We start from the raw sequence: 43,728 nt of genomic DNA, 5'->3' as shown, positions 1-43,728 counted from the left end.
GGGCGGGACGCCCATCCCACAATAACAATTAAAATTGTAAGTTATTTTATTCGCGATCCTAACTTTGGGCGTTTTGATTTTGAAACCCAGGTTCCCCAAGCAGTTTTTATTGCTTTAAGTTTGAAAATCCGAACGTGAAATAGCCGTTTTCGGCTTTTTATCCGGCTCAGATTTAACACACCTTGACAGCGCTAGCGCTCAGCACCCTAGGGTTAGACTTTTTAAATGACATTGTGTAAGCGGTTACGCACTTAATTTTTTTGCCCAAATGCTCGCTACAAGGGCTCTAGGCTGCTAAATATTAAATTTAGAGGGGTGTCAGCTTATCTTTAATAGGGCAGTGCTGGGTAATATATACTTGGATGCGGACCTGCTAACCTGAAATTTTTAATTTTAGATATCAAAGAACTGACTGATGGATTTAGACCAACAGATTCAAGCATTGATCGAAAAAGCTCCGCCCGACGGTTCGACGCCACAAATCTTAAAGGCGATCGCCCCGGCCCTGGTGTTAATTGCCCAACAGCTACAGCACCTCGAATACTCGATCCTGCAAGCGGTAGACCAAAGTTGGGCGATCGTGGTTTTGAGCAATCTCAAGCAACCGGGACGGGAGAAGAGGGTGATTTATGCTTGGACAAGTATTAAAGATGCGTCGCAGGCTGCGGCTGCTGGGGGCGATCGCCTCAGACCGGTACTTTTGCCTGTCACTCACCTTTTATTTCAGATGATAGCTCTTGAAGGTCTTGACAGCATTGTTTTTTTTGAAAGTCCCGGAAATCAGGAAGTCGGGACGGAAATCCCTCGCGAGCAAGTACAGAGTTTAATTAACGTTTACTTGCAACAGTATCGATCGGCTCCACCGCCGGATATTGCCTAAACAACTCAATTTTTTATTAATTGGTAACAGGGCATTAGGCATTGGGAACTCCCCATTACCAATTCCCCATTACCAATAAAGTGTAACTTTTTCACCTCTAATAAAGTCTACTCAAAACGTATTCAGCCAAATCAATCAAAGCTTGACGGGACTCTGAATGGGGCAGCGCAGCTAAGTATTCGACGGCTTTCTGTGCGTGATTTGTGGCTAGTTCTCGCGATCGCTCTATGCCTCTAGAATCTTCTACCAGTGCCAGGGCCTGCTCTATATCTCCTTCTTGGGCAAATTCGCGTTCTATGAGAACTTCCAAGTAAGGTTTTTCTTCTAGGGCGAATAGTGCGGGTGCTGTCAGATTACCGCTTCTGAGATCCGAGCCTGCAGGTTTCCCCAAAGTTTCCGTGGAAGCGGTGAAATCTAATATATCATCTACTATTTGGAATGCCAAACCAATGTGCCGACCGTAGTTGTACAAATCGTCTGCTATTTCCGCTGAAACCTCGCTCAAACAGCCCGCTGCTTTGGAACTGTTGGCAATTAAAGACGCTGTTTTGTAATAACTTTTTTCGAGGTACGCTTCGATCGACAAGCTGGTGTCAAATCCATTGAGTCCCTGTTGAATTTCCCCCTCAGCTAAATCCATAATCACTTCTGAAAGCAGTTTGACTACTGGCAGGTTGTCGAGATTTGCCAAATGCCAGGAGGATTGAGCAAACAGAAAGTCTCCCGCCAATACTGCCACTCGGTTGTTAAACCGACTGTGAACCGTCGGCACTCCCCGCCGCAGATCCGACTCGTCCACCACGTCGTCGTGGACGAGACTAGCTGTGTGGATCATTTCCGTGATTTCAGCTAGGCGGCGGTGTTTTTCCGTGATTTCCCGATCGGGCATAGTCGCCTTGGCCATCAACAGAACGATTGCGGGTCTCACTCGTTTTCCCTTTGTGCCGAATAAGTATTCTGCAGCCGCGTACAAGATGGGATGACGGGCACCCACTAACTGTTTTAAGTTTTCTGTCAACAGTCGCAGGTCTTCTTCAACCGAGGAAAATAGGAGAGTGCTAGAGATCATGGATACGCCGACTCAAGCCGTAAAGTAACAAAATTTTACAAATCATATCTTTATTTTAAGGTAATTCTCTGCAATAGAAAAGAAAAATCTAGGCGATCGGCAGTTATTTGTCATCTGCCGCCCGATGGGAGTCACCCGCCTGCCAGAGGCGAGTAGCCGGCTGCCAGAGGGGTTGCCCCTATTGTATCGAATTGTTAAGGACACTGCCAAAAAATCTCTAAATCCCAGAAACCCTGTGTTATTATGGGTATTAAGGATTTAAACAATTCTATACATTAAGTACAGCCAGACTGGCAGGTAGCTTTTAGGTGCCTGTAAAAGTTTCGTAGAGCCAGCCTTGTTAGTCGATCGCAGCCAAAATTTCTGGTACAGATTTTTAGTTCCTCACGGCTAAAAGCTTTCAGAAGTTAAGAGTAGCGCATCTTATGTGCACGGTAGCTCAAAGCAGCTAAAGTGGATGGTTTTCGGCTGTTTAAGCATCTGTAAAGCAGTAAATCATTATTGATGACCGGGAACGGCTAAATGTTCCCGCAGGCTTGATATGGAAAAACAGCCTTCAGAACCAAGGCATGGTCTTGCGTGCTGACTTAATGTAGTAGGTCTTGAACTTGTCCTGCTCCTCCTCGTCCTTGACTTTTGGTTCTAATTATGATTTATCGCGATATTCCTCTAATTATTCCCATTCTGGCCGCCGGCTATGTAATGACTATTTATGTAGTGCTGATGTTGGCCGAACGCAGCGCTAAAATAACTCGATTAGGCGAGTAGTGCACTGCTGGGCAGCCCAAGTCGGCAGCAGCGCCCTCGCTTCACCGTTGAGAATTCGGAATCCTCAATAATAACCCTGCCTTGAATGCTTGCGCGCAAAGGCAGGGTTATTATTTACAATTGCCGGCACCGTGATTTTCTGGGCTGCTAGTTACTGCAACACATATAGCAATCCTAAATGACTCAGATAAATTTGTAGGGGTAGTGCTAAGAGTGCCTACCCCCTATCTATCGGGCAACCGGGCGTGGGATTGCCCCTACAATAATTATGCAAATGATGCGAGGATTGCTCTAGCTACAGTTATCGATGTTCAATGCCAACCGCCTCTGAGGCAGGATATTATATTTAGTAGCAGCTTGTATCGCTCACAGCAAGTTTCATGTCAGGGAAACCCGGCCAATGTTCCGAGAAAGTTATTAAATTACTCTCACAAATGCTGAGTTTGAAGTTGTCGGTTATTGTGCCAAAAATCTCAATATTCCTATTTAGTAGGGCAAGAACTTACAGAAAAAAAACGCGAAATTTATGAATCGAGCAACCTGCTTGAGCAACTGAAGGAATCTATAAAGTTGCACGGCAATCAAATATTTCATCAAAAGGTGCTTAACTTGCTGAGTCAGCCAGATAGTTTCGGCCATTTGTTCACAGATTACCAAGAAGATAATTTGCTAGAGAGATGCACAAAACTAATTTTTAGTTTAAAAATATATTCTCGATATAACTGTATGGTGGAAAAGTAATTACCAATATTCCTGACCATTCAAAGTCTATTAAATTTTGATAAAAAAAACTAAAATACCGAGTATAATTTGTCAGAAATTATCAAGCTCCACTGCCTAAATTGTGGTGTAATCCCGACGAACTCAAACAAGTTTTCCTAAATATAGCAATCCTAAGTGAGTCGTAAATTTTTTACCCCACCCCAACCCTCCCCGATGCCTTGGGGAGAGGGAGTAAGAAATTCAAAAATGATGGGAGGATTGCTATACGATGCACTATGGTTTACAAGCGATAGAGAATTGCGGAGTTTTAAAAGTAGAGGTGAGAGGAGAAAATCCGAGCCTGCTCGTCAGTGACAACTGAATTACCCGGAAATTTGACCACGAATATGTGAGCCGTTATTTACCATAAAACCCGCCGACGAAGGCAGCGGCTGGGGACGGGAGATTGTTAAAAAAAGTGTCGAAAAACATTCGGGTAAAATAGAAGTAACATCAGTTATCGGTCAAAGGACGTGTATTGTGTCAATTCCGATCGCCATCAAGGGCGATCGCACTAAAAATCATACCAATGCGCGACTAAATAAAAATGCAACTCTAGACCGATGTCAAATCTCGATTGCGGTTAGCGTGTCGCGACTGTAAAATCGGAAATCTAAAATGGTATTCAGTCCCGCTTCCGCCTGCATCTATCCCCCTTGATTGGCCCATGTCAACAACAGTTTCTCATACCCAAAGCTTGCTAGAACAGGCGATCGACCCCAAACTACCTGTGCTGCCTCCAGACACACCCTTGAAAGTCGCAATTGCTGCCATGACTGAGGCGAGTGCCAGTTGCATTTTAATCGCGTTTGAGCAGCAATTGCTCGGAATTTTTACAGAACGCGATGTTGTGAAAATAACTGCTAGCGGAATACCGCTAGCAGGGGTGGCAATTTCTGAGGTGATGACTGAAAACCCGATCGCCCTGAACCTCGATCGAGGGGGGAATATCTTCAAGGTATTGAGCATATTGCGATCGAAAAGAATCCGTCATTTACCCCTCCTAGACGAAGGTGGCAACTTGCTAGGCGCTATCACTTGCGAAAGCATCCGTCAAATCCTCAAACCTGCAGATGTGCTGAAAATGTGGCGCGTCCAAGAAATTATGACTACACAATTAATAGTTACCTCAAGCAGCGCCTCAGTTTTAGAAGTCGCAAAACAGATGAGAACCCACCGGAAAAGCTGCATAGTCATTTGCACGGACAGCGACAACCAAAATCAGAAACCTGTGGGCATAATTACAGAACGCGACATTGTTAAATTCCAAGCTTCGGGACTAGATTTCGCAGATACTCCCGTCACCGCCGCGATGAGTTTTCCGCTGATACCGTTGCAGGTAAAAGCCACCTTGTGGCAGGCTGACCAGTTAATGCAGCAGCACGGCATCCGGCGCTTGGTGGTGGTGGACGAGGAAGGATATTTAGCCGGAATTGTGACTGAAAGTAGCCTGCAGCAGGTCTTAGATCCGGTAGAAATGCACGCAAATGTCGAGCTTTTGCAGGAAACACTTGCCGACAAAATTCAGGAGTTGAAGAAAATGAACGAACAATTGCAAAAAGAAGCGTTGCGGAGAACAGAAGTAGAGGAAAAGTTGCGGATTTTAAATGATAATTTGGAAGAACAAATTAAACAGCGAACTTTAGAATTAATTAATGCCAACAGTCAGTTAAAAAAGGAAATACAAGACCGCACCACCGCTGAAGATGAAGTTCGCCGCCTCAACACCGAACTCGAACAGCGAGTTCTAGACCGCACGGTTCAACTAGCAGCCAGCAACGAAGAATTGCAGCAACAAATTAGCAGTCGCAAATTGCTCGAAGAAAAATTGTACTTTTCTGAAAAGAAAGTCCGCGCCGTTTTTGAAGCGATGACCGACATCGTTCTCGTGCTAGACAGTCAGCGGAACATAGAAGTTTTGCCAACGAATGTGGCAGCGGCTTCTGAGCCTGATTGTGATATAGTCAGCTTGACCATAGAACATTTTTTTGACGACGACAACCCGGATGATTGGTGGGTGTTAGTTCAGCAAGTGTTAGAAACACAACAAACACTCAATTTTGACTACAGCTTAACAGTTGGTGGTCGCGAAATTTGGTTTTCCGCCTGCATTTCCCTGTTCTCAAAAGATGGAGTCATTTGGGTTGCCCGCAACATCAACTCCCGCAAAATAGCCGAGTCAGCGCTGTGCAAAAAAAATGCAGAATTATCTCATACCTTAGAAGAACTGAAGCGGACTCAAAACGAACTCATTCAATCAGAAAAAATGGCAGCCCTCGGACAGTTAATTGCCGGAGTTGCTCATGAAATCAATTCTCCTTTAGGGGCGATTCGCTCTTCTGTGCAGAACATCGCCGACTTCTGGACCGAACAATTGCAGCAGTTGCCGATATTTTTTCAACAACTCTCCCCGGAACGGCGGCAGGATTTCTTTGCTTTGCTACACCAGTCCAGCCAAGAAACAGATACCTTATCTAGTAAAGAAAAACGTCAGTTAAAAAAACTTTTGCAGGGGCAATTAGAATCAGAAAACATTGACGACGCCGCCAGTCTTGCCTGTACTTTATTAGATATCGGCATCGGCAATAATGTAGAACCTTTTTTACCTTTGTTGAAAGACAGCCAAAGTCGAAATATTGTACAAACAGCCTACCAATTTGCTACGGTACAAAAAAGCACTAGAAATATTGCTACTGCCACCGATAGGGCAGCCAAAATCGTTTTTGCTTTGAAAAGCTACTCTCGTTACGACCAGTGGGGTTCCAAAGTAATCGCTAATATTACCGACGGTATTGATACTGTTCTAACGCTTTACAACTACCAAATCAAACACGGTGTGGAAGTCGTCAGAAACTATGGTACTAATTTGCCCCCGGTGCTATGCTATCCTGATGAACTCAATCAAGTTTGGACAAATTTGGTTCACAATGCTTTACAAGCGATGGGCAACAAAGGAGTGTTACAAATTGATGTCAAATGCCAAGCGAACGCAATATCAGTCAGTATTACCGACAGTGGCCCCGGCATTCCTCCAGAGATTATGCCGAGAATTTTTGATCCCTTTTTCACAACTAAACCTCCAGGGGAAGGCAGCGGTTTGGGATTAGATATAGTTCAAAAAATTCTGGACAAACACCAAGGTGAGATGCAAGTAGAAAGCGTGCCTGGTCAAACAAAATTTACTATCTCCTTGCCCATCGAAATTCCTTGATAGCCATAAAAAAAATAGGTAAATGCACCCATTCTTAAAATTTAATAGAAGTAAAATTTTATGCTGAAACCAGTAATTTTGTGCGTTGATGATGAAGTTGTGGTCTTAAATAGTTTAAAAATTCAGCTTAAAAAAGAATTTGGGGATGCTTACCTCTATGAAGTAGCAGAAAACGCAGATGAAGCTATGGAAATTCTGGAGGAAATTCAGAAAGAAGATGAAAGTGATATTTTGGTCATAGTATCTGACTGGTTAATGCCAGGGATTAAAGGAGATGATTTTTTGATTATGGTTCACCAAAAATATCCTAAAATTGTGAAGGTCATGCTGAGCGGGCAAGCCGACGAAGTAGCAATAGCACGGGTGAAAGAGCAAGCAAACTTGCACCGTTGTTTGTACAAGCCGTGGGAACGCCAAGAATTAGTAGAAACAATAAAATCTGGGTTAAAAAAAATATGAACCATAAACCTGTGATTATTTGCGTGGATGACGAACCGATAATTCTTGAAAGTTTAAAAATTGAGTTAAAAAAAACCCTGGGGGAAGAACATTTATTAGAAACCGCTGAAGGCGGCGAAGATGCTTTAGAGTTAATCGAGGAATTACTGGCTGATGGCTGCGAAATCGTAGCAGTAATTTGCGATTATCTGATGCCGAATATCAAAGGGGACGAATTGCTGAAGCAAATTCACAGAATTTCCCCAAAAACTATCAAAATTATGCTGACGGGGCAAGCAGACCTCGAAGCAGTGGCGAATACGATTAAATATGCTAAATTGTACCGATATATATCGAAGCCTTGGCAGTCAGAAGACTTGAAGTTGACGGTACAAGAAGCCATAAATAGCTATTTTATGGAGAAGCAATTAGCGGAACAAAATGCTCAACTCCAAAAGCTAAATCAAGAATTGGAAACTTTAGTCGAGGAGAGGACTGCACAACTACGCTTGTCTGAGGAAAAGTTTGCTAAAGCTTTTCGTTCGTCTCCCAACCCGATTAGTATTACCAGATTTAATGACGGTCGTTATTTAGAAATCAATGAGGCTTTTTGCGAGACAATCGGTTATTCTGCCGCAGAAATTCTCGATCGCACGGCGATTGATTTGAATCTTTGGGAAAATATACAAGCCCGCGCTGAGTTGTGTAAAAGGTTAGATGAAAAACAAATTATTCTCAACTACGAATTTGATTTTCGCACTAAAATAGGGGAACTCAGAACCGGGCTACTGTCAGCAGAAATCATTGACATTCATGGCGAAACCTGCGTGATTTCTGTGATTCAAGATATTAGCGATCGCAAATTAGCCGAAGAAAAACTCCGATCTGTAGCGGCTTCTTTAGCAGCAGCGCAAAGAATCGCCCGTGTCGGTAATTGGGAATGCGATTTATCGACCAACACAACTACTTGGTCGGAAGAGTTATCTCGGATTTTTGGGTTCGATCCAACCCAGCCTGCGCCCACACTAACTGAGTTTTCGCAATACGTGCATCCGGACGATCGACAAAAGTGGCACACAACGATCGACGCTGCTATTGCTAGCGGGCAATCTTACACTTTGGAATATCGAATTCTGCAACCGGAACCGAAAATTGCTGCCGATAATTCCCCGTCACAAATAAGTGAATCCGGCTTCCTCCGCTACATCGAAGCCAGAGGAGAAGTAGTTGTGAACCAACAAGGGCAAGTGACAAAACTATTCACAACTTTGATGGACATTACCCCACGCAAGCTGGCCGAAATAGCCCTAGCAGAGAGCGAAGAAAAATACCGTCATTTAGTTGAAACATCCCAAGATATTATCTGGTCTTGCAATGCCCAAGGGCACATTACTTTTGTGAACCAAGCAGTGAAACAAATATACGGTTACGAGCCTGAAGAAATGCTAGGCTGTTCTTTTAGCGATTTCTTGGCACCAGGAGAAATAGACTGGAAATGGGAGCTTCAGCAGCGCTTGCTGACGGGAAAAACTGTGTTTCAGTACGAAAATATAGTATTAGGAAAAGACGGCAGAAAGATTGATGTAAATACCAAGGCGATCGCGCGCATGGACGCTGAAGGAAATATCATCGGCACAACAGGCACTGCTAGCGATATTACCGAGCGCAAACAAGCTGAAATAGTCCTGCAAAAAGCCAAAGAAGAAGCCGACAGAGCGAACAGGGCAAAAAGCGAATTTCTCTCGAATATGAGCCACGAATTGCGAACTCCCCTCAATGCAATTCTCGGTTTCAGCCAACTGCTAGCCCGCGACCCAGACCTCGGTGCCGACCAACAGCAATACTTAGGAATTATTACCCAGAGCGGGGAACATTTGCTCGTTCTGATCAACAATATTTTGCAAATGTCAAAAATTGAAGTCGGGCTGGTGACACTTAATAACAGCACCTTCGACTTGCACAAACTGCTAAAAAATACTGAAAGTATGCTGAAGCTGCCAGCCGAAAAAAAAAGGTTGCAGTTAATTTTTGATTGCCCACCAGACCTACCTCAATATATAGAAACCGACGAAAGCAAGTTGCGACAAGTATTGATAAATGTCGTGGGAAATGCTATTAAATTTACTGCCGAAGGTGGTGTTAATTTAAGACTCAAACATGAGAGGCTAAAAAATAAAAACACCCCAGAGATTTCGCAAAGTGAGAATTGGTCTTTGCTATTTGAAGTGGAAGACACTGGTGCAGGAATTTCTGCAGAAGAAATGGACAATTTATTTAAACCTTTCGCGCAAACTGAAAGCGGAAAAAAAGCTCAAGAAGGAACAGGTTTGGGCTTGCCAATCAGCAAGCAGTTCGTTCAGTTAATGGGAGGGAAGATGACGGTAACAAGCACCCCCGGTCGCGGCAGCATTTTTAGATTTGATGTTAAAGTTTCGCTCCCTAATGAAATGGAAATTCAGGTGGCTCAAACAGCTAGCCGAGTGGTCGGTCTCGAACCAGGACAGCCAGAATACCGGATTTTAGTTGTTGACGATCGCCTGGAAAGCCGCTTGCTGTTGGTCAGAATGCTGACCTCGCTCGGCTTTGCGGTGCAGGAAGCTGAAAATGGCGTTCAAGCTGTGGAAATGTGGTCGAGTTGGGAACCTCATTTGATTTGGATGGATATGCGGATGCCGGTGATGGACGGTTACGAAGCTACTAAACAGATTAAAGCGCATTTGAAAGGTCAAGTAACGGTGATTATTGCTCTGACTGCAAGTGCTTTTGATGAAGAGCGATCGGTGATTTTGTCTGCTGGTTGCGATGATTTTGTAGCGAAGCCTTTTCGGGAGCAAGTGATTCTGGAAAAGATGGCTAAGTATCTGGGAGTCCGCTATGTTTACGATCGAGAAGCTTCGCTAAGTTATGATGCTGCGGTGTCCGCCGAGGTTTCCACGGCAACTGAAACGGCTGATTTGCCTTGTACGCTCAATACTTCATTTTTGGAAGCGATGCCTGCTGAATGGGTTGATGAATTGTATTCTGCGGCCGATGCGGTTGATAACGAGGAGATTTTTCGGCTGTTGTTGTCGATCCCTCCTATTAATGCTAGTTTCGGCAGCGCGATCGCCGATTTGGCGAATAACTTCCGGTGCGATCGGATTATCGATTTGATTGAGGAGTTTAGAAATTCTTGAAGGATGAAAGAAGAAGGGATAATAGGGGCAGGTTCAGGATTATTGATGATGTAGGGCGATCGCCTATTTAATCGGGAGCATCTCATAATTGTAAAAACACTTCTTCTGGCTCCTTCCTTCTGCCTCTTTCCTCCTGCCTCCTGCCCCGCAGCTTCGGGCCTCAAAACTCCAATTTCTAGCTGGGCTGCCAAAATGAGATGAGCCCCTTTAATCTCACATCTCAAATCTTAACTTGGATAAGTTCTGTAAATATAAAAGGAGTTGATTGAGGAGGGAGTGCTATAATGACTTTTTAACCAGTTTTCAGCATTTCAACAATTCTTAAATTAACCAAAAATAACCAGCGATGACCAACAATCACAGAGAAGAAAATAAAGGTAACATATTAATTGTTGACGATACTCCAGAAAATTTGCAAGTTTTATCAGCAACGCTGTGCGATCGGGGCTACAAAGTCCGCGGCGTAATTAGCGGCAAAATGGCAATCAGAGCCGCGCGCTCTGGTTCTCCAGATTTGATTTTGCTGGACATCAAAATGCCGGAAATGGACGGCTACGAAGTCTGCACGCAGCTCCAGGCAGATCCGAAGACATCAGAAATTCCCGTTATTTTTATCAGCGCTTTAGATGAAGTATTGGACAAATTAACCGCATTTCAAGTGGGAGCGGTAGATTATGTCACAAAACCGTTTCATGTAGCCGAAGTTTTAGCGCGAATCGAACACCAACTGACTATCCAAAGACTGAAAAAACAATTAATCGATCGCAATAAAGAACTGCAAGAAGAAATAATAGAACGCAAAAAAGCCGAAGAAGCAGCGGCCGCTGCATCCCTCGCAAAAAGTCAATTCGTTGCCAACATGAGCCACGAATTGCGGACTCCCCTGAACGCCATCCTGGGTTTTACCCAAGTCATGAGCCGCGACTCTTTGCTCAGCCACGAAAATCTCGAAAATCTCCGAATCATTAACCGCAGCGGTCAACATTTGCTGGAACTAATTAACGATGTTTTAGACTTGTCGAAAATAGAAGCAGGGATAATTGCCTTAGATGAACGCAGCTTTGACCTTTATCTACTCCTCGACACTCTCGAAGAAATGTTTCAAATCAAAGCTGAAACAAAAAAAATGCAACTGAGATTTTCCGTCGAGGCTAATGTTCCCCAATATATAAAAACTGACGAAAAAAAGCTGCGCGTCTGCTTAATTAACCTGCTGGGAAATGCCATGAAATTTACTCCAGAGGGGGGCAGTATTTGGCTGCGCGTGAGCGTGGAAAGCAACCAGCCGCAGTCGGCAGAATCGGAAAGTGATCCTAACTATACGTCCCTCGAACCCTTGTTAATTTTGTTTGAAGTTGAAGACACGGGAATTGGCATTGCAACAGCAGAAATTGATACTTTATTTGATGCTTTTGTGCAAACACAAGCGGGGATAAAAGCGGCTGATGGTACGGGATTGGGTTTGACAATTACTAAAAAATACGTGCAGATAATGGGCGGGGATATTAGGGCCAAAAGTGTTGTAGGTGAGGGAAGCAGTTTTAAATTTAATATCCGAGTATTTGCGGCTATTTCGTCTGAAATAACAGTGGCGACATTGCAGCGGGTGATCGGATTAGAAGCAGATCAACCAATTTATCGGATTTTAGCAGTAGACGACAATCCAGACAATCGGCTGCTGCTGCTTAAAATGTTACAACCAATTGGTTTTGAAGTCCGAGAAGCGGAAAATGGCTACCAAGCTCTTGAACTTTGGGAAAGTTGGCAGCCTCACTTAATTTGGCTGGATACGCGAATGCCAGTAATGGACGGTTTTGAAGCTGTCCAACGAATTAGATATAAAGAGAAACAAACTCAGTGGCAAACTGTAATTATTGCTCTGACTGCTAGCACTTTTGAGGAGAGAAAAGACGAAATTCTCGCTGCAGGTTGCGACGATTTTGTGCGAAAACCTTTTCAAGAACAAATCCTCTTTGATAAGATGGCTTGCTATTTGGGAGTGCGCTATCTTTATCAAGAGTTGCCCCAGCTCCCTGTCGGGGCTTTACGGCGTTATGGTGTGAAGGAAAAACCCGATTCATTTTTCGGAGGGCTGCTGGCTCAGATGCCTCAAAGCTGGGTGCAGGAACTCTACGACGCAGCTAATGATGTTAATGAAGAGCTAGCGATTCAACTTGTCGATCGCATCTGGGAAAGTCATCCAACTTTAGCTGAGGCTTTAAAAGATTTGCTTGCCGATTACCGACTCGACAAGATAATGGATTTAACTCAATCGAGTTTAAAATAAATGGATAATAGCGAAATTAAAGTATTGGTGGTTGATGACCAACCAAGCAATCTGCGGTTCTTATCCAAACTGCTAACATCCCAGGGGTATCAAGTTTACCGAGCTATTTGCGGGCCACTGGCGTTGCATGTTGCGATCGCCCATTGCCCGGATTTAATTTTGCTCGACATTAGAATGCCGGAAATGAACGGTTATGAAGTTTGTCGGAGACTGAAAGCGACACCAGAAACCGAACAAATTCCGGTAATTTTTTTAAGCGTCTTAGATGAAATGAATGATAAATTACAAGCTTTTCGAGTAGGAGGCGCCGACTATATTACTAAACCATTTCAAGTAGAAGAAGTTTTAGCGCGCATCGACAAGCAAGTCCGCTTGCAAAAACTGCAACAGCAATTAAAAGAGCAAAATTATCAACTGCAACAGTCGCAGTCGCTGCTTGCTAGCATATTAAATAGTTCCTTAGACTGTGTGGTGGCTTATTCTGCTGTCCGCGACAGTGAGGGAAATATTGTAGATTTCCAGTGGCTCTTGATCAACCCTGCTGCCGAAAAATTTTATGGGCTGCTATTCAATGACATAGTTGGCAAGAATTTGTTATCCCAAGTTTCCCAAGTTAGCAATAACGGGTTATTTGATTTGTATGTTTCTGTAGTAGAAACAGGAGAAACTGTAGACCAAGAAATTTATTACGAACAGGAGCGAGATACAATTGTTTGGCTGCACATTGTGGCGGTAAAATTAAACGATGGTCTGGCAGTAACATTTCGTAACATCACCGATCGCAAACGAGCAGAAATTGCCCTACGAGACAGCGAAGAACGCTTCCGCGCGATATTCGAGCAAGCTGCGGTCGGCATAGCTAAAACCGCGCTTTGCGGTAAATTTATGCGGGTAAATCCCGGCTTTTGTCAAATAGTCCGCTATGCAGAATCGGAATTGTTAGAGCAAAATTGGCAGGCAATTACTCACCCGGATGACACAGAAGCGGACAGAGAATACCTGCGCTCGCTGTTATCCGGGAAGATTCAAACTTTTTCTGTGGAAAAGCGTTTGGTATGCAAAGATGACGCAGTGCGCTGGGCAAATGTTACTGTTTCGGCAATGCGCGATGTCAAGGGGACGCTGCAGTATTTGATTTGTGCGATCGAGGATATTTCCGAACGCAAGCTGGCACAACAATTGCTGCAAGAGAGTTTAGACACTCAAACCCGCTACGCTCAAGAATTAACTCGTTCTAATGCCGAACTAGAACAGTTTGCTTACGTGGCTTCCCACGATTTGCAAGCGCCTTTGAGTACGATTGTCGGCTACGCTCAACTATTAGAAAAGCGCTGTCACAACCAACTTGATGCCCAAGGGAATAAATTTATCCGCAATATTGTTAATTCTTGCGAGCGGATGCAGGGGCTGATTGATGACTTGCTGGAGTATTCGCGGGTAGGTCGCAGTGAGAAACCTTTTGATGTGATAGATTGCAATCGGGTTTTTGAGGATGCTTGTGCTAATTTGCAGTTGGCCATCCGCGAGAATCAAGCTTCTGTTACTAGGGGGGATTTGCCCAGGGTAAAAGGTGACAGTTTTCAACTGCTGCAACTGTTTCAAAATTTAATTGGTAACGCCATTAAGTACCGCAGCAGTGAGGCGCCGGTGGTGCAGGTGGACGCTTCGCGTCAGGAGGATAGCTGGGTGTTTTCAGTGCAGGATAATGGTATTGGGATTGCCTCACAGTACCATCCGCGAATTTTTCAGATTTTTCAGCGCTTGCACACCCAAAAACAGTATTCGGGAACTGGTATCGGTTTAGCGATTTGTCAAAGAATTGTCGATCGGCACGGCGGCAGCCTTTGGGTAGAATCAGAACCCAATCGAGGCTCGACTTTTTATTTTTCTATTCCTATATCAAAGTGAAGTCAATCGATTTTAGATTTTAGATTTTAGATTTTAGATTTTAGAATTGAAGAAAGCGACCCCACTGATAAATCCGGGGGCTGGTGATATCGATTTGAGATTTGAGATTTGAGATTTGAGATTTGAGATTTGAAGAAAGCGACCCCACTGATAAATCCGGGGGCTTGCGATCAGGATTCGGAGCTTGTTTCTCGCTCCACGGATGAATCCGGGGGCTTGTCAGCAAATTGCTTGATTGTCACCAGTCCTTTACTTAAGCTTTAAATATCTTTATCTGTTCTTTACAAAAATGCTTATAAAGTGTAGCATATTCACTGATGACATCGAGCTAAAAATCTATCAATATAAATCTATTAGCTCTATCCTTATACAATTTATAAATCAGCGGTGCGCGCAAGACTTGTTAATTTTTTTCAACTGTATCCAGAGCATCTTGCTTTGGGATGCAATAGTTTCGCTAGTAGTTCGGGGAGAAGGATTTGTGAGCTGTTTGCAGTTTGCAGGTTGTCGGACAGACTGCCAAGTGAAACAAGCATGATTCCCAAACCTTTGCAAATGGAGAAAAACCGTAAATTGCTGCAACACAATTTCAGTGTTCTCAGCCAGATTTACCGGATGAGGGCAAGAGATTCTTTGCAGGTAATCAGACACGGCTCAAAGTCCCGCAACCTCACAAAAGACGTTCGTAGTGAGGCAAAGCCGTGAATTGTAAAAAGAAAAAATTTACTCTTTTAATAGCAAATGATGACGAGGACACGCGCTTTTTGGTGAAGGAAGCACTGGGAGAACTTCGATTAGCAATTACGAGCGAATTTGTGGAAAATGGAGAACAAGTGCTAGACTACTTGTACCGTCGCGGTCAATATCTTGGTAGCAGCAATTGGCATCAGCCAGACTTGATACTTTTGGATCTGAATATGCCGAGGCTGGACGGACGAGAAACACTAACTTCGATCAGATCTGACCCCCATTTGCAACAAATTCCGGTTGTAATGCTCACCACTTCCCACCGCAGAGGAGATATCTTGCTTTGCTACCGCTTGGGAGCCAATTCTTTCATATCCAAACCAGTCACTTTTGAAGGCTTGCTTGAAGTAATGAAGACTTTATGTGAGTATTGGTTTGAAATCGTTTCACTCCCGCCGGATATGTAAGCATTAATGGAGCGCTAAATGCCTAGTTTGAGTGTATAGTGAATTTGATCAGCCGAAATATTAGCCGATCGCAAGTATCGCTATCAAAACAAAAAAGTTGCCTTCGACCCGCTCCGAACGCTATAGTTGTGTTAACACGTCACCAATGTCTGAAAATTTTGTTGGTTGAGGATGACCTCGGAGCTCCGACAATGATCGAAGACCTTCTAGGGTCATTCAGCGAGTCTCTATTTCTGCTCCAAACTGTTAAGTCTCTGGAGATAGGAGTTGGGCGTCTGGAATTAGACAAGTTTGACGCCGTACTATTAGATTTGTCAGTGTCAGACAGCTTGAGGGGAAGCGAGGCGATCGCAATTTTGAAAGGGCGATGGCCCACATTGCCAATTGTGGTGCTGACAGATATCAGCGATGAAAATATTGCCCGCTCAGTATTGCGCTGGGGCGCTCAAGATTGTTTGGTAAAGGGAAGATTTCACAGAACTCTGCTGGTGCGGGCAATCCATTACGCGATCGAACGCCAGCAAATAGAAGAACAATTGCGGCAGCAGGCTCTGCGACAGCGGCTGTTGGGGAAAATGATCGAACATATTCGATCGTCAATAGATCCGGCAAGTATTCTCCAAAGTACCGTTGCAGAAGTGCGCCAATTTCTCCAAACAGACCGCGTTTTAATTTATCGCTGTCAGGATTGGGTGTCTCAATTGGACGGGGAAGAGCAAAAAGGTGCGATCGTCGCAGGTGACGGTTTGCCAGAAGGTTATATTGAAAACCAAAATATTAGTGCTGCTTTGGCAGTATCCTGCTTTATTTTAGTCGAATCCCAGTCGGTACAAGCAATAGCAGATGTCAGCACTGCCCCCTTGGCTGGCAGTTGCAAAGAATTGTTGAGAGATTGTGAAATTGCAGCAGTTATAAGCGTACCAATTTGGCAATCAGGCGACTGGGAAACGGCAAAAGAAACACAAGAAGCCACTGTTTGGGAAGTCGAGAACAATCAAGATGCAGCGGAAAATTATATCTGGAACCACGCGAGTGGAAAACCGCAGGCGCAGGGTAAAAATTTGCCGGATTCGATCGCAGAAAATGGCAATAGTTTGTGGGGAATGCTGACAGCATACAATTGCAGCGGTGTCAGGGAATGGCAGCAGTGGGAAATAGATTTTTTACAGCACTTGGCAAATCAAGTGGCGATCGCGATCGAACAATCTCAACTTTACCGCAAGCTAGCAATAGCTAATCAAAAATTGCAGCAACTGGCAACTACTGACGGACTGACTGGCATTGCCAATCGCCGCCAGTTCGATCGCATTTTGAGCTTAGAGTGGCGCAGATTGGCAAGAGAGGAACTGCCACTGTCTTTAATTATGTTTGACATCGACTTTTTTAAACTTTACAACGAGTTTTATGGGCATCTCGGCGGGGACGATTGTTTGCGCCAAGTTGCCGGGGCGATCGCCAGCGCCACCAACCGGGCTGGGGATTTGACTGCCCGCTACGGTGGCGAAGAATTTGCCCTAGTGCTGCCCAACACCAGCGCCCAAGGGGCAAACGCTGTCGCCCGGAAAATTTGCGACGGCATCGCCTGCTTGAAACTGCCCCACGCGCGATCGTCGATCGGCCCCTACGTTACCCTCAGTTGCGGCATTGCGACAGCGATTCCTTCTGCCCAGGAATCTCCCACCACCCTAATTCACAGCGCTGACAGCGCCCTTTTTCAAGCCAAAAGCGAAGGCAAAAATCGCATTTGTCACGCCAGGAGTAACTCGGAATCTGCCCCGATTTTTATGTAAAAGTTGAAGGTAATATCATTTCCGGTAACACCAGAATGATGTTGACTGTTGACTGTTGACTGTTGACTGTTCACTGTTGACTGTTGACTGTTGACTGTTGACTGTTGACTGTTGACTGTTGACTGTTGACAGTGAAATCGAATTTACTATTCCGATGCTAACGGATTTGATATAATTGGTAATTTGTAATATCGTGTTTGATTTTTAACTCACGCCTCACAACTCATAACTTAGGATCGCGAATTAAATAACTTACAATTTTAATTGTTATTGTGGGATGGGCGTCCCGCCCATCCCACAAACTTGTGGAAGTTATTTAATTCTCATTCCTTATATTGTTGACCTTTGCATCAGAATATTTTTTTGATATCATGTCCGATCGATTGACCATAATATCACGGTTGGGCGGTTTTTTGAGATTGTTAATTATTAGCAGATATTGGCAGGTTTACCCGCCCCTACCTGATTTCTGGTAATCGATCGGACATGAATTTACTTGTTTAGGAACAGGCTTTTCGGCCTGTTCCTAAACAAGTAAATTCAGTCTTTGTGGAACAGGCATCTTGCCTGTTCGGGAGAATGGTGCAAGATGTGAGATATTACCCATTTCCCCTTCCCAATTTCCCATTACCAATTGCTAATTTATTGCCCCAAATTTGAATTCCTACGAGTTAAATTCGGCCGCACTGGAATTTCAATCAAAAACTCCGCGCCCTCTCCCGGTGTCGAAATACAACTCAATCTGCCACCGTGGCGATCGACTATAATCGAGTGAGAAATCGACAATCCCAAACCCGTACCCTTGCCCACAGGTTTAGTCGTGAAAAACGGGTCAAACAGCCTCGATCGCACTGACTCCGGTATCCCCTGCCCGTTGTCGGCAATCGATACCGCTACGAAGTCGGCAGCCGCCTGATAACTGCGAATAGCGATCGTGCTGGGATGTCGATCGCACTCCTCGATCGAACGCTGCTTGTCCCGTTCTTCCAAAGCATCGATCGCATTAATTAAAATATTCATAAATACCTGATTCAACTCGCCCGGAAAACATTCAATTTGTGGCAATAGTTGGTAATCTTTAACTATCTGAATTTCTCCATGACTGCTGTGAGATTTTAACCGATTTTGCAAAATCATCAAAGTGCTATCAATTCCTTCGTGAATGTTAACCGACTTCCCTGCGGACTCGTCCAATCGGGAAAAATTACGCAACGATTTCACGATTTCGACAATTCGCTCGGTTCCTACTTGCATCGAATTAAACAATTTCGGGAAATCCTCAGCAATATAAGCCAAGTCTATTTCCTCAATTTTCTGCAAGACTTGGGCGGGAGGATGAGGACAGTAATGCTGGTAAACTTTAATCAATTCCAGCAAATCTAAAGTGTAATTGCGAGCCGGATGGAGATTGCCGTGAATAAAGCTAACAGGATTATTAATTTCGTGAGCAACACCAGCAACTAACTGACCCAAGCTCACCATTTTTTCATTTTGAACGAGCTGAGCTTGAGTCGTTCGCAGTTTGTTAATAGCTGCTTCTAACTCTAGCGCTTTTGAACGTTCTCGCGCTTCCGATTCCTGCAAAGCTGACTCGGCTTGTTTGCGATCGGCAATTTCACTTTGTGCTTGCTCAAACAGCATTGATTGCTGGATCGCGATCGCCAACTGCACGCTAATTTGTTTGAGACACTCGACCTCAATTTCCAGCCAGTGGCGAGGGCCCGCGCACTCGTGGGCAATCAATAGCCCCCACAACTTCTCGCCTTGCAAAATCGGCACTACCAAATTAGCTCGCACCTGAAATTGACTTAATAAATTAAGGTAGCACTGGGAAAGACCAACTTTGTAAATATCATCTACAGGTACAGCGCGACCGTGTTCGTAAGCAGAAGCATAGCTGTATTCAAAGCAGGGATCGTTAATAGTTAGTCCCTGAATCGATCGCCACTTTTGGCCCACCGACTCGACAGTTACAAAACCGCTCCTATCGGGATTAAAGCGATAAATTATTGTCCGGTCTGTTTGCAAAAATTGCCGTACTTCAGCCACAGCTTTTGTCAAAATTTCTTTTAAATTGAGAGAAGAGCGAATGCGTTCCAGCATCTCTACCACCAAGCGTTCTCGCTTTAATTGCTGGCGCAAGATAGCCTCGGCAAGTTTGCGAGTGCTAATATCTTCAATCACAGCAATTACATAGCTAGGTTCCCCAAACCCATCCCGCACTAAAGATACAGTCATATTAGTCCAAACAAATGAACCGTCTTTGCGAATAAAGCGTTTTTCAAGGGAATAATTAAAAATTTCCCCAGCTAACAGTCTGTCGCGCGACTCGACATCTGCTGCTACATCTTCGGGGTGAGAAATATCCCCAACATTTCGCGATTTTAGCTCGAATTCTGAGTATCCCACAATATTGCAAAACCCTTGATTTGCATTCAAAAATTTACCGTCGCGCCACACTTTAACAATGCCAATCGCCGCTTGTTCAAATACAGCGCGAAATCGCTGTTCGCTTTCTTGTAAAGCAATTTCTGCTTTTTTGCGATGGCTAATGTCCATTGCCGTGCCAAACAGCCGCACCACGTGACCCAACTCATTTTTAATAGCTTGTCCTTTAGCGTTAACGTGCCTAATTTCTCCTGATGGGAAATAGATACGGTGGTCGATATCGTAAGCTGTTCCTTCAGTCACTGCTTTTTGTACAACTTCTGCGAACCTTTCTTTGTCATCGGGATGAATTTGCTCTAAAAGTTCTTCCATTGTCGGTGGCAGATTCAATTCTCGACCATAAACTCGAAACAGTTCTTCCGACCAAGTAATAACTCCTGCCTCCCTATCGAATTCCCAATTGCCGATCCGGGCTATTTTTTGCGCTGCTTGCAACTGTTCGGCAAGTAGTTGCAGAGATGCGATTAACTGAGTTTTTTCGGCTTCTGCTGCAACGCGGGCACTGATATCTTTGTGAGTGCCCGTTATCCGCAACGGCGCACCCCATTCGTCGTACTCGACTACCTTGCCCATTGCCAGTATCCACTGCCAATTGCCCGCTTTGTTGAGCATCCGAAATTCAAATTCATAAATCTCAGTCTCACCTTCCAAATAGGAATTTAAACATTCCATTACCTTCCCTCGGTCTTCTGGATGCAGCAAACTTTCCCAACCTTTGAGGTTGTTTTCAATTTCGGTTTCTGCGTAGCCAAGCATTGATTTCCAATGAAAATCGAAATAAGTTTCGCCAGTAGCTATATTCCAATCCCACAGCCCCAAAGAGCTGCCAGAAACGGCCAACTGCAATCGCTCTTGACTGAGTTTTAATGCCGATGCGGTGCGTTTGATTTCTGTGAGGTCGGCAATTATGGCTATCATTCCTATCGGTTGACTAGCGCTATCTTTAATGCAGTTAGCTCGCAAGAAAGCTTCTATAATATCGCCATTTTTACTCTTGATTTCAATTTCACTATCCCAGGAAAGACCTTTCCGCAGCCCCCTAAATAACTTGCTCAAATCTTGAGATTTGGGGTACATTACTGCTGGACCACCGGCATTATTTAGTTCTTCAACTGTATAGCCGTAGCGCTGAATAAATGCTTGATTGTGATAAACGGAATAACCGTCCAAATCGGCGATCGCGATCGCATCACTAGCGCTGTCTACAGCTTGAGTTACCAGGCACAGAGTCAGTTCGGCTTGTTTGCGATCGGTAATGTCAAAAATCGCTCTGTCGAGCCACAAAACTAGCCCTTCTAGATTGTAAGTTGGCCTACCTCTTTCCGACATCCACCGCACCGCCCCGTCAGCGCGAACAATCCGGTATTCTAGATTGTACGGCTGTTTCGACTCTACTGCTGCGCTGATTTGTCGATCGACCATTTCCTTGTCTGCCTCGTGGACAATGGTCGCAAAACTCAAGCCGTTGTTGCCAATAAAATCCCCAGCAGGATACCCACTAATTACCTGAATTTCATCGCTAATAAATACCATCGTCCCCTCAGCATCGTACAAGCTGCGGCAGATAGCGCCGGGGATATTCTCAACGAGCGATCGAAATCTGGCTTCGCTCTCCCGCAAAGCTGCTTCTGCCTGTTTTAAATCAGTAATATCCAGCACCATGCCTTCCCAAACTATATCCCCTTCCTGCCCTATTTCAGTCGGACAATCAACTCGTTCCGGTTTCGACGAAACCCCTTGCATCCACTTAAGTTTTCCCGACGGTACAATCGCGCGCCATTCCTGCTGCCAGGGCTGCATATTTGCCGCAGAAACAGCAAGAGATTCTTCAAATTTTTGACGGTCATCTGGATGAAGAAAACTAAAAAGGAGTTGAGGATTCTGCTGAATATTTTCGGGTGCCAATTCAAATAAATCGCGACTGCCAGAAGAAATGTAAGGAAAACTTTTTTTGCCGTCGGTTGAGATGCGAAATTGATAAATTATTCCCGGCAAATTGGCAGCAAGCTGCCGCAGTCTAGCTTCGCTTTCTTGCTGCGCTAATTGTTGGCGCCTATCCTCAGTGATATCTCGAATTATCCCGACGAGAATTTTACTGCCGTCGGTATTTTCAAAGACAGTTTTTTTAGTAGACAGAATGTGCTTTGCACCGCTACTGTCTGTAAATATTTCCTCGGTTTCGTTTTCTTTCCCAGTCCTAAACACTTGTTGGTCAGTATGCCAAAAAATCTCAGCTTCTTGTTTCGGGAAAAAGTCATAATCCGATTTGCCCAGCAGTTCCTCGCGCTGCTTCCCGATCAGCTTGCAAAAAGCATCATTTAACAGTATCCACTGGTGCTGTTCATCCTTGACAAAAATTGGGTCTGCAACTGCATCGATTGTATAATTCAAAAACTTTTTACTAGCTTCGAGTTCGGAAAGTGCTAAAATTTTATCGGTAATATCATTGATAGTTCCTGTCGTCCCCTGCGCCTCGCCGTTCCAGCCCAACATAAAAAATTCTTGCACTTCCACCCACCGAATTTCGCCATTTTTGGTAATATATCGACTTTGATAACAACAGGATGTTTCTTGATTTGGTTTCTGACCTCTAAACGAATTTAAATATTGGTATTGATCGTCAGAATGAATGTAACTCAAACAGGAAGTTCCTAAGCTTTCATCAACGGTAAATCCGGTAATTTCCGTCCAAGCTGGATTGAGAAAAGTCCAATAGCCCGCAGTATTTGTTTCAAAAACTACTTCTTTGATATTGCCAACAACCTGCTGGTATTTTTGTTGACTTTTTTGCCATTCTGCTTGCCGTTTCTGGCGGGCGATCGCGCACCTAAGCGTCCGTACCAGCAGCCGGCTGTCTACCTGTCTTTTCACCAGATAATCTTGGGCGCCGGCGGCAATTAACTCGACAGCCAGTTCTTCGTCATCGGCGGCTGTCAGAATGACGATCGGAATATTGATACAGCAATCTTGAAGTCGGAAAAAAGTATTAAATTTTAGGCTGTCAGGCAGTGAAAGATCTAATAAAATTACATCAAAAATTTTGTCGCTTAAAATTTCTATCGCTTCCCGGAGGCGGACTACATTGGTGACATCAATTGATTGTCCTAGTTGGGGCTCAGACAGCAGTTCTTGAATGAGTTCTGCATCTTCTGCACAGTCTTCTACTAAAAGAATTTTTAAACAAGGCGTTAAAGTTGACTCAAAAAGAGATGTCATACCATTTTATATTTGAGATTGGAGATTGGAGATTTGGAATGACTGATGACTATCGCGGTTTGGTTCTTGCGTACAGTGGCATTTTTTTTACTGGTATCCTTTTGCTATTTTTTAGTAATTATAAAATCTCACCAGCGGATGCAGCTACCTAGCTGATGATTGGGGAACTTGAACCGCACCAGGGCTGTTTCATTCTCTTGTAGGGGCAATCCCACGCCCGGTTGCCCCGATATCTAAAACCCCTACCCGCTCGTCTATCGGCTGGGCGGGCACTATTGGCACCGCCCCTACAAAACCCTGGTTTTTCTGAGAATGAAACAGCCCTGTGAACCGCACGCACGAGAGTGCGCTGTGTGCTTGCAGACCCCGCAGATTTGTAGAATTGAGTTGTTCGCTGCAAGTTTTCCGCCTCGCCCCAAACCTAGCGATCCAAAACTATAATACTCTTACCAATATTGCAACTCAACTCTCTTTTAATTTACAACCTTTGGCAGGGGAATAGCAAGAGGCAACTCAAAAGAGTGCGGAGTAATCAGGATTTGCCTTGCTGATAGCCTTGGAAACTTTAGATTATAAATTGCCGTTTAAAGCTTGCCTAAAGTTGCCTTATTTTTTTAAAATGGTATAGCAATCCTCAATCATTTGTGAATTTCTTACTCCCTCCCCGCGGCTTCGGGGAGGGTTGGGGTGAGGTGAAAAGTTTACGACTCCTGCAAGGATTGCTATATTACTACTAAGCTACGAAAGTTACCGTTGATTTACAAGATATGCTCTGAGATAGGATCCGGTTAATTGCCCGCAATTAGCGCCTGTTTGTATTGAGCAATGCAAGTCCTCTCTCGATCGAGTAACCAAGACTTGCATTCCTTGCTACCAACCTAATTACCAACTTAATTAGGGTTGTCTAACCGGACACAATTTAACTCAGTTGAGTCGCTCAATTTTTCTGCGGTTTTGGCAGCACAACTGTAAACACGCTGCCTTGACCCACATTGCTGCTAATAGCAATTTCACCGTTAAAAGGTTTTAAAAGTTCAATACAAGTATAAAGTCCTAGGCCCGTTCCTGTCGGTTCTCCTTCGGTCTTTTCCTCCCCTTTAGGTGGCTTTGATGTGTAAAAAGGGTCAAAAAGTTTTGACACATCTTCAGATGCTATGCCGCATCCCGTATCTGCAATATCCATGTATATGTTCGAGTCGTCTTGCCGAGTCACGATAGTTATTTCTCTGCTTTTCTTGGCCCACATAGCATCCATTGCATTATTGATTAAATTATAAAATACTTGAGAAAGATAGGAATAAATTAATGGAATGCTGGGAATTTCTTCGTCATAAAAGTATTTTTTTCTAATCTTATTTTTAAAATACAGGTTGCCTTCCAATAGCTGAATTTCTCTCTGGACTAAATCGTTGATATTCACCGGGTGCAAATCTTGCTTTTGCTCGTTTCGGCTTTTCATCATCAGAGTATCCATGATCAGATTGATTTTTGTGACAGCTTGGAAAATATACTTAGTATAATTAAACAGAGAGTCGTCTTGAATTTGTGTGGCTTTTGTTTCAATCAAATCGACGCTTGTCTGGATCACTTGCAGGGGACTTTTGAGGTTGTGAACCATGCCCTGAGTCAAACGTCCGATGATGGCTGTTTTTTCCTGGTTTATTAATTGCTTGGTTTTTTGTTCAACAAGTTTTTCCAGGTTTTGGTTGAGGTGGGCAAGTTCGAGGTTTTTTTCTTCGAGTTTTTTTTGCAAGCTGCGGATTGTCAAGTGGGTTTGAATCCGGCTCAAAACTTCTTCGTGCTGGAAAGGCTTAGTGATGTAGTCAACGGCTCCTGTCTGAAAGCCTTTTACTTTATCAGGCGTATCGGAAAGGGCGCTCATGAAGATGATGGGAATATCTTGCGTTGACGGGTCTGCTTTCAAACGTCGGCAAGTTTCAAAACCGTCAATTCCTGGCATCATGATATCCAAAAGAATCAAGTCTGGATGGATGTAGTCAATTTGCTCGATCGCACTTTCGCCGTCTAGAGCCACTAATACTTTAAACCCGTAATTCCTTAACAACTCGAAAAGTACGTCAAGATTTGTTTGGTTGTCATCGACAATTAGTATGATACTTCTTTCGGAATTCTTATCGTTCATATTCAATGGAAACATTCAAATTTTGGATTTTTGAGTTGTGGGTTGTGACGTTAAATCGGATTCAATGAATTTTTGGCGGATCTAGAAACCCGGTGGGAGCATCTCATATTTGTAAAAACACTTCTTCTGGCTCCTTCCTTCTTCCTCTTCCCTCCTGCCTCCTGCCCCGCCGCAAGAGAGCCTCACAACTCCAATTTTTAGCTTGGCTGCTGTCATTGAGATGCTCCAAACCCGGTTGCTTCCTAGATGCTTCTATTTGCAATAACCCTTTCAGGAGCCGGCTGCGAGTCCGGGCCGCCCAAGCAGATTAAGTTGTCGCTTCGCGGGAGGCCAGAACCCCTGATTGAGAATGGTACTCAGGGCGCGAGATTTAACTGATTTTGAGTGGTCTGTTAGCTACCGTCAATTTTATGACAAATGTTGCTTCAAAAAATCTCGAATTTGCTTGAGCTGAAATCCTTTAGCAAGTTGGCGCAGGTGATGAACGAAAGGCACTAATGTCGGGTCAGAATGTTCGAGTTTAGCAGTTTCTTCCAGAATAGCTTCAATATCGCCCATTGCAGCCAATCTTAACAACGCCAAGACTGACTCTGAGGCAGGAGACACCATCGTTGAGTCAGCAGCAGCAATCTCAGAAGATGCTTTTGCCGTTTGATCTGTCCGCTTTTTGGTTTGCACTCGTTCTTCGTAAACCCATTCTAGTCTCAAGTGCAGGCGCAATAATTCTAAAAGCTCATTAGTTTGAATCGGCTTGGTGAGAAAATTATCGCAACCTGCTAGTATGCTCTGTTGCCTGCTAGTCTCGTAAACGTTAGCGGATAAAGCAAGGATAACCGTATCTTTTAATTCCGGCAACTGTCGCAGCCGCCTGGTAGCTTCCCAACCGTCCATTACCGGCATCAGCAAATCCATTAAAATTAGATCCGGTAGAAATTCCTGTGCTTTGTGCAAGCAGTCTTCGCCGTCTGTGGCCTGTGCAATTTCAAAGCCCAAATGAACAAGTAGCCTGTGCAACATGGCGCGATTTACTTCGTGATCGTCAACTATTAGCACTTTCCGCTGGGGGCCGATAAAACCTACAAGCCGCCTTTTTTCTTGCCGGGAGGGGAGTTCCGAACACTGGGCGACTGCTGGCAAGTCTAGATCCAACCAAAATATGCTGCCTTTGCCGGAGGTACTTTGGACGCGAATTTGGCTGCCCATCATTTTGACTAATTTTTGGCTGATGGAAAGTCCCAGTCCGGTACCTTCGACGAAATTTTTATGATCGCCCACTTGATGAAAAGGCAAAAATATTTCTTCTAATTTATTCTGCCCGATGCCAATGCCGGTATCTTCGATTTGAAAGCGAATTTTAGGGGTAGGGGTACGATCGCCGGTATTGTCTGTTGTCACCTCGCGCGCCTCTGTTGTTCCTAGCGGCGGGTTCGACATTTGCTGCGCGTCTATATTCCCGGCCAAATTGATTGTTTGAGTGGCAATTTCCGCTGTCAAACTAGAATTTTCGCAGTTGGTTTGAGGATAATTATCGGGGAAATTTTCTGCATAACCGACTTTGAAGGTAACGCTGCCGCTGTTCGTAAACTTAACGGCATTACTGAGCAAATTAATCAAAACTTGACGCAACCTTTTTTCGTCGGCCCAAATGCCGTCTGGCAGGGCTGAAACCTGCTCGTAATTAAAAGCAATTCCTTTTTGAGCAGAGCGCATCTGGAACAAATCAATAATACTTTTCACAAAACTGGAAAAATGCACGTTTGTTCGTGACAGTTCCATTTTACTAGCTTCGATTTTTGAGAGGTCTAAAACGTCATTAATCAGCATCAGCAGGTGGTTGCCACACTGGTGAATGTTGTTAAGACTTTCCTGCTGATCGGCGGTAAAGTTTTTATCGACTTTGAGCAGTTGAATGTATCCCAAAATCCCATTCAAAGGCGTCCGCAATTCGTGGCTCATGTTGGCGAGAAAGTCGCTTTTAGCCCGGTTGGCGGATTCGGCGGCTTCTTTAGCTAATTGCAGGGCGGCTTCTGCTTGTTTGCGATCGGCAATTTCGGTTTGTGCTTGTTCAAATAGCATCGATTGCTGAATGGCGATCGCCAACTGCACCCCCAATTGTTTTAGGCACTCTCCCTCCAATTGCTGCCAGGGACGCGGGCCCGTGCAGTGGTGAGCAATTAACAGTCCCCACAAGTTTTCGCCTTGCAAAATCGGCACTACCAGATTCGCTCTCACATCGAGCCGAGTCAACAAACCCAAGTGGCACTCGGCCAGGCCGGCATTGTGAACATCTTCTATGGCTCTAATTCTACCGTCTTGGTAAAGAGGAACGTAGGCTGCCCCAAAACAGGGGTCATAAATTTCCATTCCTACAATTGGTCGGCAATTTTCGGCAACCGACTCGACAGCGATAAACCCGCTCCAATCAGGATTAAATTGGTAAATAATAGTGCGGTCTACTTGCAAAAACTGCCGCACTTCTTCGACACTTTTGGTGAGAATTTTTTCAAGATTGAGAGAAGATCTAATGCGTTCCAGCATAGCTACGGCCAACTGTTCCCGCTTTAATTTCAGTCGTAAAATTAGCTCGGATTCTTTGCGTTTCGTGATGTCGGTAATGACTCCAATTAAGCCGATGGAATTACCATGAATATCTTGAATACTGTCGGCTCGCACCAGAGCAGTAACTGCTTCGCAACTCTTAGTTTGCAGTGAAACTTCGCCACACCAAGAGTGACCTTGGCGAAGGCTTTTATAGATTTGTTTGTAATTTTTATGCCGGACATAAAGCGCGGTAATATCGCCAATATCATTGAGTTCTTCCACCGTGTAGCCGTAGCGCTGAATGAAGGCTTGATTGTGGTAAATAGACCGCCCTTTCAAGTCGGCGATCACGATCGCATCGCTGGTACTTTCGACGGCTTGAGTGACCTGCAGTAAAGCTAATTCTGCTGCTTTGCGATCGCTAATATCCGTCATCGAACCCACCATCCGCAGAGGGTTTCCGGCTTCGTCCCACACTGCTTGAGCGCGGGCGAGCACCCACTTATAGCTACCGTCTTTGCACTGCAAGCGGTATTCGGCGGCGTAATTGGGAGTTTGGCGATCGAGATAACCTTGGATCGCTGCTTGGACTCGTGAGCGATCCTCTGGATGGATGCGCTCGATCCATGCGGTGTTGGTGCTGTCGATTTCGCCGTCTGCGTAACCGATAATTTCTTGCCAGCGGGCCGATCGAAAAGCTTCATTGGTTTGAAGATTCAGATCCCAAATCCCGTCTTGATTGCCTTTGAGAACTAACTGCCAGCGTTCTTCACTTTTACGCAGTTCTTCTTCGGCTTGTTTGCGCTGAATATGATCGCCCAACTGAGTCGCTACAGCCTTGACCAACTCTACTATACGCGGTTCCATAATCGAGCGATCGCGCTTGCAGAATACTAAAACTGCCAGCACCTTTGAGCTAGCGTGAATTGGCACTCCGAAACAAGCTTTCAATCCGACTGATTTCGCCATTTGCGATCGGGCAAAAAGATGATTCTTGGCTAGAGAAATATCTTCAATCCATTCTACATTTCTGCTTGACCAAATCCGTCCAGGTACTGCTACTCCGGCGGCGAATCTAATTTTTTTACTTTCGCGGCCGAACGTATCTAAATCGCGATCGCTAGCGTACCAAGTTTCGCTGTGTTCCAAAAAAGTACCGTTAGCACTCGGTATCCAAGCTTCTGCAAAATTCCAGCCGATCGCATTGCACAGCAACCGCAAAATATCTGGGAGGGCGCTCTGAAAATCTGCAGACTGACTAATGGCTTGAGTTGCTGCCAGCAACAGCTTTATTTCATCTTCTGCTTGCTTGCTTTCTGTAATATCAGTGGCCGTGCCGAGAATTTGTTTTAACTTACCGTCTGCTGTTTTCGCAAATACAGTATCTCGGCTAACCATCCAGCGCCAAGAACCATCCTTGTGCCTAATTCTGTATTCAATTTCAAAGATATCCCCTTCGCTGCCTGTTTCAACTTGCTGTAAATAATCAGGCATTTTGATTGAATCTTCGGGGTGGATTAAAGTTGACATCATCCACGGCCCCATTGCCTGAATCTCCTCTACTGTATAGCCAAGAATGTGGTAGATAGAAGCGTTCCCATAGATATTTTTTTTTTCAATTAAGTCACAAACATACAAAATATTAGGACTGGCCCCAGCAATTTGCTGAGCGAACCGCTGGCTTTCCTGCAGTGCTGCTTCTGTTTTTTTTCTTTGGGAAATATCGCGAACAATGCAAATGATTTCCCCGTCGGGCAGCATTGTCAGCGATACATCTAGAGGAACTTCCGAGCGGTCGCGACGGCATCCTACTGCTTCGGTGCTGTAAGAACCTTTCTTCACTAAAGTCGGCAGGACTTCTTGCTCGAATCTTTGCAGTTCTGCACCTTGGTAGAACATTTTCCAACTTTTATCTAAGATTTCTTCTAGAGAGTCGTAACCGTAGATTTTTAGTCGTGCTGCGTTGCAATAAATCACCTCATGGTCGGCACTGAATATGGCGATACCTTCGGAAGCTTGGGCCATTGCTGCTGCTTGCCTGTGGAGGACTGACTCGGATCGTTTGCGTTGAGTGATGTCGCGGACGATCGCGATAATTTCGTCCTCCGTGCAGAAGACAATTCTCGCTTCAAAATCGTACAGTTCACCATTAACTGGCATTTGATATTCTACGACTTGAATCTCGCCAGTGTCGATCGCTTGTTGATGATCAGACAAAATTTTTTCAGCAAAAGCAGCCGGTAATATGTCTTGTGCTTTTTTGCCGATGAGTGCTTTTTGTGGTAGAATATTCTCGAAATCTTTGGCAGGTTTGAAGTCTACAAAAGTGCCGTCTGCCCGACAGCGAAATATCATGTCTGGTATCGCATTTAAAAGAGCGCGGTTGGTGGCTACGCTCTTACGCAATTCAGCTTCAGCTTGCTTGCTAAATGTAATGTCGCGAGCCACTGCATAAATCAAACCTTCTTCTGCATACGGCGATGCTGTCCACGACAGCCATTTATAAGTACCATCTTGGCAAAGATAGCGGTTTTCTAAGCTAATAACTGGGTGGCTTTTTTTAAGTTTTTCTAATTCCGCTACAGTAATTTCTAGGTCTTGTGGATGCACGAATTCTATCAAAGGTTTGGCTAAGATTTCATCACTGCTATAACCCAATACATTTGACCAAGCGGGGTTTAAGCGTTTGAAATAGCCATCAAAACCTGCTATGCAAAGTAAATCCAGCGAGAGATTAAAAAATCGATCGCGGTCTTGCTGGGTTTGTTTCAATTCGGTAACATCCATCACCAAACCGTCCCAAACTATATCGCCGTTGGGGTACTTTTCGGGCTTCGACGCGCCTTGCAGCCATTTCACTCGATCTCCCATAACTTGCCGCCACTGGTGTTGCCAAGCTTGCTGAGTCGCCGCTGAAGTTGCGATCGATCGCTGCAAGTCTGAGATGTCGTCTGGGTGAACTGTTGCAAAAGCCAAACTGGCATTTTCTTCTATTTCTTCTGGCTTTAAATTGTATATCTGCCAACTGCCAGAAGAAACGTAAGTAAAAGATGTTTTACCATCTACATAAAGCCGATATTGATAAATCATTCCCGGCACGTTGTCGGTCATGATTTGAAATCGAGCTTCGCTTTCCTGCAACGCAATTTGCTGGCGTTTGTATTCGGTCACATCTCGCATTGTTCCGACCAACATTTTACGACCATCGGCGTTGTTAAATACTGTTTTTTTAGTAGATATAATGCGTTCTTGACCGTCGCCATCGGTAAAAATTTCTTCTGTTTCCTGAGAAAGACTTCTTTGCAATACTTCCTCGTCTTGTTGCCAAAAAAAAGCCGCTTGTGCTGGGGGGAAAAAATCGTATCCTGACTTGCCAATCAGTTCCGAGCGCCTTTTTCCTATCAAATTGCAAAAAGCATCGTTTAATACGATCCATTTGTGCTGCTCATCTTTGACAAAAATCGGGTCAGGAGTAGAATTAATCGTGTGATTTAAAAACTCTTCTGATGCTTTTAATTGAGCTTCGTAACGGTAGCGATCGCTCACGTCTAAGACTACTTTAATCAGGTGGTCGATCGAGCCGTCGAGGGCGCGAATACAGCGCATGGAAACTCTAGTATAAACTGTTTTTCCGTCTTTTTTGCGCCACCTCTGGTCTAAAACATACCCTTCACTCTCCCCTGCCAAAATTTTATTTAACTGCTCTAAACTCGCCTGCAAGTCTTCAGGAAAACCCCACCTCTCCCAATTCTCATGCAAAAAATCTTGGCGATCGTATCCCAGCAAATCGCACAAAGCATCGTTCACTTCCAACCACTCGCATTTTTCTGGTGCTGAGGGGGAGATCGGAGGAGCAAGAATGGCAATTCCCACTAGAGAATTCTCCACTACCGAGCGATATTTTTCTTCGCTTTTTCGTAAAGCTTCTTGGTTCTGCTGTCGCTCGACTGCGTAGCGAAGCGATCTAATTAACACTTCGCTGTCGATTTTTCGCTTGACTAGATAATCTTGAGCTCCGGCTTGGATTGACTGCACGGCAAGCTCTTCATCGTTGCGGGCAGTCAGGACTACAATCGGAGTATTCAGGCTATATTCTTGTATTTTGACAATTGTATTTAAGTCTTGGCTGTCGGGCAGGGAAAGATCTAGTAAAATCACATCAAACTTTTCGCCTACCAAAAGTTCCTGCGCTTTGCTGAGACAGTCTGTACAACTTACTGACAGCCTTTGAGGCTCGGCTCGGCTGACATTTGTTTCTAATAATAATTCTTCGATTAGATCGGCTTCGGCTTGATTGTCTTCCACCAGGAGAACTTTAAAACCGTTTCGCTTTGCGGTTGGGCTCAAAACTGATATCATATACCTTGTTATTTATCATAAGGCAGTCGAGCTAGTTATTATAACATATAAATAATTGAATGCCCAAAAATACCCCTCACCCAAGTAAAAAAAATTCTGGTTCAACAATTATAATGCTCTACATCGACTGGGTTTGTACTCTAAATAGATCGACGCAATCAGAGGTAAAACTTTTACGATTTTGAGGAGCTCGGTTGCTTGAGGAAACCAAGCTGCTTGGTCTTGTGTTTTTTGGGCGATCGCCCCTGTCACCCGATTTGAGATTTGAGATTTGAGATTTAGTCCACAGATGAATCGGGGATGTGGAACTAGAATCTCCAATTTTGGGCGACTCACGACTCCTGTCGGAAAATAAGTATCGGTTTTTGGGCGGGTTCAGCCGATCGCGCGATCGGCTGAACCCGCCCTTTGTTGCCCTTGGATTCCGCTACCAACACAATCCGAGCCATATCCCCACACCAATGAGCGCTCAACGCCAAAAAAGCGGTGTGAACTATCTTCGCTATTTATATTTTTACCACTTCTTTTATAATACCTTATATAAACTAATTACTGCAATTTCTTTACTTTTTGCAATCAAATAAAATATCTCCACCGGTCTTGCTATTTAGCCAAAAAGTGATAATATTGAAATAGAGGCAATCGAACACTCGGTTGATACAGCCTAAGAAAAAATCCGAGAATTTTGGTAACAAAATTACAAGTCCCAATAAACTGTCTTTTGTTTACTGTCCTTTGACCGAACTGAGATGAAGTTGAGAGGAAAAAAGCAATGATTGAAAATTTAGCAATCGATCAAAAACCCGGTTTAATTCCCAAAGAAAAAGCCTTAGTATTGTTGTTTGATGAAGTCGGCATCGCCGACATCCCGTTAGTAGGCGGTAAAAATGCTTCTTTGGGCGAAATGATTCAACAGTTAACCGGCCAAGGAGTCAGAGTTCCCAACGGATTTGCAACTACAGCATACGCTTACCGGTACTTCATCCAGTCAGCGGGCTTAGAAGCTAAATTGCGCGAAATTTTTGCCGATTTAGACGTAGAAGATCTGCAGAACCTCCGACAAAAAGGCAAGCAAGCGCGGGCACTGATTCTCGACACACCATTTCCGCGAGAACTCCAAGCGGCGATCGCGGATGCTTACGAAAAATTGTGTGATCGCTACGGCGACAGTACAGACGTAGCAGTGCGTTCCTCCGCCACCGCCGAAGACTTACCCGACGCCAGTTTCGCGGGACAGCAAGAAACCTACCTCAACGTCCAAGCTTGCGCTGGTGTCCTCGAATGCTGTCACAAATGCTTTGCTTCCATATTCACAGATCGCGCGATTTCCTACCGCCAACAGCGGGGTTTCGACCACTTTGAAGTCGCCCTATCAGTCGGCGTCCAAAAAATGGTGCGATCGGACTTAGCATCCTCCGGCGTCATGTTCAGCATCGACACCGAAACCGGATTCAAAAACGCCGTATTAGTCACCGCCGCCTACGGATTAGGCGAAAACATCGTCCAAGGAACCGTCAACCCCGACGAATACTTCGTCTTTAAACCAACCTTAAAACAAGGTTTTCGCCCAATTTTAGAGAAACGACTCGGCAGCAAAACACTCAAAATGGTGTACGATATTGGCGGTTCTAAATACACCAAAAACGTCTCCGTGATCGCTGCCGAAAAAAATAAATTTGCCATCCAAGATGATGAAATTCTGCAACTAGCAAAATGGGCAGTAGTCATCGAAGAACACTACTCTAAAGTGCGCGGGACGTACACCCCGATGGACATTGAGTGGGCAAAAGACGGCAATACGGGCGAATTATTTATTGTCCAAGCGCGACCCGAAACAGTACAATCTCAAAAGTCTGCTAAAGTTTTGCGAAACTACAAATTGCAAGGTAGCAGTGCAGTTTTAGCAAAAGGACGCGCTGTTGGCGAATCAATCGGACAAGGCAAAGCCCGCGTAATTTTAGACGTTCACAGAATCGCTGAATTTCAATCAGGAGAAGTTTTAGTTACCAACAAAACCGACCCGGATTGGGAACCGATTATGAAAAAAGCAAGTGCGATCGTCACCAATTCCGGCGGCCGCACTTGTCACGCCGCCATCATCGCCAGAGAAATGGGAATTCCCGCCATTGTCGGCACCGGCGATGCCACCCAAATCTTGAAAAATGGGCAAGAAATCACTGTTTCTTGTTCCGAAGGAGAGGAAGGCAAAGTTTATTCCGGTTTGCTTCCTTTTGAAATTCAAGAAACTGCGATCGAGAATTTACCCCGCACCCGCACTAAAATTTTAATGAATGTGGGGAACCCAGAAGAAGCCTTTGGTTTATCAGCCATTCCTTGCGACGGCGTAGGCTTAGCGCGGTTGGAATTCATCATTGCCAATCACATTAAAGCACACCCGCTGGCACTGATTCATTTTGACGAATTGGTAGATGAATCAGTCAAAGAAGAAATTGCCAACCTGACAGCACTTTACCAACACAAACCCGATTTCTTCACCGACAAACTAGCCCACGGAATTGCCACAATTGCCGCCGCATTTTATCCAAATCCAGTTATCGTGCGGATGAGCGATTTCAAGAGCAACGAATATGCTAATCTTTTGGGAGGGCGGCAGTTTGAACCCAAGGAAGAAAACCCGATGATCGGGTGGCGCGGCGCCTCTCGGTATTACGACCCAAATTACCGCGAAGCTTACGCTTTGGAATGCAAAGCATTAAAGCGAGTTCGCGACGAAATGGGCTTGACAAATGTGATTCCGATGATTCCATTTTGCCGCACCCCAGAGGAAGGCAGAAAAGTGTTAGCCGAGATGGCAAAACACGGTTTAGTTAAGGGCGAGAACGGCTTGCAAGTGTATGTGATGTGCGAATTGCCGAGCAATGTCATATTTGCTGACGAATTTGCCCAAGTTTTTGACGGATTCTCGATCGGCTCTAACGATTTAACTCAGTTAACATTAGGATTAGACCGGGATTCGGCTTTAGTCGCACACATTTTTGACGAACGGAATGAAGCTGTCAAGCGAATGGTAGCAATTGCCATTAAAGCCGCCAAGAAGTACGATCGCAAGATTGGGATTTGCGGTCAAGCACCCAGCGATTATCCTGAGTTTGCTCGTTTCTTGGTTGAGTTGGGAATTGATTCGATTAGTTTGAATCCCGATTCGGTTTTGAAGACTTTGTTAGATGTTGCTAAGGTGGAAGGTGCGGGTTCGTTGATGGATTTAGCGGGAGATATTGCTAAGGTTTAACCGTTTTGGTTGTTGATAGAAACTCACATCTTGCACCATTCTCAGGAACAGGCTTTCCGGCCTGTTCCACAAAAAGTGAAGTTTCTTGTGGAACAGGCCGGAAAGCCTGAAAGCCTGTCCATACAAAGCTTATTGAGAATGGTGCAACATCTCACTAGAAACCGGGTTTTTCAAACAATAGCTGCACCATTTTTGGGCTTGGTTGTTTTTGATCGAAGCCCGGTTTCTCATATCTAAATCTCTAAAATAACCGCTCTCGCGTTTGTAGTGAGGACTAAAGTCCTCAGAATTTGATGATGCCTAAACTCCTCACTACAAACTTATCCAGAACACCCCTCATTGGCGACAACAGCGATCGCCCTCCTCAGCCACCAGCTAACGGTTAACACAGGGGCGGCCTAGTTTGAGAGTCGATCGGGAACTTTTCTTATTTAAGACCGTCTTTTCGGCAAGGATTTTCTGTTGCCATCGCCTAAATTTAAAAAAATATTCTCCACATAAGCTCTGAAAATGTGCTAACTACTCTCCTGATTATTTCCATAGGTTTAGCTCCGTCGCTGGTGTCTTTGTGGGTGATGCGCTCTGCCCAAAGCCAAGCCCGCGACAGAATTGCAGCGGCCCGGCTTGCGGTAGCCAATAGATCCCTGCGAACTCAAGTACCAACTGCCGATCGCACTTACATACAAAGCCTCGGTTATTCGATCGGCGATATCACTTGCGAGTATAACGCCCGCTCTAATTACATTCGCTGCGCTGTCAATCCTTCGGGGCCCTGTCAAGAGTGTCGGTACTACCAAGCCAGAACTCTTGACGTTCGTGGTGAAAAGATATAGCTTATATTGGTGCTAATATCTACGCATATGTGCGGATGTATAGCCTTTCGATCTCTCATATGAGGTACTCATGGCCTCCGTGGCCTCCGTGGCCTCCGTGGGCATACCTCACCACGCTTGAGAACCGCTATAGTAATCTATGAGTTAATATGTACTTACGTGTAATGATTATTGTTGAAGCTTGTTTTGGACGACCCACGCTCAAACTCAGCAATTAAACCCTAATCGAGCATTATTGCTTGGTTACACTTGGCATAACAGGGGAATTGCGTTCGGTGTTTTTCTAGTTGACGACTTACGCTCAGAAACCAGGTTTAGATGATGAATTTTGGTTGGGTGGCGAGAAATCTAGGCATAAATTGGGTTTCTAGTCTCCTGGGCGTAACTCCTGCAGTTAAGAAAATTAGCCAACAAAAATCGTAAGTAGCACAGGAGCAAATCTCCAAATCAGTTTCTCCAAAACATCATGAAAAATTCTGCACGAAACATTGTCCAGAGCATTTATCTTAAACAGAAACCAGCTCGAAGACTCGCTTGTGGACAGTTTGAGAAGTTGCTTGTGGGCGGCACTAATCTGTTTTTGCGAGCGTAGCGAAACAGTCTCAAACCTAGATTGCTATCTCCAGACTCCAAGTCATGAATTTTTAAGACGCTTCGTCGATACAGGGTATGCCGATTTCAATTGAATCTCATATGTTGCACCATTTTCAAGAATAGGCTTTCTGGGCTGTTCCACAACAAGTGAATTTTCTTATGGACTGGGCAGGAGAACCCTCCATAGAATGGTTATTGAGAATGGTAAAAGATCTCAGTTGAATGACACTTCGGGCACGGTCGGCATAATTATGTGACGGCTATCACTCCCTAATTAATGTGTGGTTGCTATTGTGAACAGGGCTAGCACACCAAAACCAAAGAAACCGAGTTGTTTACCGGGAGCGAGGGCTGCAAAGAAGTCTTTTCGTCCCTCAAACCAGGTTTATACGTCTAGAAATAGTGAGTTTTATCTGCAAAGTAAAGTGCATTAGACGAGGTACAGAAAACCTCATCCAGTAAATTGTTGAGAACTCGTGTTCTTATCTACTGCGCGATGTAAGAGCTGTGTAACAGATACACTCGCTAACAGAAAGAAAAAAGCCCAAGGCAAAATATCACCCGATAGAGAGATTATTGGGATTTAAACACTAAATCGTCAGCGTTACTGCCGGCGGTACTTGCAATGCTATCCAATATTAACATAGCACTGCTTTGTGCTGAGTAAAATTCGCTTTTTGCTCTTGATTCTAGTCAAGCAGCAGAGCCTATTACTCTGCAATTAAACCTTTTCAATAGGTGATAATAATCATCTAGAAAGGGGTACATCATCTACAATACGTGAGACAATTTTACAATGCAAAGCATCTGCAACAAACCAATTTTTATCACCCCAAAAATATGTGACTCCACCGCAAGGATTGCTGGCACAAAGTCCCGAACAACAGCTACTTATCATCAGAAAAAACAAATAAAACAAGTAAAAACAGTAGGGGCAATCCCCCCGTGGTTGCCCCTGTCCCAGAAACTTCGTGGTGGCACGAGAATTGGGCATCCCCACAGAGAATTTTTGCGATCGACTTTAGGGGCCAACCCCCCGTGGTTGCCCCCTCGGACTATAAAAAATGTGCTGTTCCTCGATGGCAGAGTAGAGAACTACGACAGCTTGGCAAGAGGAACAACAGCCGATACAGAGGTATTTGTACTGGACTCGACGCGGGATGGAGTCGAGCAAATTACTAGAATTTTGGCGGTTTGCAGGGATTTAGATAGCATTCAGATAGTTTCTCACGGTCGAGAAGCTGTGGTGCAGCTAGGGTCGATCGAACTCTGCAACGACAACCTAGAAACCTACAGCCATTTGTTACAGCAGTGGGGAAAAGCCCTCAGCGAGAGAGGAGATATCTTGTTATTCGGGTGCAGCGTCGCAGCGGGGGAAAGCGGCGAGGCCTTCGTGCGGCGGCTGAGCTTGATCGTCGGTGCAGATATTGCAGCTTCCGACAACTTGACGGGGAGTGCGGCACTCGGCGGCGACTGGGAATTAAAATTTGCGACTGGGGAAATAAAGGCGAGAATCGCCATTGAAAAAGAAGTGCTCGAAGCCTACCCTTACACCCTCGGCACATTAGTTAACGAAACTTTCAAAAACTCCACAGTTAGGGGGCCGTGGATTTACGGGGGAAACAACGGGGCACTGTTCAATCCGAGCAGCGGGACTCCAGCAGCCAATCAACTTATCCCCGGCATTACGGGAGGCACGGTATCTGGGGTGCTTCCGGGTTTGGGCGGTTCGAGTCCCGGCGATGGTGCTCTGCGATTAACTCCTGCAGTAAACCTTCGGGAAGCCTTTGTCATCTACAACAACCCTATTCCTTCAACGGACGGTCTCAGAGTTCAGTTTGATTTTTATTCTTACGGTTCAAGCGGGCAATTTGAGGCTCCGCAACCCAATATTGGCCCTCAGCCAGGGGACGGGCTGGGTTTCTTCTTGATTGACGGCACTGTTAGCCCAACCAGGACTGGGGGTTATGGCGGTTCTGTGGCTTACGCTCCACGAACGGGTATACCCGGTATTGAGGGAGGTTATTTAGGCATTGGGCTTGATGAGTTTGGCAATTTTTCAACGTCTACAGAAGGGCGCTCTGGCCCTGAGCCGCCTGCGATTCCGGGTTCTTCTATTGGTTCTTTCAGGCCTGATTCAGTAACGGTTAGAGGAAATCAAGCAAAGGGTTATCAGTTTTTAACAAATGCGATCGTTCCTTTCGGCATCGATAACATTCCTACGAGTATTAACTTTATCGGCCCTCCCGGCACCAGTTTTAATTTCAGCAATACGTTCACGAGCGATCGCAATTTAGCCAAAAGATCCGTTCAAATTACGCTGAATCCATCTAACGATCCGGTCAATCCCTCTCGCCTCACCGTTGCCTTCGATAAAAACTTCGACGACATCTACGAAACTATATTGATCGACATCCCCAACTTGGCAACCGACAACGGCGCAGTACCGCCAATTTTCAAGTTTGGTTTTGGCAGTTCCACAGGAAGCGCCAACAACATTCACGAACTTCAAAACCTGGTAGTTGAAACTATCAATCCTCCCAGTATCGCCGCAGAGGTTGCCACTATCAAGAGTGGCCCGCAGTTCGTCAAGCCCGGAAGCAGCATTACCTACACGATTACGACTGTAAACAAGGGGCCAGCGCCTGCTACAAATGTCCTGATTCAAGACGAAATACCTTTTGAACTGCTGCTTCCGGGCGGATTGCCGCCGGTTCTCACTGCCTCCAACAACGGCACTTACGTGAACCAAACGAAGGCTGTCACGTGGCCGTTAATTCCGGTTCTCAATGCGGGTGAGACTCTGACTTACACTCTGACAATTAATTTGCCGTCGGGTTTAACCAGCGGTAGCAGTTTTGCGAACGTTGCATTCAGCACTAGCTCGACTTTCGACCCCGACCTCAGCAACAACAGCGGTGTAGTCGCGCCCGGTCAAATCGAGGGGCCTGGTGTAGTCTCTACGACTGTTGTCGGTACAGTGGCGGATTTAGTTACTACCAAAAGTGGCCCTGTGACTACTTCAGCCGGGTCAAGCGTCGTCTACACATTGACTACGACTAACATGGGGCCAGACCCCGCTGCCGATGTGACCATCACGGACAGCATTATTCCGGGTTTAACAGGAGTCAGCGTATCGGATGGGGGCACTTACGACTCTGTTTCGGGCATTGTCACTTTCCCGGCACTGACGGTGCTGGCAAATGCGGCTACTGCGACCCGCACTGTCAGTTTCATTGCCCCAGCCACGCTTGCTGCTATCAGCAACACGGCCCGGAGCAGTTCGGGGACTTTGGATCCGATCGCTACTAACAACAACGGCCGGGCGACCAACAAAGACGGCACTCCCACTAACTCTACGGTTACGACAAGTATTGCGCCCAATGCCGACCTCGCAACCACCAAAACCGGATCTACGAGTGCTACGGCCGGTAGCTCGGTCAGCTATACGATCGCCACAGTCAACTTAGGGCCGAGTCCTGCAGAATCTGTAACCATCACTGACAGCATAGTTCCGGGGTTAACGGGAGTCACGGCATCTAACGGTGGCGTTTACGATCCACTGACGGGCATTGTCACCTTCGCGCCCGTGGCAATAGCCAATGCGGAGACTGTGACGCGGACGATCGACTTCACAGTACCGCCCACCCTAACTTCCATCAGCAACACGGCCAGAAGTACCTCCATCACTCCCGACTCCACTCCGGCCAACAACAACGGTACAAACCCCAACGCCACCGTCACCACATCGATCGATGCTGTGGCCGATGTTATCACCCAAAAAACAGCGCCGGCCACCATCAACGCGGGCGACACGCTACTTTATACAATTACTACTACCAACTTAGGCCCCAGTCCCGCGACCAACGTAGTCATCACCGACAGCCTGATTCCCGGCTTAACTAATGTCAGCGTGTCCGATGGCGGAACCTACAATGCTGCCACAGGGGCGATCGAGTTCCCAGCGATCGAAACTTTAGCCAGTGGCAGCAACCAGAGCCGCACCATCAGCTTTGTACCGCCGCCTACTCTGACGAGTATCACGAATATTGTATTGAGTCGATCGGACACTTTTGACCCGGACTTAACCAACAACGACGGCTCGACAGTCGCAGTGCCTGGTGAGGCGGGGGGGCGAGTTGTTACCTCGATCGATGCTGTGGCCGATGTTGTCACCCAAAAAACAGCGCCGGCCACCATCAACGCGGGTGACACGCTACTTTATACAATCACTACTACCAACTTAGGCCCCAGTCCCGCGACCAACGTCGTCATCACCGACAGCCTGATTCCCGGCTTAACTAATGTCAGCGTGTCCGATGGCGGAACCTACAATGCTGCCACAGGGGCGATCGAGTTCCCAGCGATCGCGACTTTAGCCAGCGGCAGCAGCGTCACCCGCCGCCTGATTTTTGTACCGCCGCCTACTCTGACGAGTATCACGAATATTGTATTGAGTCGATCGGACACTTTTGACCCGGACTTAACCAACAACGACGGCTCGACAGTCGCAGTGCCTGGTGAGGCGGGGGGGCGAGTTGTTACCTCGATCGATGTAGCCCGCGCCGACCTGGTTACGTCCAAGAGCGGTCTCACATCTGCTCCTGCTGGTAGTTCCGTGACTTATACTATAACTACCACCAACAATGGGCCGAATGCTGCTGAAAACGTAGTGATTACAGACAGCATCATTCCCGGTTTAACGGGAGTCACCGCATCGGACGGCGGCACTTACGACCCCCTGACAGGGGTTGTCACCTTCCCAACTATTCGCAGTTTGACTAGGGGCAGCAAAATCAACCGCGAGGTAACAGTAGTCGTTCCAGCGACGGGAACCATTAGCAATACTTCCCAGAGTCGATCGACTACTTTTGACCCCGAACCCAGCAATAACAACGGTTCCGAGTCCAGAGCCACTGTCACCACTGCCATTAGCGCGCAGCCAACACCCAACAAGCTTCCATCAGCCGACAGCAGCAATGTGGCGATCGCGCCCAACAGCGTTGTCCGACTCGGCGGGCTCGGAGGCAGAGACTCAGACGGCACAGTGGTTACATTCACCATCAGCACCCTGCCGTCGGCAAATCAAGGCATCCTGTTCTTGGGCGACCCCGCAACCGGGGGAGTCGCCGTCACGGCAGGTCAAACCCTGACGGCCGAGCAAATGACGCAGTTATTCTTCCAGTCTGTCGGAAATTTCACAGGGGCTAACTTTACCTACAGCAGCAGCGACAATCTCGGTGGCAGCAGTCCTGCCGCCACCGTTTCTCTGGTGTCGCTGGCGTTCAACTACCTGCCGGTACCCACAAACTTCAGCAAGACACTGGCGCCAAACAGCACCGTCAATCTCACAGGACTCACGGCAAAAGACCCCGACGACTCGATCGAATTCTTCACTATCAACACCCTGCCGGCGGCAAATCAAGGCGTCCTGTTCTTGGGGGACCCCAGCCAGGGAATCCGGGTGACGGCCGGCCAAAGACTTAGCACAACTCAAATCAGCCAGTTATTTTTCCAAGCGTCTGGCAATTTCACAGAAACCAATTTTACCTACAGCGCGACAGACAGCCGCGGCGCGATTAGTGGAGCCCCGGCTACGGCTTCTCTGCTAGCACTATTACCTCCTAATGACGAGCCACCCGTGGCTAACAACTCTCTTCTGGCTGTGTTGCTCGGAAGAACTGCGAAGATTCCCGGACTGGGAGGAACTGACGCCGACGGGACGGTGGTTTCCTTTACTATCAACACTTTGCCACCAGCCAATGAAGGCACGCTGTTCTTGGGCGATCCCAGCCAGGGGGTGCGGGTCACGGCAGGTCAAACCCTGACGGCGGAGCAAATGACGCAGTTGTTCTTCCAGGCGTCTGACAATTTCATAGGGGCAAATTTCACCTACAGCGCTACAGATAACCTCGGCGTCAGCAGTGCGGCAGTCGCCACTGTCTCTCTCATTCCCCTTAAGGAACTGATACCGGCGCCAACACCGGCGCCGATACCAACACCACCAACACCAGCGCCGATACCAACACCGGCACCAATTCCAACACCAACAACACCAACACCAGCGCCGATACCAACACCGGCACCAATTCCAACACCGGCACCGGCGCCGATACCAACACCGGCGCCGATTCCAACACCCACACCCACACCGGCGCCGATACCAACACCGGCACCAATTCCAACACCCGCGCCCGCAGCGGAACCAGCCCCCACGCCCATACCCGCGCCGACGCCCATACCCGCGCCAGCGCCCGAACCAACACCCACACCCGCAGCGGAACCAGCCCCCACGCCCATACCCGCGCCGACGCCCATACCCGCGCCAGCGCCCGAACCAACACCCACACCCGCAGCGGAACCAGCCCCCACGCCCATACCCGCGCCCGAACCAACACCACCAACAGCACCAACACCAACACCACCAGCCCCGCAACCAACCCCAGCCCCGCAACCAACACCAACACCAACACCAACACCAACACCAACACCAACCCCTATATTCAACCCAGTACCCGAACCCGATACCGGTTGCGGTTGTGACCCCTTGCCCTTGGTGCCCCCGATAACATTTATCCAACCCCAGCCTTCGCCAATACTCAACTTCGACTCAAACGCCGCACAACTCATCGACATCCAAAACACCAGCATCGGCACTCCTGGAAACGATTCCTTAACAGGAAACGAAACTAACCAACAGTTTCTCTCCCTCCGCGGCGACGACACAGTTTTAGGTGAAGGCGGCAGCGATACTATTTTCGGCGAACAACAGCGAGACTTCATCGCTGCAGGTAAAGGCAACGACTTAATTTACGGCGGCAAACAAACCGATGCCGTATTTGGTGGCAAAGACAACGATCGCATTTTTGGCGATCGCAATGGAGACACATTGTACGGCGAT

General features: G+C 46.0%; 20 protein-coding genes. 14 read left to right on the top strand and 6 right to left on the bottom strand.

Features of this window, described 5'->3' with window-relative positions:
- The first annotated feature begins 415 nt into the window (after positions 1 to 415).
- The gene (locus QUA16_RS18075) at positions 416 to 880 is read left to right on the top strand and encodes a hypothetical protein (RefSeq protein WP_333104788.1); all 465 of its coding nucleotides are present in this window, start codon (positions 416 to 418) and stop codon (positions 878 to 880) included.
- Positions 881 to 977: 97 nt separating this feature from the next.
- On the opposite strand, the gene sds is transcribed toward QUA16_RS18075, so the two are convergent.
- Positions 978 to 1,949, bottom strand: coding sequence for a solanesyl diphosphate synthase (sds, locus tag QUA16_RS18070; RefSeq protein ID WP_333104787.1), 972 nt, complete (start codon positions 1,947 to 1,949; stop codon positions 978 to 980).
- Positions 1,950 to 3,176: 1,227 nt separating this feature from the next.
- On the opposite strand from sds, the gene QUA16_RS18065 reads away from it, so the two are divergent.
- The 10 genes from QUA16_RS18065 to QUA16_RS18020 all read left to right on the top strand — a co-directional run bounded on the left by QUA16_RS18065 (position 3,177) and on the right by QUA16_RS18020 (position 17,443).
- Positions 3,177 to 3,458 carry a hypothetical protein gene (locus QUA16_RS18065; RefSeq protein WP_333181281.1) on the top strand — a complete coding sequence of 94 codons (282 nt, stop codon included), beginning with the start codon at positions 3,177 to 3,179 and terminating at the stop codon, positions 3,456 to 3,458.
- 501 nt (positions 3,459 to 3,959) lie between these two features.
- Complete coding sequence (locus QUA16_RS18060) at positions 3,960 to 4,082, top strand: hypothetical protein (RefSeq protein WP_333181280.1); 123 nt, start codon at positions 3,960 to 3,962, stop codon at positions 4,080 to 4,082.
- Positions 4,083 to 4,146: 64 nt separating this feature from the next.
- A complete protein-coding gene (locus QUA16_RS18055) occupies positions 4,147 to 6,690 on the top strand; it encodes a CBS domain-containing protein (RefSeq protein ID WP_333104786.1) in 2,544 nt (847 codons plus the stop codon).
- A gap of 60 nt (positions 6,691 to 6,750) precedes the next feature.
- On the top strand, positions 6,751 to 7,149 hold the full coding sequence (locus QUA16_RS18050) for a response regulator (RefSeq protein ID WP_333104785.1): 399 nt from the start codon (positions 6,751 to 6,753) through the stop codon (positions 7,147 to 7,149).
- Positions 7,146 to 10,304, top strand: coding sequence for a PAS domain S-box protein (locus QUA16_RS18045; protein WP_333104784.1), 3,159 nt, complete (start codon positions 7,146 to 7,148; stop codon positions 10,302 to 10,304). The genes QUA16_RS18050 and QUA16_RS18045 overlap by 4 nt, the downstream gene beginning before the upstream one ends.
- 346 nt (positions 10,305 to 10,650) lie before the next feature.
- Positions 10,651 to 12,591, top strand: a complete 1,941-nt coding sequence (locus QUA16_RS18040) for a response regulator (protein ID WP_333104783.1) — start codon at positions 10,651 to 10,653, stop codon at positions 12,589 to 12,591.
- Positions 12,592 to 14,499 (top strand): PAS domain S-box protein, encoded by a 1,908-nt coding sequence (locus tag QUA16_RS18035; protein WP_333104782.1) that lies wholly within the window; start codon positions 12,592 to 12,594, stop codon positions 14,497 to 14,499.
- A 534-nt stretch (positions 14,500 to 15,033) separates the two neighbouring features.
- A complete protein-coding gene (locus QUA16_RS18030) occupies positions 15,034 to 15,204 on the top strand; it encodes a hypothetical protein (RefSeq protein WP_333104781.1) in 171 nt (56 codons plus the stop codon).
- On the top strand, positions 15,201 to 15,653 hold the full coding sequence (locus QUA16_RS18025; RefSeq protein ID WP_333104780.1) for a response regulator: 453 nt from the start codon (positions 15,201 to 15,203) through the stop codon (positions 15,651 to 15,653). Before QUA16_RS18030 ends, QUA16_RS18025 begins: the two co-directional genes overlap by 4 nt.
- 38 nt (positions 15,654 to 15,691) lie before the next feature.
- The gene (locus QUA16_RS18020) at positions 15,692 to 17,443 is read left to right on the top strand and encodes a diguanylate cyclase domain-containing protein (RefSeq protein WP_333104779.1); all 1,752 of its coding nucleotides are present in this window, start codon (positions 15,692 to 15,694) and stop codon (positions 17,441 to 17,443) included.
- Between the two features lie 642 nt (positions 17,444 to 18,085).
- Here the strand turns inward: QUA16_RS18020 and QUA16_RS18015 are convergent.
- From QUA16_RS18015 to QUA16_RS17995, 5 genes are all read right to left on the bottom strand, one after another.
- Entirely contained in the window at positions 18,086 to 23,107 is a 5,022-nt protein-coding gene (locus QUA16_RS18015; protein ID WP_333104778.1) for a PAS domain S-box protein, read from the bottom strand.
- Positions 23,108 to 24,044: 937 nt separating this feature from the next.
- Entirely contained in the window at positions 24,045 to 25,250 is a 1,206-nt protein-coding gene (locus QUA16_RS18010) for a hybrid sensor histidine kinase/response regulator (protein WP_333181279.1), read from the bottom strand.
- Positions 25,251 to 25,353: 103 nt separating this feature from the next.
- On the bottom strand, positions 25,354 to 25,512 hold the full coding sequence (locus tag QUA16_RS18005; protein WP_333104776.1) for a hypothetical protein: 159 nt from the start codon (positions 25,510 to 25,512) through the stop codon (positions 25,354 to 25,356).
- 146 nt (positions 25,513 to 25,658) lie between these two features.
- Positions 25,659 to 32,150 (bottom strand): PAS domain S-box protein, encoded by a 6,492-nt coding sequence (locus QUA16_RS18000; RefSeq protein WP_333104775.1) that lies wholly within the window; start codon positions 32,148 to 32,150, stop codon positions 25,659 to 25,661.
- A 108-nt stretch (positions 32,151 to 32,258) separates the two neighbouring features.
- Positions 32,259 to 32,486, bottom strand: coding sequence for a hypothetical protein (locus tag QUA16_RS17995; protein ID WP_333181277.1), 228 nt, complete (start codon positions 32,484 to 32,486; stop codon positions 32,259 to 32,261).
- A 436-nt stretch (positions 32,487 to 32,922) separates the two neighbouring features.
- Between QUA16_RS17995 and ppsA the strand changes: the two genes are divergently transcribed.
- From ppsA to QUA16_RS17980, 3 genes are all read left to right on the top strand, one after another.
- Positions 32,923 to 35,400 carry a phosphoenolpyruvate synthase gene (gene ppsA, locus QUA16_RS17990; RefSeq protein ID WP_333104774.1) on the top strand — a complete coding sequence of 826 codons (2,478 nt, stop codon included), beginning with the start codon at positions 32,923 to 32,925 and terminating at the stop codon, positions 35,398 to 35,400.
- Between the two features lie 512 nt (positions 35,401 to 35,912).
- Positions 35,913 to 36,233 (top strand): DUF6464 family protein, encoded by a 321-nt coding sequence (locus QUA16_RS17985; protein WP_333104773.1) that lies wholly within the window; start codon positions 35,913 to 35,915, stop codon positions 36,231 to 36,233.
- 1,390 nt (positions 36,234 to 37,623) lie between these two features.
- Positions 37,624 to 43,728, top strand: a 6,105-nt coding sequence (locus QUA16_RS17980) for a DUF4347 domain-containing protein (protein ID WP_333181276.1), incomplete at its 3' end; no start/stop codon positions are given.

It is taken from the genome of Microcoleus sp. S13_C3 (genome assembly GCF_036700905.1).
Taxonomy (GTDB): Bacteria; Cyanobacteriota; Cyanobacteriia; order Cyanobacteriales; family Microcoleaceae; genus Microcoleus.
Note: the sequence above shows the minus strand (reverse complement) of the source record. Positions and strands in the feature narration are given on the sequence as shown.

Bases quoted from the DNA above. Each gene is read 5' to 3' on its own strand.
- QUA16_RS18075 (WP_333104788.1), top strand. From the start codon at position 416: ATGGATTTAGACCAACAGATTCAAGCATTGATCGAAAAAGCTCCGCCC.
- sds (WP_333104787.1), bottom strand. From the start codon at position 1,949: ATGATCTCTAGCACTCTCCTATTTTCCTCGGTTGAAGAAGACCTGCGA.
- QUA16_RS18055 (WP_333104786.1), top strand. From the start codon at position 4,147: ATGTCAACAACAGTTTCTCATACCCAAAGCTTGCTAGAACAGGCGATC.
- QUA16_RS18050 (WP_333104785.1), top strand. From the start codon at position 6,751: ATGCTGAAACCAGTAATTTTGTGCGTTGATGATGAAGTTGTGGTCTTA.
- QUA16_RS18045 (WP_333104784.1), top strand. From the start codon at position 7,146: ATGAACCATAAACCTGTGATTATTTGCGTGGATGACGAACCGATAATT.
- QUA16_RS18040 (WP_333104783.1), top strand. From the start codon at position 10,651: ATGACCAACAATCACAGAGAAGAAAATAAAGGTAACATATTAATTGTT.
- QUA16_RS18035 (WP_333104782.1), top strand. From the start codon at position 12,592: ATGGATAATAGCGAAATTAAAGTATTGGTGGTTGATGACCAACCAAGC.
- QUA16_RS18030 (WP_333104781.1), top strand. From the start codon at position 15,034: ATGATTCCCAAACCTTTGCAAATGGAGAAAAACCGTAAATTGCTGCAA.
- QUA16_RS18015 (WP_333104778.1), bottom strand. From the start codon at position 23,107: ATGACATCTCTTTTTGAGTCAACTTTAACGCCTTGTTTAAAAATTCTT.
- QUA16_RS18010 (WP_333181279.1), bottom strand. From the start codon at position 25,250: ATGAACGATAAGAATTCCGAAAGAAGTATCATACTAATTGTCGATGAC.
- QUA16_RS18000 (WP_333104775.1), bottom strand. From the start codon at position 32,150: ATGATATCAGTTTTGAGCCCAACCGCAAAGCGAAACGGTTTTAAAGTT.
- ppsA (WP_333104774.1), top strand. From the start codon at position 32,923: ATGATTGAAAATTTAGCAATCGATCAAAAACCCGGTTTAATTCCCAAA.